The organism is Thetidibacter halocola, from assembly GCF_018224955.1.
Classification (GTDB): Bacteria; Pseudomonadota; Alphaproteobacteria; order Rhodobacterales; family Rhodobacteraceae; genus Thetidibacter; species Thetidibacter halocola.
Genome location: NZ_JAGTUU010000003.1, coordinates 56,615 through 111,972 on the forward strand (window position 1 = coordinate 56,615; position 55,358 = coordinate 111,972).

General features: G+C 68.9%; 55 protein-coding genes, 1 tRNA gene and 2 riboswitches (2 of these 58 running past the window's edge). Of the genes, 28 read left to right on the forward strand and 28 right to left on the reverse strand.

The genetic code is table 11. From position 1 onward, the window contains the following. From KB874_RS07345 to KB874_RS07360, 4 genes are all read right to left on the reverse strand, one after another. Positions 1-458, reverse strand: partial view of a DUF5930 domain-containing protein gene (locus tag KB874_RS07345; RefSeq protein WP_212535923.1) — the start only. Its footprint begins 856 nt before the window's first position; 458 of the gene's 1,314 nt are visible here — the first part of the coding sequence; the start codon lies at positions 456-458; the stop codon falls past the left edge of the window. Positions 459-616: 158 nt separating this feature from the next. Continuing rightward, the gene (locus tag KB874_RS07350; protein WP_212535924.1) at positions 617-1,441 is read right to left on the reverse strand and encodes a ferritin-like domain-containing protein; all 825 of its coding nucleotides are present in this window, start codon (positions 1,439-1,441) and stop codon (positions 617-619) included. A 57-nt stretch (positions 1,442-1,498) separates the two neighbouring features. Then, a complete protein-coding gene (locus KB874_RS07355; RefSeq protein WP_212535925.1) occupies positions 1,499-3,547 on the reverse strand; it encodes a putative bifunctional diguanylate cyclase/phosphodiesterase in 2,049 nt (682 codons plus the stop codon). A gap of 69 nt (positions 3,548-3,616) precedes the next feature. Continuing rightward, complete coding sequence (locus tag KB874_RS07360) at positions 3,617-4,078, reverse strand: peroxiredoxin (RefSeq protein ID WP_212535926.1); 462 nt, start codon at positions 4,076-4,078, stop codon at positions 3,617-3,619. An 84-nt stretch (positions 4,079-4,162) separates the two neighbouring features. Between KB874_RS07360 and KB874_RS23270 the strand changes: the two genes are divergently transcribed. The 6 genes from KB874_RS23270 (at position 4,163) to KB874_RS07390 (ending at position 12,618) form a co-directional block, all read left to right on the forward strand. Next, positions 4,163-7,447 (forward strand): YhdP family protein, encoded by a 3,285-nt coding sequence (locus KB874_RS23270; RefSeq protein ID WP_212535927.1) that lies wholly within the window; start codon positions 4,163-4,165, stop codon positions 7,445-7,447. Between the two features lie 32 nt (positions 7,448-7,479). Continuing rightward, positions 7,480-8,529 (forward strand): tRNA preQ1(34) S-adenosylmethionine ribosyltransferase-isomerase QueA, encoded by a 1,050-nt coding sequence (gene queA / locus KB874_RS07370; RefSeq protein WP_212535928.1) that lies wholly within the window; start codon positions 7,480-7,482, stop codon positions 8,527-8,529. Positions 8,530-8,710: 181 nt separating this feature from the next. Then, positions 8,711-9,970, forward strand: coding sequence for an MFS transporter (locus KB874_RS07375; RefSeq protein ID WP_212535929.1), 1,260 nt, complete (start codon positions 8,711-8,713; stop codon positions 9,968-9,970). 135 nt (positions 9,971-10,105) lie between these two features. Continuing rightward, positions 10,106-10,690, forward strand: coding sequence for a DUF924 family protein (locus KB874_RS07380; RefSeq protein WP_212535930.1), 585 nt, complete (start codon positions 10,106-10,108; stop codon positions 10,688-10,690). A 66-nt stretch (positions 10,691-10,756) separates the two neighbouring features. Beyond that, entirely contained in the window at positions 10,757-12,151 is a 1,395-nt protein-coding gene (gene lpdA / locus KB874_RS07385; protein ID WP_212535931.1) for a dihydrolipoyl dehydrogenase, read from the forward strand. A 14-nt stretch (positions 12,152-12,165) separates the two neighbouring features. Then, positions 12,166-12,618 carry a DUF1801 domain-containing protein gene (locus KB874_RS07390; protein ID WP_212535932.1) on the forward strand — a complete coding sequence of 151 codons (453 nt, stop codon included), beginning with the start codon at positions 12,166-12,168 and terminating at the stop codon, positions 12,616-12,618. 45 nt (positions 12,619-12,663) lie between these two features. On the opposite strand, the gene KB874_RS07395 is transcribed toward KB874_RS07390, so the two are convergent. Genes KB874_RS07395 through KB874_RS07405 form a run of 3 tightly spaced genes read right to left on the reverse strand, consistent with a single transcriptional unit; the run spans position 12,664 to position 14,274 of the window. Continuing rightward, positions 12,664-13,263 carry an HD domain-containing protein gene (locus KB874_RS07395; protein ID WP_212535933.1) on the reverse strand — a complete coding sequence of 200 codons (600 nt, stop codon included), beginning with the start codon at positions 13,261-13,263 and terminating at the stop codon, positions 12,664-12,666. A 54-nt stretch (positions 13,264-13,317) separates the two neighbouring features. Beyond that, on the reverse strand, positions 13,318-13,605 hold the full coding sequence (locus KB874_RS07400) for a hypothetical protein (RefSeq protein WP_212535934.1): 288 nt from the start codon (positions 13,603-13,605) through the stop codon (positions 13,318-13,320). A 15-nt stretch (positions 13,606-13,620) separates the two neighbouring features. Beyond that, positions 13,621-14,274 (reverse strand): alpha/beta hydrolase, encoded by a 654-nt coding sequence (locus tag KB874_RS07405; RefSeq protein ID WP_212535935.1) that lies wholly within the window; start codon positions 14,272-14,274, stop codon positions 13,621-13,623. A gap of 161 nt (positions 14,275-14,435) precedes the next feature. Here KB874_RS07405 and iscR point away from each other — a divergent pair, with 161 nt between their 5' ends. The 12 genes from iscR to KB874_RS07465 all read left to right on the forward strand — a co-directional run bounded on the left by iscR (position 14,436) and on the right by KB874_RS07465 (position 23,534). Beyond that, on the forward strand, positions 14,436-14,900 hold the full coding sequence (gene iscR / locus KB874_RS07410; protein WP_212535936.1) for a Fe-S cluster assembly transcriptional regulator IscR: 465 nt from the start codon (positions 14,436-14,438) through the stop codon (positions 14,898-14,900). A gap of 93 nt (positions 14,901-14,993) precedes the next feature. Next, a complete protein-coding gene (locus KB874_RS07415) occupies positions 14,994-16,037 on the forward strand; it encodes a cysteine desulfurase family protein (RefSeq protein ID WP_212535937.1) in 1,044 nt (347 codons plus the stop codon). Positions 16,038-16,053: 16 nt separating this feature from the next. Then, complete coding sequence (sufB, locus tag KB874_RS07420; protein WP_212535938.1) at positions 16,054-17,595, forward strand: Fe-S cluster assembly protein SufB; 1,542 nt, start codon at positions 16,054-16,056, stop codon at positions 17,593-17,595. 43 nt (positions 17,596-17,638) lie between these two features. Next, positions 17,639-17,986 carry a DMT family protein gene (locus KB874_RS07425; protein ID WP_212535939.1) on the forward strand — a complete coding sequence of 116 codons (348 nt, stop codon included), beginning with the start codon at positions 17,639-17,641 and terminating at the stop codon, positions 17,984-17,986. A 4-nt stretch (positions 17,987-17,990) separates the two neighbouring features. Continuing rightward, complete coding sequence (locus KB874_RS07430) at positions 17,991-18,182, forward strand: hypothetical protein (protein WP_212535940.1); 192 nt, start codon at positions 17,991-17,993, stop codon at positions 18,180-18,182. Then, positions 18,182-18,862 (forward strand): FkbM family methyltransferase, encoded by a 681-nt coding sequence (locus tag KB874_RS07435; protein ID WP_212535941.1) that lies wholly within the window; start codon positions 18,182-18,184, stop codon positions 18,860-18,862. Before KB874_RS07430 ends, KB874_RS07435 begins: the two co-directional genes overlap by 1 nt. Then, positions 18,859-19,173 (forward strand): heavy metal-binding domain-containing protein, encoded by a 315-nt coding sequence (locus KB874_RS07440; protein WP_212535942.1) that lies wholly within the window; start codon positions 18,859-18,861, stop codon positions 19,171-19,173. Before KB874_RS07435 ends, KB874_RS07440 begins: the two co-directional genes overlap by 4 nt. Positions 19,174-19,216: 43 nt before the next feature. Further along, entirely contained in the window at positions 19,217-19,972 is a 756-nt protein-coding gene (sufC, locus tag KB874_RS07445; protein ID WP_212535943.1) for a Fe-S cluster assembly ATPase SufC, read from the forward strand. Next, positions 19,972-21,249 (forward strand): SufB/SufD family protein, encoded by a 1,278-nt coding sequence (locus tag KB874_RS07450; protein ID WP_212535944.1) that lies wholly within the window; start codon positions 19,972-19,974, stop codon positions 21,247-21,249. Before sufC ends, KB874_RS07450 begins: the two co-directional genes overlap by 1 nt. Next, entirely contained in the window at positions 21,249-21,740 is a 492-nt protein-coding gene (locus KB874_RS07455) for a YIP1 family protein (protein ID WP_212535945.1), read from the forward strand. The genes KB874_RS07450 and KB874_RS07455 overlap by 1 nt, the downstream gene beginning before the upstream one ends. After that, entirely contained in the window at positions 21,737-22,321 is a 585-nt protein-coding gene (locus KB874_RS07460; RefSeq protein WP_212535946.1) for a YIP1 family protein, read from the forward strand. Before KB874_RS07455 ends, KB874_RS07460 begins: the two co-directional genes overlap by 4 nt. Then, positions 22,314-23,534, forward strand: coding sequence for a cysteine desulfurase (locus KB874_RS07465; RefSeq protein ID WP_212535947.1), 1,221 nt, complete (start codon positions 22,314-22,316; stop codon positions 23,532-23,534). Before KB874_RS07460 ends, KB874_RS07465 begins: the two co-directional genes overlap by 8 nt. A 107-nt stretch (positions 23,535-23,641) precedes the next feature. On the opposite strand, the gene KB874_RS07470 is transcribed toward KB874_RS07465, so the two are convergent. Both KB874_RS07470 and KB874_RS07475 read right to left on the reverse strand, forming a co-directional pair. Continuing rightward, a complete protein-coding gene (locus tag KB874_RS07470; RefSeq protein ID WP_212535948.1) occupies positions 23,642-25,126 on the reverse strand; it encodes a fused MFS/spermidine synthase in 1,485 nt (494 codons plus the stop codon). 191 nt (positions 25,127-25,317) lie between these two features. After that, positions 25,318-26,817 (reverse strand): peroxidase family protein, encoded by a 1,500-nt coding sequence (locus KB874_RS07475; RefSeq protein WP_212535949.1) that lies wholly within the window; start codon positions 26,815-26,817, stop codon positions 25,318-25,320. A 183-nt stretch (positions 26,818-27,000) separates the two neighbouring features. Here KB874_RS07475 and KB874_RS07480 point away from each other — a divergent pair. After that, positions 27,001-27,077: transfer RNA gene (locus KB874_RS07480), tRNA-Arg, on the forward strand. Positions 27,078-27,243: 166 nt separating this feature from the next. Then, positions 27,244-30,141 (forward strand): PD40 domain-containing protein, encoded by a 2,898-nt coding sequence (locus KB874_RS07485; RefSeq protein WP_212535950.1) that lies wholly within the window; start codon positions 27,244-27,246, stop codon positions 30,139-30,141. Between the two features lie 37 nt (positions 30,142-30,178). On the opposite strand, the gene KB874_RS07490 is transcribed toward KB874_RS07485, so the two are convergent. The 8 genes from KB874_RS07490 to cbiE form a co-directional block, all read right to left on the reverse strand. Further along, entirely contained in the window at positions 30,179-31,087 is a 909-nt protein-coding gene (locus tag KB874_RS07490) for an AEC family transporter (protein WP_212535951.1), read from the reverse strand. Positions 31,088-31,142: 55 nt separating this feature from the next. Beyond that, the gene (cobF, locus tag KB874_RS07495; RefSeq protein WP_212535952.1) at positions 31,143-31,877 is read right to left on the reverse strand and encodes a precorrin-6A synthase (deacetylating); all 735 of its coding nucleotides are present in this window, start codon (positions 31,875-31,877) and stop codon (positions 31,143-31,145) included. Between the two features lie 66 nt (positions 31,878-31,943). Beyond that, positions 31,944-32,609 (reverse strand): energy-coupling factor ABC transporter permease, encoded by a 666-nt coding sequence (locus KB874_RS07500; RefSeq protein ID WP_212535953.1) that lies wholly within the window; start codon positions 32,607-32,609, stop codon positions 31,944-31,946. 36 nt (positions 32,610-32,645) lie between these two features. After that, positions 32,646-32,830: riboswitch (cobalamin riboswitch) on the reverse strand. A gap of 399 nt (positions 32,831-33,229) precedes the next feature. Continuing rightward, positions 33,230-33,949 carry a uroporphyrinogen-III C-methyltransferase gene (cobA, locus tag KB874_RS07505; RefSeq protein WP_212535954.1) on the reverse strand — a complete coding sequence of 240 codons (720 nt, stop codon included), beginning with the start codon at positions 33,947-33,949 and terminating at the stop codon, positions 33,230-33,232. Further along, entirely contained in the window at positions 33,946-35,250 is a 1,305-nt protein-coding gene (locus KB874_RS07510; protein ID WP_212535955.1) for a cobyrinic acid a,c-diamide synthase CobB, read from the reverse strand. The genes cobA and KB874_RS07510 overlap by 4 nt, the downstream gene beginning before the upstream one ends. 147 nt (positions 35,251-35,397) lie before the next feature. Beyond that, on the reverse strand, positions 35,398-36,198 hold the full coding sequence (gene cobM, locus KB874_RS07515; RefSeq protein WP_212535956.1) for a precorrin-4 C(11)-methyltransferase: 801 nt from the start codon (positions 36,196-36,198) through the stop codon (positions 35,398-35,400). Next, the gene (locus KB874_RS07520; protein WP_212535957.1) at positions 36,195-36,566 is read right to left on the reverse strand and encodes a cobalamin biosynthesis protein; all 372 of its coding nucleotides are present in this window, start codon (positions 36,564-36,566) and stop codon (positions 36,195-36,197) included. Before KB874_RS07520 ends, cobM begins: the two co-directional genes overlap by 4 nt. Then, the gene (cbiE, locus tag KB874_RS07525; protein ID WP_212535958.1) at positions 36,563-37,762 is read right to left on the reverse strand and encodes a precorrin-6y C5,15-methyltransferase (decarboxylating) subunit CbiE; all 1,200 of its coding nucleotides are present in this window, start codon (positions 37,760-37,762) and stop codon (positions 36,563-36,565) included. The genes KB874_RS07520 and cbiE overlap by 4 nt, the downstream gene beginning before the upstream one ends. On the opposite strand from cbiE, the gene KB874_RS07530 reads away from it, so the two are divergent. Then, a complete protein-coding gene (locus KB874_RS07530) occupies positions 37,761-38,513 on the forward strand; it encodes a cobalt-precorrin-6A reductase (protein WP_212535959.1) in 753 nt (250 codons plus the stop codon). The two genes, cbiE and KB874_RS07530, sit on opposite strands and share 2 nt — an antisense overlap. Here KB874_RS07530 and cobJ read toward each other — a convergent pair. From cobJ to KB874_RS07565, 7 genes are all read right to left on the reverse strand, one after another. Continuing rightward, positions 38,486-39,238, reverse strand: a complete 753-nt coding sequence (cobJ, locus tag KB874_RS07535) for a precorrin-3B C(17)-methyltransferase (RefSeq protein WP_212535960.1) — start codon at positions 39,236-39,238, stop codon at positions 38,486-38,488. The genes KB874_RS07530 and cobJ overlap by 28 nt on opposite strands. Then, the gene (locus tag KB874_RS07540) at positions 39,235-39,963 is read right to left on the reverse strand and encodes a precorrin-2 C(20)-methyltransferase (RefSeq protein WP_212535961.1); all 729 of its coding nucleotides are present in this window, start codon (positions 39,961-39,963) and stop codon (positions 39,235-39,237) included. The genes cobJ and KB874_RS07540 overlap by 4 nt, the downstream gene beginning before the upstream one ends. After that, positions 39,960-40,589 (reverse strand): precorrin-8X methylmutase, encoded by a 630-nt coding sequence (locus KB874_RS07545; RefSeq protein ID WP_212535962.1) that lies wholly within the window; start codon positions 40,587-40,589, stop codon positions 39,960-39,962. Before KB874_RS07545 ends, KB874_RS07540 begins: the two co-directional genes overlap by 4 nt. After that, positions 40,589-41,662: a cobalamin biosynthesis protein CobG gene (locus KB874_RS07550; RefSeq protein WP_212535963.1), complete on the reverse strand. Its 1,074-nt coding sequence runs from the start codon at positions 41,660-41,662 to the stop codon at positions 40,589-40,591. The genes KB874_RS07545 and KB874_RS07550 overlap by 1 nt, the downstream gene beginning before the upstream one ends. Positions 41,663-41,739: 77 nt before the next feature. Then, the gene (gene cobN / locus KB874_RS07555; protein ID WP_212535964.1) at positions 41,740-45,078 is read right to left on the reverse strand and encodes a cobaltochelatase subunit CobN; all 3,339 of its coding nucleotides are present in this window, start codon (positions 45,076-45,078) and stop codon (positions 41,740-41,742) included. 41 nt (positions 45,079-45,119) lie between these two features. After that, positions 45,120-46,172: a cobalamin biosynthesis protein CobW gene (cobW, locus tag KB874_RS07560; protein ID WP_212535965.1), complete on the reverse strand. Its 1,053-nt coding sequence runs from the start codon at positions 46,170-46,172 to the stop codon at positions 45,120-45,122. Further along, positions 46,169-46,552 carry a DUF1636 family protein gene (locus KB874_RS07565; RefSeq protein WP_212535966.1) on the reverse strand — a complete coding sequence of 128 codons (384 nt, stop codon included), beginning with the start codon at positions 46,550-46,552 and terminating at the stop codon, positions 46,169-46,171. Before KB874_RS07565 ends, cobW begins: the two co-directional genes overlap by 4 nt. Before the next feature lie 125 nt (positions 46,553-46,677). After that, positions 46,678-46,889, reverse strand: a riboswitch (cobalamin riboswitch). Between the two features lie 37 nt (positions 46,890-46,926). On the opposite strand from KB874_RS07565, the gene cobO reads away from it, so the two are divergent. The 5 genes from cobO (at position 46,927) to KB874_RS07590 (ending at position 50,714) form a co-directional block, all read left to right on the forward strand. Beyond that, complete coding sequence (gene cobO, locus KB874_RS07570) at positions 46,927-47,550, forward strand: cob(I)yrinic acid a,c-diamide adenosyltransferase (RefSeq protein ID WP_212535967.1); 624 nt, start codon at positions 46,927-46,929, stop codon at positions 47,548-47,550. Between the two features lie 254 nt (positions 47,551-47,804). Further along, positions 47,805-48,143 carry a Lin0512 family protein gene (locus tag KB874_RS07575; protein WP_212535968.1) on the forward strand — a complete coding sequence of 113 codons (339 nt, stop codon included), beginning with the start codon at positions 47,805-47,807 and terminating at the stop codon, positions 48,141-48,143. Further along, positions 48,143-48,487 (forward strand): Lin0512 family protein, encoded by a 345-nt coding sequence (locus tag KB874_RS07580; RefSeq protein WP_212535969.1) that lies wholly within the window; start codon positions 48,143-48,145, stop codon positions 48,485-48,487. The genes KB874_RS07575 and KB874_RS07580 overlap by 1 nt, the downstream gene beginning before the upstream one ends. After that, a complete protein-coding gene (locus KB874_RS07585) occupies positions 48,484-49,269 on the forward strand; it encodes a metallophosphoesterase (protein WP_212535970.1) in 786 nt (261 codons plus the stop codon). Before KB874_RS07580 ends, KB874_RS07585 begins: the two co-directional genes overlap by 4 nt. Beyond that, positions 49,266-50,714: a cobyric acid synthase gene (locus KB874_RS07590; protein WP_212535971.1), complete on the forward strand. Its 1,449-nt coding sequence runs from the start codon at positions 49,266-49,268 to the stop codon at positions 50,712-50,714. Before KB874_RS07585 ends, KB874_RS07590 begins: the two co-directional genes overlap by 4 nt. 1 nt (position 50,715) lies before the next feature. Here the strand turns inward: KB874_RS07590 and bluB are convergent, their stop codons facing one another. From bluB to KB874_RS07610, 4 genes are read right to left on the reverse strand one after another with little or no spacing between them, the layout of a single operon-like run. Further along, positions 50,716-51,339, reverse strand: coding sequence for a 5,6-dimethylbenzimidazole synthase (gene bluB, locus KB874_RS07595; RefSeq protein WP_212535972.1), 624 nt, complete (start codon positions 51,337-51,339; stop codon positions 50,716-50,718). Beyond that, a complete protein-coding gene (cobD, locus tag KB874_RS07600; RefSeq protein WP_212535973.1) occupies positions 51,330-52,304 on the reverse strand; it encodes a threonine-phosphate decarboxylase CobD in 975 nt (324 codons plus the stop codon). Before cobD ends, bluB begins: the two co-directional genes overlap by 10 nt. Positions 52,305-52,311: 7 nt before the next feature. Beyond that, entirely contained in the window at positions 52,312-53,250 is a 939-nt protein-coding gene (gene cbiB, locus KB874_RS07605) for an adenosylcobinamide-phosphate synthase CbiB (RefSeq protein WP_212535974.1), read from the reverse strand. Beyond that, a complete protein-coding gene (locus KB874_RS07610; protein ID WP_212535975.1) occupies positions 53,247-54,053 on the reverse strand; it encodes a propanediol utilization protein in 807 nt (268 codons plus the stop codon). Before KB874_RS07610 ends, cbiB begins: the two co-directional genes overlap by 4 nt. Positions 54,054-54,109: 56 nt before the next feature. On the opposite strand from KB874_RS07610, the gene cobU reads away from it, so the two are divergent. Together cobU and cobT are read left to right on the forward strand one after the other, a co-directional pair. Then, positions 54,110-54,634, forward strand: coding sequence for a bifunctional adenosylcobinamide kinase/adenosylcobinamide-phosphate guanylyltransferase (gene cobU / locus KB874_RS07615; RefSeq protein WP_212535976.1), 525 nt, complete (start codon positions 54,110-54,112; stop codon positions 54,632-54,634). After that, positions 54,618-55,358, forward strand: the 5' portion of a protein-coding gene (gene cobT, locus KB874_RS07620; protein ID WP_212535977.1) for a nicotinate-nucleotide--dimethylbenzimidazole phosphoribosyltransferase. It continues 276 nt past the right edge of the window; only the first 741 of its 1,017 coding nucleotides appear in the window; its start codon is at positions 54,618-54,620; its stop codon lies off the right edge, out of view. The genes cobU and cobT overlap by 17 nt, the downstream gene beginning before the upstream one ends.

A 55,358-nucleotide genomic window follows, 5' to 3' on the forward strand; every position in this document is an offset into this window, starting at 1 on the left:
GAGATTTCCTCGCGCGCCCTCATGGTGTCGCGCAAAGTCGCCTGGATCACGTCGATGCCGGTTTCCAGCTCGCGGCGGCGGGCCTCGGAATCCAGCAGTTCGGACTGCATGATCGAGATCTGCTGCAACGCCGAGTTGAAACGCTGCTGCGCCGCCACGGCCTCGGCCGCGCGGGCGTCGCGTTCATGCGACAGGTCGTTGAGGCGCTGCTGGTAGGTGGTTTGTTCGCGCTTGGCCTGCTCGCGGTAGCTGCCGGCGCCGATGCTGTCCATCAGCAGGATGGCGGTGGCGATGATCGTCCAGCCAATCACCAGCGTGCCGCCAGCGAAGGCGATGGCCTGGGTTTCGGGTTTCAGGCGGATGAATCGGGTGTCTGTATCGCTGCGCAGAAACAGCCGGCGTTCCGGAAAGAAGCGCTCCATCAGCGCGTGCATGCGAATGGCCAGACGTGTTCTCACCTGGTGTCCCCTTAACCCGTCCCAACAACAGCGCTCGGTTCCCCGGCCGACGCCTTGGCGAAGGGGATAGCCACGCATTCACGGTATCGCAAGTTTTTTGGGCTTTCGAGTCGGCGCGGCTGGCGGAGTGGCGCCGAACCGGCGAAAAACCGCCGATCTTAACGGGTTCCGGGAACTGGCTGATCGGCCAGCGGCCAGTAGAAATCGGGGGGTAAACCGGCTTCGGCGCGCTTTTCATCGTTGAAGGGCGGCTTCAGCGCGCCGTGGAAATGGCGCCGGACAAGGGTGTGAAAGGCGTCCTTGGGATCGAGATCGTGCCGGCCGCAGAGGAAATGGAACCACTTGGAACCATAGGCGACATGGGCCACTTCCTCGGCATAGATGGTTTCCAGCGCGGCGACGGCCTGGTCGGCGCCGGCCTTGCGGAAGATCGCGATCATGCCTGGCGTCACGTCCAGCCCGCGCGCCTCGAGTACCATCGGAACCACGGCGAGCCGCCCCATGAAGTCGTCGACCGTGTCCTCGGCGGCGCGCCACATGCCGGCATGGGCGGGCAGGGCGCCGTAAAAGCTGCCCAGCGCCTCAAGGCAGTCGCAGATCAGGTTGAAATGTTTCGATTCCTCGTCCGCTGCCTTGACCCAGTCGTCGTAGAAGCCGGGCGGCATGGCGACGTGGGCAAAGCGCGGGATGATGTCCCAGTGCAGGTCCACCGCGTTCAGTTCGATATGCGCCACGGCGTGAAGCAGCGCGATGCGGCCCTGCGGGCTGCCCGGCTTGCGTTTCGGCACGTCGCGCGGGTCCAGCAGTTCGGGATGCGCGGGGCGGGAGGGGCGCAACGGCGCCTGCGCATCGCCCAGCGGGATCGGCTTGCCGGCGGCGCGGGCGGCGAACCAGGTAGCGGCATGGGCGCGCGATTTCGCGGTCTTTTCGCGCCCGTCGGCGGCGGTCAGCACGTCGACGGCCATCTCGGTCAGCGTTGGCATGGCGGGCTCCCTTCGGGTCGGCGGCCGGGATAGCGCGGCGGGTCCGAAGGGGCAAGGTCAGCCCGTGCCAGTGGCGCGATTGCGGGCATAGCGGGCGCGCGCGACCTCGGGCGGCAGCGGCGGTGCGATCAGGTAGCCCTGCACCGCGTCGAACCCGCCTTGCCGCAGTACGGCCATCTGCGCCTCGGTCTCGACCCCCTCCGCCAGCAGCGCGATGCCCAGCCGGCGCGCGACGAAGGCGGCGCTGTCCACGATCGCGCGCGAGCGCGGATCGCTCTCGCAGCCGCGGACAAAGGTCTGATCCAGCTTGACCTTGTCCAGCGGGATCTCGAACAGCGTCAGCAGCGAAGCGCTGCCGGTGCCGAAATCGTCCAGCGAGACCCGCACCCCCATGGCACGCAACTCGGCGATGCAGGCGCGAGCGCGATCCATGTCGGCGATGATGCCGGTCTCTGTCACCTCGATCTCCAGCCGGCAGGGCGCAAGCCCCGAGCGCCCCAGCGCCGCGCGCACCATGGGCAGCAGCAGGTCGCGCTCCAGTAGGGCAGGCGGCACATTGACCGCCACGGTATGGGCTCCCGGCCAGGCGGCCAGCTCGGTGCAGGCGGTGGTCAGCGCCCAGCGCGCCAGGTCGGCGGTCAGCCCGTTGCGGTCGGCCAACGGCACGAAGACCGCTGGCGAGACCGCGCCGAATTCGGGATGGGTCCAGCGCGCAAGCGCCTCGAACCCGGTGACGCGGTCCGGCCCCGGCCCGACCGCAAAGCTGACCTGCGGTTGCAGGTGCAACGCCAGCCCGCCGTCGCGGATTGCGCCGCGCAGATCCAGCGCCAAGCGGTCCGTGCGCTGCCGTTCCGCCAGCTTGTGCCGGTCGAACAGGGCGCAATCGGTCGTTGTTGCCTCGACCGCGCCATCAAGCGCGAAATCCGCGTGATCGGCCAGGTCATGCGGCCGGTCGCCGTGTTCGGGAAAGGCGGCAAGGCCGATCACCGGTTCCAGCGTCAGGCCCTGGCCGTCATGCGCAAGGCGGATCTGGCCGATTTCGCGGCGCAAGGCCTGCGCGCGCTCCTTCCACAGGGCGGGGCCGTCCTGTCGCCCGCCGCGGTCGAGCAGGACCAGGAAATGCCCCGCACCGGCATGGCCGACGATCGACTCGGCGCCTGCCGCCTGCTGGATCGGGCGCGCCAGCCGCGGCAGCCACTGCCGCAGCACGTCGCGTCCGAACAGCATCCGCGCCTCGCGAAAGCCGCCCAGCGACAACGCCAGCAGCAGGAAGGGCCGCCCCTCGACCATGCGGCCCGCCATCTCGGCGATCATGCCGTCGCGGTTGGGCAGCATCAGGTCGGGGTCGATCAGACGGTTTTCCAGGCGCCGCCGCTCGAATATCTCGGAGTTTCGGCGTTCGAGGAACAGCATCGCGGCGCCGGCCAGCAGGATCAGCCCGGTCACCGGCAGCACGACCCAGATCAGCCCGGCGCCGGTCAGCAGCCCATCGGGCAGGGGGGCCGCGCCCGTGCCGCGATGCAGCGCCGCCATGCCGCCGAAATGGATCAGCAGGATCGTCAGGGTAAAGGCCCCGCCACGCCGGATCGCGCAGTGGCGCGGTCGCAGCCCGATCGACGGCACGACAAAGAGCAGCGCGCAGGGCGCTGCCAGCAGGACCGACAACGCCACGCCGGACTGCGCGTGATGCAGCGGGGCGGCGGCCACCAGTCCTGCCATGCCCAGGTGATGCATCGCCGACACGCTGACCAGGAACAGCAGCGTCTGCGCCGCCTGTTCACGCCGCACGCCCGGCATCCGCGCGGCTGCGGCCATCGCCGTCATGCCTGCCACCGAGACCAGCAGCGACAGGCCGGTCATGTCCGGCCTGTAGCCCAGCGGTTCGGCCGGCGCATAGCCCAGCATGGCGATGAAATGCACGGACCAGATCGAACTGCCGACGATCACGCCGAAGCAGAGGATCCAGAACGGGCTGACTCCGGGCGCGGCGGTGCGGGCACGCCCCAGGATCGGCTGCGCCACCGCCCCCGCCACGGCACAGAGCAGACCCGCCACGGCGACGAACCGCAGGTCATGCAAGCCGAACAGGGTGGCAAGGGTGGTCATCGCTCATCCGTCGCGAAACATCCGCGACGGCAGGCTTAGGCCATGCCGGTTAAGAAACCCTCTGCACGCTCACGGCGCGCGCGCCGCCTCCAGCACCTCGGCGGCGTGGCCCGGCACCTTGACCTTGCGCCATTCCCGCGCGATCCGGCCCTCGGCGTCGATCAGGAAGGTCGACCGCTCGATCCCCATGTAGGTCTTGCCATACATGGATTTCTCGGCCCAGACGCCGAATTTCTCGCAGACGTCGGACTCTTCGTCCGTCAGCAGCGGCACGGTCAGGCTCTTCTTCTTCATGAACTTCTCGTGACTGGCGAGACTGTCCTTGGATATGCCATAGACCCTGGTGCCGGCCTCGGCGAAAGCGGATTGCAGCGCGCTGAACTCCTCGTTCTCCTTGGTGCAACCCGAAGTGTCGTCGCGCGGGTAGAAGAACAGCACCACCTTGGAGCCCTTAAGCGCCGAAAGCGTGACGTCGCCCTCGGTCGAGGGCAGGGTGAAATCCGGGGCGGGCTGGCCGGTCATGTCGGTCATGCGTGTCTCCTGTCAGAGGATGGTGTATGCTGTCGCGCAAGGCAGGGCGCAAACCAAGAATAAGGCGGCAGGGCGCGGCTTCCAGTGACGGACCGGAGTGAAATCGAAGGTGGCAGGGTCTCTGCGCGGCGACGGCGCGGCGGGCGGGTCGCTCTGTGGCTGCTGACATCGCTGGTGACGGCGCTGGCGCTGGCGGTCTGGCTGGTGCCGGGGCGCCCGGTGGCCGCGCCCGACTGGCTGCGCGACCGGATCGAGGCACGCATCGCCGAGACCCTGCCGCCGGGCCTGTCGCTGCGCTTTGGCCGGGTCAGCGTGCTGATCCAGCGTTCGGGCCTGCCGCGGGTCATCCTTTGGGATGTGGAATTCGACAACGCCGCGGGCCTGCCCATAGCGCAGCTTTCCGACATCGAGGCGGCCTTTCTGCCGCTGCCCCTGCTGCGCGGCAAGCCGGTGCTGCGCGAGCTTCAGGTGTCGGGCGCGGTGCTGACGCTGACGCGGGACGCCGACGGGCGGATCGGGTTGGCGCTGGGCGATGCCTGGGGCGCGCAGGCGGCGCCGGGCGTGCCGCAGATGGTGGCGCAGATCGACCGGCTGCTGTCCGACCCGAGACTGCAAGACCTCAACCTCATCGACGCCGACGCGCTGACCATCCGCTACGAGGACCTGCGCGCCCGCCGGGGCTGGACGGTGGATGGTGGGCGGCTGCGCATCGCGCGCACCGATGGCGTGCTGGACCTGACCGGCGACCTGGCGCTGCTGGCGGGTGGCGATGCGGCGGCCAGCCTGGAACTCAACGCCTCCAGCGCCATCGGCGACTCCTCGCTCGACTTCGGGATCACGCTGGCCGGGCTTGCCGCGCGCGACATCGCCACGCAGACTCCCGCGCTGGCCTGGCTGGAGGCGCTGGACGCGCCGATCTCGGGCAGCCTGCGGTCGCGCTTCGAGGCGGACGGGCGGCTGGGGCCGCTGAACGCGGTGCTGACCATCGGCGCGGGCGCGCTGGCGCCCAACCCGGCGACGCGGCCCGTGCCCTTCGACAGCGCGCGCACCTATTTCACCTTCGATCCCGAAAGCGGCGACCTGAGGTTCGACGAGATCGCGGTGGTCTCGCCGCTGGGGCAGGTCACGGCCGAGGGCCTGGCCCGGCTGCAAGGCGTCGAGACAGGCTGGCCCACCGGTCTCTGGGGGCAGTTCCGACTGACCCGGATCGAGGCAAGGGAAGGCGCGGTGATGGACCGTGCGCTGGCCTTCGACGGGGCCGAGATGGCGTTCAAGCTGGCCTTCAAACCCTTCCGCCTGACGCTGGGCCGGCTGCGCCCGACCGATTCCGACCTGCCCTTGAACCTGTCGGGAGAGCTGGTTGCCGCGCCCGAGGGCTGGCAGCTGTCGCTCGACGCGACGGCAGACCGGACGAGCCCGTCACAGGTCCTGTCCTTCTGGCCGGCGGGGTTCAAGGCCAAGGCGCGGTCCTGGGTCGAGGAGCATGTGCTGCAGGGTGGAATCAGCGACGTGACCTTTGCCCTGCGCGCCCTGCCGGACGCGCCGCTGCGCACCTATCTGGACCTTGCCTTCGACGCGGGCGAGGTGCTGTTCAACAAGCGCCTGCCGCCGGTGCAGGCGGCCTCGGGGCGGCTGGTGATCGACGGGCCGCGACTGGGTCTGCGGCTGGAGGCAGGGCAACTGGATCCGGGGCAGGGCGGCCCGATCGACCTTGCCGGGACAGAGGTGGTCATCGCCGACCTGCGCGAGCGGCCATCGACCGGAGAGATATCCCTGCGCGCCCAAGGCTCCGGCACCGCCGCGCTGGCCTTTGTCGATAACGAGGCCTGGCAGGTGCTGCGCAAGGCCGGGCGCGACGCGGCGATGGCCACGGGGCGGGTCGCGCTGACGGGCACGCTGCGCCTGCCGTTGCGGCCCGGTGTCAAGCTGCCGGATGTCGACCTCGACCTGACCGCGCAACTGGACGATGTCGCCTCGGACAAGCTGCTGCCGGGCCGTTCCTTGCGGGGCGACGGCCTGACGCTGCGGCTCGACAATGAGACGCTGTCCATCGCCGGCCCGGTCACCGTGGATGGCGTGCGGGCCACCGGCAGCTGGCGGCAACCGCTGCGCGGCGGCGAGGGCGGCACGGTCACGGCGGATGTCGCGATCACGCCGCAGGCCTTACGCGCCTTCGGCATCGGCCTGCCGGACGGCATGCTCAGCGGCTCCGGCATTGGCAAGCTGGAGGTGGTGCTGGCGCGCGGCACGCCACCCCGTTTCGCGCTGACCTCGGACCTCGCGGGGCTGGGCTTGTCGATCCCGCAACTTGGCTGGCGCCTGGCCGAGCGCGCGGGCGGGCAATTCCGCATCGCGGGACGCGCCACGCAACCCGCCACGATCGACTCGCTCTCGCTGCAGGGCGGCGGGCTGGACGCGGCGGGCGACCTGACCCTGCGTCCCGGCGGCGGGCTGGATACGCTGCGGCTGGAGCGGCTGCGGCTGGGCGACTGGCTTGATATCAGCGCCCGGCTGCGCGGCCGGGGTGCAGGTCTGCCGCCGGCGGTAGAGGTGCTGGGCGGCCGCGCCGACATGCGATCCGCCACGCTGGGCGGCGGGGGCGGTGGCGGATCTGGCCGAGGCGGCGCACCGCTGAGCATTGCGCTCGACCGGTTGCAGGTCAGCCAGACCATCGCGCTCGACCGTTTTGCCGGGCAGTTCGACACGACCGGCGGCCTGCGCGGCGCCTTCACCGCCCGCGTCGGTGGCACGGCCCCGATCACGGGCGAGGTCCTGCCCCAGCCCGGCGGCCGCAGCGCCTTCCGCATCCGGGGCGAGGACGCGGGCGACATCCTGCGCGCCGCCGGTATTCTGAAACGGGTTCAGGACGGAACCTTCGCGCTCGACCTCGGGCCGGTGGCGGGACAGCCCGGCACATTCGACGGGCTGCTCACGGTTCGCGGCACGCGGTTGCAGGGCGGCTCTGCCATCACCGGGCTGCTGGACGCGATCAGCATCGTCGGCATCCTCGACCAGATGAACGGCCCCGGCATCTACTTCGACGAGGTCGAGGCGCGCTTCCGCCTCGATCCGCGGCGGGTGACGGTATCACGCTCGTCGGCTGTGGGGCCGTCGATGGGCATTTCGCTCGACGGCTACTATGATCTCGCCTCGGGACAGATGGACATGCAGGGTGTGCTGTCGCCGGTCTACCTGCTGAACGGGATCGGCCAGATCTTTTCCCGCCGCGGCGAGGGGCTGATCGGCTTCAACTTCACCATGACGGGGCCCGCCGCCAGCCCGCGCATCGCGGTGAACCCGCTTTCGGTCTTCACCCCCGGCATGTTCCGTGACATCTTCCGCCGGCCTCCGCCCAGGCTGTCGCAATAGGCGGTTTCCATACTATCCCAAGAGGTTGCACGATGAAGCTGTCGGATTTCGATTTCGACCTTCCAGACGAGTTGATCGCCACGCGGCCCGCCAGCCCACGTTCCTCGGCGCGGCTGCTGCTGGCGCAAGGCGACCGGATCGAAGACCGGATCGTCAACCAGCTTCCGCAGATCCTGCGCCCCGGAGACCGTCTGGTGCTGAACGACACCCGCGTGATCCCGGCGCGCCTGTCGGGGCTGCGCCACCGCAGTGGCGCCACCGGCCAAACCGCGGCGCGGATCGAGGCGACGTTGCTGGAACCGCGCGCCGACGGCATCTGGGCGGCGCTGCTGAAACCGCTTAAGAAGGTTGCCATCGGCGAGACGATCGTCTTTTCAGACGTGCTCTCGGCCACGGTCGAGGTCAAGGAAGACGGGCAGGGCTACTTGCGCTTCAACCTCGAAGGCGAGGATTTCGACGAGGCGCTGAACGCAGCCGGCGCCATGCCGCTGCCGCCCTACATCGCCGCGAAACGCCCCGCCGACGAGCGTGACAAGGACGACTACCAGACGGTCTGGGCCAGGCGGCAGGGCGCCGTCGCGGCCCCCACCGCCTCGCTCCATTTCGACGAGGCGCTGATGGTGGCGCTGAAGGCGCGCGGTGTCGACTTTACCTTCGTGACACTGCATGTGGGCGCGGGCACCTTCCTGCCGGTCAAGGTCGAGGACGTTACCACCCACCGGATGCATGGCGAATGGGGCGAGGTGACAGACCAGGCCGCGTCCGAGATCGCCGCGACGAAGGCGGCAGGCGGGCGGGTGATTCCCGTGGGCACCACTGCGCTGCGCCTGATCGAGACGGCGGCGCGCTCCGGCGCCATCCGGCCATACCGCGGCGTGACCGACATCTTCATCTATCCGGGCTTCACCTTTCACGTCACCGACGCGCTGATGACCAATTTCCACCTGCCGCGCTCCACGCTGATGATGCTGGTCTCTGCGCTGATGGGGCGCGAGCGGATGATGCGCATCTACGATCACGCGATCCTCGACGGCTATCGCTTTTTCTCCTACGGCGACGCCTCGCTGCTGATGCCGGGCTGACCCCGGCCGTCCCGCGCCGAACCTGACCTTTGCAGGGCCCGCGGCCGGTTGGCGGTTGTCGCAGCCTGTCGCGTCTTCCAGCTCTCGCCGGCGACGCGACCTGCACCCGTTCCGTCGCCCTTGGCCTAGAAAGCCGCGTGCCGACCTGTTAGCCCCGGGGGGCACAACCGCCGGAGGCGACATGCTCGAAGTTCTGAAAAGCTCCTGGGCCCTGCTGCTGGGCCTGCTGCTGCTGATGCTCGGCAACGGCCTGCAGGGCTCTCTCCTCGGCGTGCGCGGGCCGGCGGCCGGATTCTCGCCGCTCGAGATGTCGGTCGTCATGTCGGGCTATTTCGCGGGCTTCCTCTTTGCCTCGCGCATGGTGCCGGGGATGATCCGCCGGGTCGGCCATGTGCGGGTCTTCGCCGCGCTGGGCAGCTTCGTCTCTGCGGTGCTGATCCTGTTTCCCGCCTTCCCCGATCCGATCCTCTGGACGCTGGGCCGGGTGGTGCTGGGGTTCTCCTTCTGCGGGGTCTACGTCACCGCCGAAAGCTGGCTGAACAACGCCGCCACGAACGAGACGCGCGGCAAGGCTCTCTCGGCCTACATGATCGTGCAGATGATCGGCATCATCGCGGCACAGGCGCTGCTGGTGGTGCCCGATGTCAGCGGCTACCTGCTGTTCATCATTCCCTCGGTCCTCGTCTCGATCAGTTTCGCGCCGATCCTGCTGTCGATCCAGCCGACCCCGGCCTTCGACAGCACCAAGCCGATGACGCTGCGCCAGCTCTACGGCGTGTCGCCGCTGGGTATCGTGGGCATGTTCCTGCTGGGCGGTGTGTTCGCCGCGCAATTCGGCATGGGTGCGGTCTATGGCACCGCCGCCGGGCTGACGCTGGGCCAGATCTCGATCTTCATTGCCTCCTTCTATGTCGGCGCGTTGCTGCTGCTCTACCCGCTGGGCTGGTTGTCGGACCGGATGGACCGCCGGGTATTGATCATGCTGATCGCCATCACCGGCGGCGCCGCGGCGCTGGTGGCGATGCTGTTCGGTCACATCTTCGTCGTGCTGGTGGGCGCCGCGCTGGTGATCGGCGGCTGTTCCAACCCGCTCTACTCGCTGATCATCGCCTATACCAACGACTTCCTTCAGCCCGAGGACATGGCCGCCTCCTCGGCCGGCCTGCTGTTCGTCAACGGGGTCGGCGCGATCACCGGTCCGCTGATCGTGGGTTACGCGCTCCAGGTCATCGGACCGCCGGGCTTTTTCATGCTGATCGCCGCGCTGCTGTTGCTGCTGGCCCTCTACGCTGCCTGGCGGATGACGCGGCGCCGCGCTCCGTCCGTCCAGGACACGGCGCATTATCAGCCGGTCATGCCCTCGGCCGGCCTCGTGGCGGTCGAGGCCGCGCGGGAGATCGCCAGCGAGAACCCCAAGAGCACAGGGGATCAGGCGGCCTGACCCTGCGGCAATCCTGCGCGCCCCGCTGTTACGCCGTGACAGAAATTGTGACTGGTTGCCCGCGCCGGACTGTCCTAGCATCGCCCGACCGCATGGCATGAGGGGCGCGCCGCCGCGCGCGGAAGAGTGACAGACATGGTGACACCCCAAGATGTCCTGGCCTTCTGGCTGGACGAGATCGGCCCCGAGGGCTGGTTCCGGCAGGACGAGGCGCTGGACAAGGCGATCCGCGACCGCTTCGGCGACACGTGGGAAGGCGCGATGGAGGGGCGGCACGGCCTCTGGCTGACTTATCCCTCGGGCGTGCTGGCCTATGTCATCCTCATGGACCAGTTCCCGCGCAACATGTTCCGCGGCGATCCGCGCGCTTTCGCCTCGGACGCGGCAGCGCGCGCGGCGGCGAAACAGGCGATCCATCGCGGCTGGGATATCAAGATCGACACGCCGGCGCGCATCTTCTTCTACCTGACGCTGGAACACTCCGAGGTGCTGACCGACCAGGACCGCGCCGTGCGCCTGATCAAGGAACGCATGGGCGAGGATGGCACGGGCTACCTGCTGCACGCCCGCGTCCACCGAGAGATCATCCGCCGCTTCGGGCGATTCCCGTTCCGCAACGCGGCGCTGTCGAGGACGCCCACCGCGGCCGAACGCGCCTTTGACGAGGAAGGCGGCTATGCCGCTATCCTGCGCGGCTTCGAGGCGGACGAGACAGTCTGACCGCAGCCGATTGATGCGCTGCGGATAATCGCCTAGCGTTCTCCCCACGCGAACAGGGAGGACAGCATGGAAGCGCAGCGCTTCGACATGATCGTGATCGGTGCCGGTCCGGGCGGCTATGTCGCCGCGATCCGCGGCGCGCAGCTGGGCCTGAAGGTCGCGGTGGTGGAACGCGAGCACCTGGGCGGTATCTGCCTCAACTGGGGGTGTATCCCGACCAAGGCGATGCTGCGCTCGGCCGAGATCCTGCATTACATGCACCGTGCCGCCGAATACGGGCTCAAGGCCGACGGTATCGGCTACGACCTTGACGCAGTGGTGAAACGCTCGCGCGGGGTGGCGAAACAGCTCAATTCCGGCGTCGGCCACCTGTTGAAGAAGAACAAGGTGACGGTGCTCATGGGTCAGGCGACCCTGCCCGCGCCGGGCCGCGTCTCTGTCACGACCGACAAGGGCGAACAGACGCTCGAGGCGCCCGCCATCGTTCTGGCCACCGGTGCCCGCGCCCGCGAGTTGCCGGGGCTCGAGGCAGACGGGGACCTGGTCTGGACCTACAAGCACGCCCTGACCCCGCCACGGATGCCGAAGAAACTGCTGGTCATCGGCTCGGGCGCCATTGGCATCGAATTCGCAAGCTTCTACAACACGCTCGGTGCAGATGTGACGGTGGTCGAGGTTATGGACCGCATCCTTCCCGTCGAGGATGCCGAGATCAGCGCCTTTGCGAAAAAGGCCTTCGAGAAGCAGGGCATGACGATCCGCGAACAGGCGATGGTCAAGCAGCTCGAGCGCGGCAAGGGATCGGTCACCGCCCATATCGAACAGGGCGGCAAGACTGCGAAGGACACCTTCGACACGGTCATCTCCGCCGTGGGTATCGTCGGCAATGTCGAGGGGCTGGGGCTCGAGGCGCTGGGCGTGCGCATCGACCGCAGCCACGTGGTGACCGACCCGCTGGGCCGCACCGGGGTCGAGGGGCTATACGCCATCGGCGACGTGGCGGGCGCGCCCTGGCTGGCGCACAAGGCCAGCCACGAGGGTGTCATGGTCGCCGAACTGGTTGCCGGCGGCCATCCGCACGCGGTCGACCCGAAATCTATCGCCGGCTGCACCTATTGCCATCCGCAGGTGGCCAGCGTCGGCCTGACCGAGGCGCAGGCGATAGAGCAGGGATACGAAATCCGCGTCGGCCGTTTCCCCTTCATCGGCAATGGCAAGGCCATTGCGCTGGGCGAACAGGAGGGGCTGGTCAAGACGGTCTTCGACGCGAAGACCGGCGCGCTTCTGGGCGCGCACATGGTTGGCGCCGAGGTGACGGAACTGATCCAGGGCTACGTCGTCGCGCGCCAGCTGGAAACCACCGAAGAAGACCTCATGCAGACCGTCTTCCCGCATCCGACCCTGTCCGAGATGATGCATGAGAGCGTGCTCGACGCCTGGGGCCGCGCGATCCATTTCTGACCTCGAGGCGCGGCATGGCCGATAACGTGACCCGTCCGACCGATGCCTCCGTCGCGGAGTTCCTCGCGTCCGTCGAACCGTCCGGGCGGCGCAACGATGCCCTGCATCTCGATACCGTGTTCCGCCGAGTCTCCGGCTGGCAGCCGCGTCTCTGGGGGCCGTCGATCATCGGGTATGGCCGCTATGACTATCGCTATGCCAGCGGCCGCGCGGGGCAATACCTTGCCACCGGATTCGCCCCGCGCAAGGCGAACATGGTGGTCTACATCATGCCCGGCTATGCGGATTTCAGCGCCATCCTGCCCCGGCTTGGCCCGCATCGGCTGGGCAAGTCCTGCCTCTATCTCGGATCCCTGTCGGTGATCGACGAGGGTGTCCTCGCCGAGTTGATCTCCGCCGGGCTCGACGACCTGCGGCGGCGCTGGCCGGTCCATCCGAGCCCGGCGCCTCCATCATCGAGCCACTGAACTCCAGGGGAGTCGCAAAGCGACGGGGGCAAAGCCCCGGTACGCTTACCGCCCGGCCATGCGTTCGAAGAAGGCGCGCGCCCGTGGTGCCAGCCAGTCCCAGAGCCCGGGCGCGCCATGTGCGATTCGCGGGCCGATGCCGGTCTCGAACCGATCCCAGTCGACGCCGTAATCCACCCAGCTTCCCCCGCCCGAGGCGAGGTTGAGGTTCGGCGGCACGAAGCGGTCCAGCGACTTGGCGAACCGCGCCTCGACCGTTTCGTTCGCCTCGAACTCGTCCCAGAGCGCCCGGAACCGCGTGGCCTGGTCGGCGGGCAGCAGGCCGAACAGCCGCTCTGCCGCGGCCTGTTCGCGTGCCGACAGGGCGGCGGCGTCGTGGTCTCCGAAGACCGGCGCATCGCCCGCATCGATCTCGACGAGGTCGTGGATCAGCAGCATGGCGATGACGCGGCCGGTGTCGCAGCCCTTCGGCGCGTGTTCGGCCAGGGTCAGGGCGTAAAGCGCCACGTGCCAGCTGTGCTCGGCGGAATTCTCGAAGCGCTCGCCCCGCAGGACCCGGCTGGCGCGGACGACGCCCTTCAGCCTGTCCGCCTCGGCCAAGAAATCCATCTGCGCGTCGAGCCGCGCCTGGTCAGGTCGGGTCATGCCCTGTCCTTCCGCCCAAGGTTTCGCAGGTCAGGCGGTCGACCCGCCCGCGCCTCAGAGATGCTCGTTGTCCGATCCCGGCGCCAGCGCCTCGGGGGCGTCGCGGCCTTCCTTGCGCGCCTTCAACGCCTCCTTGACATGGTTCGTCAGGAAATCGCGCCCCCGGCGCTCGGCCAGGCGGATGCGGATGCAGGTCAGGTAGGCCTCTTCCGAGGTTTGCGAGGATGCGCCCAGGACCTTGGCCACCTGTTCATAAAGCCGGTCGTCGCCAAGCGCGTCCATCGCCTTGATCGTGTCGGCGGCCAGCTTGTCTGCCAGCTCCTGGAGAACCTTCTCGGACATGGGACCTCCGGCGGATCAGCGGGTGTTCTCGGTCAGCCGCCGCTTCACGTAGGTCGACACGTTGTCGATCATCGTCTGCATGTGGGGCTCTTCGAAGAAATGGCCCGCGCCCTCGATTTCCTCGTGGGTCACGGTGATCCCCTTCTGCTCCTGCAGCTTGGAGACCAGCGAGCGGGTATCGGCGGGCGGCGCCACGCGGTCGGCCGTGCCATTGATGATCAGGCCGGACGAGGGACAGGGCGCGAGGAACGAGAAATCGTACATGTTCGCCGGCGGCGATACGCTGATGAAGCCGGTGATCTCGGGCCGCCGCATCAAGAGCTGCATCCCGATCCACGCGCCAAAGCTGAAACCCGCGACCCAGCAATGCTTGGAATTCTGGTTCATCGATTGCAGGTAGTCGAGCGCGCTGGCGGCGTCCGACAGTTCGCCCACGCCCTGGTCGTATTCACCCTGGGACCGGCCCACGCCGCGGAAATTGAACCGCAGCACGGTGAAGCCCATGTTGTAGAAGGCGTAATGCAGGTTGTAGACGACCTTGTTGTTCATCGTCCCGCCAAATTGCGGATGCGGGTGCAGGACGATCGCGATCGGCGCATCGCGGTCCTTCTGCGGGTGATAGCGGCCTTCGAGGCGGCCTTCGGGTCCGGGAAAGATGACCTCGGGCATGGGGCGACTTCGGCTCCTTATGGGTGGGGCGTAATTCTTGACGAATTCGCTCGGTCACCTTAGAACAGTTCTAATGGCTTTGCTCCCGCTCGCGGGCTCGTGAAGCAGATAGGCAATCGGCCCGTCAAGGTCAATTGCGCGCAGGGATTCGGGAGGATGCGGTGAAGCTGAGCACGAAGGGACGCTACGCGATGGTGGCGCTGGCCGACATCGCCCTGCAACCGCAGGGCAGCCTGGTGACGCTGGGCGACATCGCCCGGCGGCAGGATATCTCGCTGCCCTATCTCGAACAGCTCTTCGTCAAGCTGCGCCGGGCCGAGCTGGTGGAATCGGTGCGGGGCCCCGGCGGCGGATACCGCCTGGCGAAGCCGGCCTCGGAGATCCGGGTGGTCGACGTGCTTGCGGCGGTGGACGAGACGGTGGACGCGATGCACAAGGGCGCGGGCGCCTCGGGCGGCGCCTCGGGGTCGAAGGCGCAGTCGCTGACCAACCGGCTGTGGCAGAGCCTGTCGGCCAATGTCTATGTCTTCCTGCACCAGGCGCGCCTGTCGGACGTGATCGACAACACGCTGGCCCCCTGTCCTGCGGTGCCGGCGATCTTTTCGGTGGTGGACGATGACCGCTGATCCGCGCCTGTGCCGACGGGGTCATGGGGGCTCTGCCCCCGCGCCTGCGGCGCTCCCCCGGAGTTTTCCGGGCAAGATGAAGCAGGGGGCGTTGTGAGCCGGGTCTATCTCGACTGGAACGCGACGGCGCCTTTGCGGCCCGAGGCGCGCGACGCGATGATCGCGGCGATGGATGTCGTCGGCAACCCGTCCTCGGTTCATGCCGAGGGACGTGCGGCCAAGGCGGTGATCGAGACGGCGCGGCGGCAGGTGGCGGCGGCCCTTGGCGCGGACGGGGCAGACGTGGTCTTTGTGTCGAGCGCGACCGAGGCGGCGGCGCTGTCCTGCGCGAGGCGGGGCCTGATGGGCGCGGATGTGGAACATGACGCGGTGGCGGCCTGGGTCGACCCGGTGCTGCCGGTGGATCGCGACGGGCGTGTAACGGTGACGGATCCCGCGCGGAGCGTGCTTCAAGCGGCCAATTCCGAGACCGGCGTGGTGCAGGAACTGGCGCAGGGGCTGGCGGTGGTCGATGCGACGCAGGCCTTCGGCAAGCTGCCGGTGGCCTTCAACTGGATGGGCTGCGGCATGGCGCTGGTCTCGGCGCACAAGCTGGGTGGGCCCAAGGGTGTGGGCGCGCTGGTGATGCGGCGCGGCACCGACCTGACCGCGCAGATCAAGGGCGGCGGGCAGGAGATGGGGCGTCGATCGGGCACCGAGAACGTGATCGGCATCGCCGGATTCGGCGCGGCGGCCGAGGCGGCGGTGCGCGATCTGGCGGCTGGTGCCTGGGTGCGCGTGACAGAAATTAGAAATATTCTAGAAAAAGCCATTGAGGCTGACGCTCCAGAGACTATTTTTGTCGGGAAATCCGCGACGCGACTCCCGAACACGTCCTGTTTCGCCCTGCCGGGCTGGAAGGGCGAGACTCAGGTGATGCAGATGGACCTGGCCGGTTTCGCGATCAGCGCGGGATCAGCCTGTTCCAGCGGCAAGGTCCGCGCCAGCCGCGTGCTGCGGGCGATGGGATATGACGACACGGTGGCCGGTTCCGCGATCCGCGTGAGCCTTGGGCCCGAGACGACCGAGACCGATGTGCTGCGCTTTTCCGAGGCGTGGCTGAAACACTACCGGCGGCACCGCGAACGCGCCGCATGACGAGAGAGGGAAACGCATGGCTGCGATCGACGACGTGCAGGTGAAGGAAGGGGTCGACCAGGAGACGGTGGATGCCGTCAAGTCCGTCGGCACCTACAAGCATGGCTGGGAAACCGAGATCGAGATGGAATACGCCCCCAAGGGGCTGACGCCGGACATCGTGCGCCTGATCTCGGACAAGAACGAAGAGCCCGCCTGGATGACCGAGTGGCGGCTGGCCGCGCTGGAACGCTGGACGAAGATGAAGGAGCCGAAATGGGCGATGGTCCATTACCCGGAAATCGACTTCCAGAACCAGTATTACTACGCCCGGCCCAAGAGCATGTCGGAAAAGCCGAAATCTCTTGATGATGTCGATCCCAAGCTGCTGGAAACCTATGCGAAACTCGGCATCCCGCTGAAGGAACAGATGATCCTCGCCGGTGTCGAGGGGGCCGACGCGGCGCCCGCCGAGGGCCGCGTGGGCGGCGGTGAGACGCGGCGCGTGGCAGTGGATGCGGTGTTCGATTCCGTTTCCGTCGGCACGACGTTCAAGGAAGAGCTGAGGAAGGCGGGCGTGATCTTCTGCTCGATCTCCGAGGCGGTGCGCGAGCATCCCGAGCTGGTGAAGAAATACCTCGGCTCGGTCGTGCCGGTCAGCGACAACTTCTACGCCACGCTGAACAGCGCGGTCTTCTCTGATGGTTCGTTCGTCTATGTCCCGCCGGGTGTGCGCTGCCCGATGGAGCTGTCGACCTATTTCCGCATCAACGCCGAGAATACCGGCCAGTTCGAGCGGACGCTGATCATCGCCGACAAGGGATCGTACGTCTCCTACCTGGAGGGCTGCACCGCGCCCAAGCGCGACACCGCGCAGCTGCACGCCGCTGTGGTCGAGATCATCATCGAGGAAGACGCCGAGGTGAAATATTCCACGGTGCAGAACTGGTATCCCGGCGACGAGGAAGGCCGCGGCGGCATCTACAACTTTGTCACCAAGCGCGCCGATTGCCGCGGCGCGCGGTCCAAGGTGATGTGGACGCAGGTCGAGACGGGCAGTGCGGTGACGTGGAAATACCCGTCCTGCATCCTGCGCGGCGACGACAGCCAAGGCGAGTTCTATTCCATCGCCATCGCCAACAACCACCAGCAGGCCGATACCGGTACCAAGATGGTGCACCTGGGCAAGAACACGAAGTCGCGGATCGTCTCTAAGGGGATCAGCGCGGGCGTGGCGCAGAACACCTATCGCGGTCTCGTCTCGATGCACCCCAAGGCCAAGAACAGCCGCAACTACACCCAGTGCGACAGCCTGCTGATCGGCGACAAGTGCGGGGCGCACACCGTCCCTTACATCGAGGTCAAGAACAACAGCAGCCGCTGCGAGCACGAGGCCACGACCTCGAAGGTGGACGACGACCAGCTGTTCTATTGCCGCCAGCGCGGCATGGACGAGGAAGAGGCCGTGGCGCTGGTGGTGAACGGTTTCTGCCGCGAGGTGTTGCAGGCCCTGCCGATGGAATTCGCCATGGAGGCGCAGCAGCTGGTTGCGATCTCTCTCGAAGGGTCGGTGGGCTGAGGCGGGGCTGACCCCGTCTCACACTGGATTGTGCGTGTGACAGATGTCGCTTTCATATCCCGCGGTTGCGCCGCTGATCCTGCTCAGCCTGTCGAATGTCTTCATGACCTTCGCCTGGTATGGGCACCTGAAGGTCAAGGCGGCGCCGCTGATGCTGGTGATCCTCGTCAGTTGGGGGATCGCCTTTTTCGAGTATTGCCTGGCGGTTCCGGCCAACCGGATCGGACATCAGGTCTATTCCGCGGCGCAGCTCAAGACGATCCAGGAGGTGATCTCGCTCACCGTATTCGTGGCGTTCTCGGTGCTGTATCTGAAGGAAAGCGTCGGCTGGAATACCCTCATCGGCTTCGGTCTGATCGCGCTCGGCGCGGCTTTCGTGTTCCGGGGGTGAGGGCATGATCGCGCAGGCCATAAACGCGACCGCCGGGATCGGCATCGGGGTCTTTCTCGGCTGCCTGATCGGCTTCGGCATCCGCGCGCGCTCGGGCAAGCGCGAGGGGCTGGTGATGGGCTCGGTCTGGAAGACTGCCGTGCTGGCCGGGATGCTGGCCTGGTCCGTCGCGGCGCTTGGTTCGATGGCGTTCTGATGGAACAGGTTGCGGCCCATATCGACGGACGGGATTTCGTCTTTCACCTCAACCACCCCGGATGCCCGATCCAGGGGCGCCACAAGGTGGGCAAGTTCTATGAGCGCGACGATCTCGACCGCGTCGCGCAGCATGTCGCCCCCGGCGCCCATGTGATCGACGTCGGCGCGAACGTGGGCAATCACGCGCTCTACTTCGCGGCGCTGATGGGCGCGGCGCGGGTGATCTGCGTGGAACCGAACCCCAAGGCCATCGCCGCGCTGCGGGCCAATGTGCAGGCGAACGGGCTGGGCGAGGTGATCTCGCTGGATGCGCTGGGCGTGGGCCTGTCGGACTTGGCCGAGGACGGCTATCGCATCGAACCGGCTGGCCGCAACCTGGGCGCGGCGCGGCTGGTGCCCGGGGGCGGGATCGCGCTGCATCGGGGCGACGACCTGTTCGGCGAAGACCCCGTCGACCTCATCAAGATCGACGTCGAGGGGATGGAAATGCGCGTGCTGCGCGGGTTCTCGGAAACCATCGCGCGTACGCGGCCGTCGCTGTTCGTCGAGGTGGACGAGGAGAACGCCGAGGACTTTGCCAACTGGGCTGCAGAAAACGCCTATCGCACCGTCTTCAGCGCCCGCCACCAGAAGGCCAACGTGAACCACTTCCTGCAAGCCGAGGAGGCGCAGCGATGATCCTGACCACCACCGGAACCGTCGAGGGGCGCCGTGTCACCGACTATCGCGGCATCGTCGTGGGCGAGGCGATCATGGGCGCCAACGTGGTGCGCGACTTTTTCGCCGGGATCACCGACATCGTCGGCGGCCGCTCGGGCGCCTATGAATCGAAATTGCAGGACGCGCGGCAGACCGCGCTGCTGGAACTGGAACAACGCGCGGCCGCACTTGGCGCCAACGCCGTGATCGGCGTCGACCTGGATTACGAGGTGGTGGGCGACTCGATGCTCATGGTCTCGGCCTCTGGCACCGCCGTGGTGCTGGACTGACCATAACGGGCCTCTCGGGCCACTAGGGATGAAAGAGGGAAAAATGCTGGAAATCAAAAACCTGCACGTCAAGCTTGAAGAAGAGGACAAGGCGATCCTGAAAGGCGTCGACCTGACTGTCGAGGCTGGCAAGGTGCATGCGATCATGGGGCCGAACGGCTCGGGCAAGTCGACCCTGTCCTATGTCCTCTCGGGCCGCGACGGCTATGAGGTGACGGACGGATCGGCGACGCTCGAAGGCGAGGACATTCTCGAGATGGAGCCCGAGGAACGCGCCGCCGCCGGCCTCTTCCTGGCCTTCCAGTACCCGGTGGAAATCCCCGGCGTCGGCAATATGACCTTCCTGCGCACCGCCGTGAACGCCCAGCGCAAGGCGCGCGGCGAAGAGGAAATGTCCTCGGCCGAGTTCCTCAAGGTGATCCGCGAAAAGGCCAAGGCGCTGAAGATCGACGCCGAGATGCTCAAGCGGCCGGTCAATGTCGGCTTCTCGGGCGGCGAGAAGAAGCGCAACGAGATCCTCCAGATGGCCATGCTGGAACCCAAGATGTGCATCCTGGACGAGACCGACTCGGGTCTCGACGTGGACGCGATGCGGCTGGTGGCCGATGGCGTGAACGCTCTGCGCGACGCGGGCCGCGCCTTCCTCGTCATCACGCATTACCAGCGCCTTCTGGACCACATCAAGCCGGACGTCGTGCACATCATGGCGAACGGCCGCATCATCAAGACCGGCGGCCCGGAACTGGCCCTCGAAGTCGAGGAGCGCGGCTACGAGCACCTGCTGGCGGAGGCGGTGTGATGGCGCTTCCCCAGGCAAAACAGGATACGACCGAGGCGCGGCTTTCGCGGCTGTCCCTGCCGGAAGGCGGCTGGCCCGAGGCCGCCCGCCGCGACGCGCTGACCCGCCTGCGGGCGATGGGCCTGCCCAATGCGCGCGACGAGTATTGGAAATACACCCGTCCCGATACGCTGACCGCGCCTGAGGCGCCGCAGGCCGCTGTGCTGCATGCCGACGAGACGCCGATTTTCGGGGCGCGCGACACGCTGACGGTGGTGTTCGTCGATGGTGAGTTCGACGCCAAGGCCTCCGACGACCTGGCCATGAGCGGCGTCACCATCGACCGTCTTGCCGGTGCGCCCGACATCCACTGGGCCAAGGACATCTACGGCAAGCTGGAAACCGCGGGCCAGATTCCGGTCGCCCGGCCGCTGGCCACGCTCAACACCGCCTTCGCCACGGACGGCCTGCTGATCCATGTCACCGGCAAGGCGGAAAAACCGATCCACTTCGTCTACCGGCACGGTTCGGAAACCTCGGACGCGATCCTGCACCACGTGGTCAGGGTCGATGCGGGCGCCGAGGTGACGATCCTCGAATCCGGCCCCGCCGCCGCGCGCTTCAACAAGTGCATGGAGGTCGACATCGCCGATGGCGGCGCGCTGCATCATGTCCGCACGCAGGGCCGCGACCACCAGCGCCGCGCGGCGACGCATCTCTTTGCGCGTCTCGGCACCGAAAGCACGTTCAAGACCTTCACCCTCACGGTGAACGGCGTGCTGACCCGGAACGAGGTGATCGTCGATCTGACCGGCGACGACGCGGTGGCGCATGTCGCCGGAGCCTGCCTCGGCGATGGCGATTTCCACCATGACGACACGGTGTTCATCACCCATGACGCGGTGAATTGCGAAAGCCGGCAGGTCTTCAAGAAGGTGCTGCGCAACGGCGCCGTGGGCGTCTTCCAGGGCAAGATCCTGGTCAAACCGGGCGCGCAGAAGACCGACGGCTACCAGATCAGCCAGTCGCTGCTGCTGGACGACGACAGCCAGTTCCTCGCCAAGCCGGAGCTGGAAATCTACGCCGATGACGTGGCCTGTTCGCATGGCTCGACCTCGGGCGGCATCGATGATGACAGCCTGTTCTACCTGCGCGCCCGCGGCATTCCCCGCGGCGAGGCCGAGGACCTGATGACCATCGCCTTCATCGCCGAGGCGGTGCAGGAGGTCGAGGACGTGTCCCTGCAGGAAGAAATCGTCGAGCGTGTCTCGGCCTGGCTTGCGCGTCACCGCCGCTGATGCCGGTCACGACGGATATCGCGGCCAGCTATCGCAGGCCCGGGGCGGTGGTGAAGCACCTTTTGTCGCGCGGCCCCGATGAGCCGCGCGCGCTGGCCTATCTCATGGCCGGCTGCGTCTTGATGTTCGTCGCCAACCTGCCTGCCCAGGCGCGCAAGGCGCACCTGGAAGAGGGCGATCTGAACATGGCGATGGGCGGCGCGCTGCTGGCCATCGTGTTCATCCTGCCGCTGGTGCTGTATGTGCTGGCCTGGCTCACGCAGGCCGTGGCGCGGATGCTGGGCCGCCCCGTCTCGGGCCATGGTGCGCGGCTGGCGCTGTTCTGGGCGCTGCTTGCTGCCTCGCCGTTGATCCTGCTCAACGGGCTGGTGGCGGGTCTGATCGGGCCGGGCCCGGCGCTGACACTGGTCGGCGCGATCTGGTTCGGCGTGTTCCTGTGGTTCTGGCTGTCGGGCCTGCGGGCCGCCGCGGCCATCGGGGGTGAGGCGTGACGCTCCAGGGCTTTCTCAGCCTCGCCGTGCAAAGCGTGACCGCGCCCCGCCAGGTGGCCCGGCTGCTCCTGTCCATCGACCTCTCGCGCGAGGCGCTGCGCACTGCCTTTGCGCTGGTGATCGTACTCAACGCGATTGTCTATGCGCTGTCGCAGATCCTGTCGGGCGGCGCCGTGCCGGTGCTGTTGGCCAGCCCCGTGGTCTTCATGGTGCTCCAGGGCGCGACGCTGGCGGGCACCATTGCCGCCATCGCCGCGATCGGCCGCGGCCTTGGCGGTGCCGGCCGGATCGAGGATATCGCCCTGATGATGATCTGGCTCCAGGCGCTGCGCCTGCTCGCGCAACTGGCGATTCTGCTGGTCCTGCCGCTGTCGCCGGCGCTGGGCTCGGCGCTGGTCGGGCTTGCCACGGTGCTGGGCATCTGGATCGCGGCGCATTTCATCGACGAGGCGCATGGATTCGACAACATGTGGCGCGCGATCCTGACGCTTGTGCTGGGCGTCCTGGCGGTGATCGTGGCGCTGTCCTTCCTCCTGACCCTCGCCGGGGTCGATCCGAACCAGGTGACTGGCTATGTATGACGTGAACGCAATCCGCCGTGACTTCCCGATCCTCTCGCGCGAGGTCAACGGCAAGCCGCTGGTCTATCTCGACAACGGCGCCTCGGCGCAGAAGCCGCAGGTAGTGATCGACGCGATCACCAAGGGCTATGCCGAGGAATACGCCAACGTCCATCGCGGCCTGCATTACCTCAGCAACCTCGCGACCGAGAAGTATGAAGGCGTGCGCGGCATCATCGCCCGTTTCCTTGGTGTGAAGGACGAGGAAGAGATCGTCTATACCACCGGCACTACGATGGGGATCAACCTGGTGGCCTATGGCTGGGCGATGCCCAATCTCGAACCCGGCGACGAGATCGTCCTCAGCGTGATGGAACACCACGCCAACATCGTCCCCTGGCATTTCCTGCGCGAACGCCAGGGCGCGGTCATCAAGTGGGTGGACGTCGATTCGACCGGCTGGCTCGACCCGCAAAAGGTGATCGACGCCATCGGCCCGCGCACGAAACTGGTGGCCGTGACCCATTGCTCGAACGTGCTGGGCAGCATCGTCGACGTCAGGGCGATCTGCGACGGCGCGCGGGCCAAGGGCGTGCCGGTGCTGGTCGACGGCAGCCAGGCCGCGGTGCACATGCCGGTCAACGTTGCCGAGATCGGCTGCGATTTCTACGCAGTCACCGGTCACAAGCTTTACGGCCCCTCCGCCTCCGGCGCGATCTGGATCTCGCGCAAGCGGATGGACGAGATGCGCCCCTTCATGGGCGGCGGCGACATGATCCGCGAGGTGACGCGCGACAGCGTCACCTACAACGACCCGCCAATGAAGTTCGAGGCCGGAACCCCCGGCATCGTCCAGCAGATCGGCCTCGGCGTGGCGCTGGAGTACATGATGGGCCTCGGCATGACGAACATCGCCGCGCATGAGGCCTCCTTGCGCGACTATGCCCGCGCCCGTCTCGACGGGCTGAACTGGGTGCAGGTGCAGGGCACGACACGGGACAAGGCCGCGATCTTTTCCTTCACGCTCGACGGGGCAGGGCACGCGCACGACATCTCGACCATCCTCGACAAGCGCGGCGTCGCCGTCCGCGCCGGCCAGCACTGCGCCGGCCCGCTGATGGACCATCTGGGCCTCAACGCCACCTGCCGCGCCTCCTTCGGCCTCTACAACACCACGGAAGAAGTCGATGTGCTGGTCGACGCGCTGGAACTGGCGCACGAGTTGCTCGGCTGACTTCCCGGCGCGGCGCGCCCCTGGTCCTGTGCGCGGCGTCCCCGCTTCATCTTGCCTGATAAACTCCGGGGGAGTCGCGTAGCGACGGGGGCAGAGCCCCCTCTTGCTCAGTCCCGCGCGCCCACCAGCCGGTCGATCGGCGCATAATCGTCGGTAAGCACCATGCCCCGCGCCGCGATCCGGTCGACGAACTCGGGCGCCAGCGCGGCAAAGCGTTTCCGGTCCGGCGCGGGCACCGCGAAACTGTCGCCCGGCGTCGGCCGGTCGCCCGCCGCGATCACCATGACGATGCGCTCACCGGGTTCCGGACGGCGGGCCTCGGCCCAGATCTCGACCTCGGGAAACACGTCGCGAAGCGTCGCCACCAGGCTGCCCACGGCGGCAAGGCTGTCGGAATAGTCGATCACGTTCATCAGGTAGCTGCCGCCCGGCTCCAGCCGCGCCGCCACCAGATCGAAGAACTCCCGCGTCACCAGGTGCTGCGGCACGGCGGTGTCGGTGAAGGCATCGCCCACGATCACGTCATAACGCGTGTCGCGCCGCGCCAGCGCCACGCGGGCGTCCTCGTGCAGCACCTCGGCGCTGTCGGGATCGAACCAGAAATCCGAGGCCGCCAGCGCCGTCACGGCCGGGTCGATCTCGGCCACCGTCACGCGCGTCAGCCCCCGGTCGGCGAAGGCCCGTGGCAGCGTATAGCTGCCCCCGCCGATGAAGAATGACGAGAAGTCCCGCCCGGGCGCCCGCAGCCGCGCCAGCGCGTCCAGCATCGCCCCATGATCCGTGAACATGACCTGCGGCAGGTCCCGGGCCGAGATCCCGTGCACCAGGTGGTCCAGCACCATCGCCCTGACCGGGCTTTGCGGATCGGCCGAGAAATCCTGCACCGCCAGGCAGAAATACCGGCTCTCGACGGTGCAGGGGCCGGGCGCCAGCAGCGACTGGCCCGCCGCGAGCAGCGCCGCGATCCCGCCCAGCACGCAAGCCGCCGACACGCGCCGCGCCAGCCACAGGCACAGTGCCGCGCCCGCCACGTAGACCGCCGTCACCACCGCCAGCGTCACGATGCTTCCCAGCCACGAGATGAAGACGAATCCCGCCAGCAGCGTTCCCGCGATCGCCCCGACGGCGCCGGACGCGAACATCGCCCCCAGCGCCTGCCCCTGGCGCCCGCTGCCATCCAGTGCCGCCTTGGTCAGCACCGGCGCCGGCACCCCGGCAAAGAAAGACGGCAGGAAGAAGGCCGCCACCGTCAGCCCGGTGATCCCCCAGACCGGCGAAGTACCCCCCGCCAGGACCGGACCCGCCGCCAGCCGCAGCGCCTGACCCGCCAGCGCCGTCGTCACCGCCGCGCCCAGCAGCGCCCAGCCCGTCGCCGCCAACGCCCGCCGCAAGGGCCGTTCGGCCAGCACGCCGCCCCACCAGTGCCCGGCCGAGAACCCCGCCAGAACCACCGCGATCACCGCCGTCCAGGTATACAGCGACATGCCCACGTAGGGCGCCAGCATCCGCCCCGCCACGATCTCGACGACCAGCGAGGCTGCCGACACGGCGGCCTGCACCAGAACCAGAAGCCAGAGCGGTGTGGCGCGCATGATGAACCCTCGCGGAAAATCCCGAGGCCCATCTTGCCCGCCGATGCCCCCGCCGCAAGGCCAGTCGGCTTCTTTGAGCCACAAATAGCCCGGACGAAGCCCCGAAGGACGATGCGGGCAGAGCCCCGACCGCCGCAGGATCCGGCGCAGGCGCATTGCCCGCGCCGGATCGCTCCGCCCGTGGGCGCGGCTCAGCCGTTCTTCAGCAGCGCCGCATGGGCAATACCGTCGCGATGCGCCTCGGCATAGGCCATCATCCCGGCCAGCACACCGCCCGGATGGGCGAACTTCGCCGAAGGCGCAAAGCCCGAGGCATGCCAAACCGTTGTCGGGTCCAGCCGCAGCAGCCGGCCAAAGACCGAGGCAACGATCGCGCCGCCGACGCCGGTCAGCCGACCGCCGCCATGCTGCGCCGCCTCCTGGAGGCTGTAATACCACAGCGGCGTCTTGGTCACGCCGGCGCTCGACAGGATCGGGTCCATCTCCACCGCGGGCAGGGTGCGCTTGAGCTTCTTCTTGAACCACTCGGTCCGGAACCACTCGCCATTGGCCAGCTTGTAGGTATAGCGGTCGCGCAGGATGTTGCGCAGCGGCAGGTTGCGGCTCTGCTCGACGGTCAGCGTGTGGTTGATGTCGCCCAGGTGCACGGGCGTGTTGATGAAGGGCAGGCGGGTCAGCGGCTCTCCCAGGGCAGGGCCGACGGGTCGCGCTCGCGGCGCGGCACCCTGGATGTCGAAAAACATCCGCATCTCGGGCGTCTCGACGCGCGGACCAAAGCCGAGGATCGTGAACATGTCCATCTCTGGGTTGCCCTGCTTCATCGCGTAGCCGGGCTGCGTCGTGGCATGGCCGAACCGGTAGGCGGCGCCCGAGAACTCCACCGGCATGATCGCTGCATCCGCGCCGAACAGATCCTGCACCATCGCCTCGTCCAGGCAGGAGCGGTCGACGAAGGCGGGCAGCAACTCGGTCCAGACGACGTGCTGGTAATGCAGCCGGATGAAGCGGCGCACCTCCTCGAAGATCATGTGCCGGTCGGCGACATGGTCGGTCCAGTCGTTCGCGGCCATCCCCATCCGCGCGCAATCCTTCATCTCGGCGCGGGCTGCCGCGTCGTTCAGCGCCTCGGTCATCAGGATGTTGTGCAACGCCACGAAATTCGCCTGGATCGCGCTGATGATGCCGTTCTCGTCGTTGCGCGGATCGCCGATCAGCGCGGTCCCGTTGGCGGTGCGCGCCAGGTCATGCGGGTTGGCGGCGTTGCCATAGACCAGCATGTTCGCCGCCTCGTCCCGGCCATAGAGATGCGGGCTGGCTTCGGGGCCCGCGCCATAGACACAGTCGAGGTCCAGCGCTGGGGTGCGTACGTTGGGGATCGTCGCCGGCACGATGCGCGAGCCAAGCGCGCTGGTCGCGTCCAGTGTCACGTCGTGGTCGACGAACTGGCCGAAGAAGGTCATGCCGGCCGGGGCCGCCCCGGGCTCGGCCCCGGTCCGGGCCATGGCCAGCGCCAGCCGCTCGAAGATGTCGATCAGCTGCGCATGGGTCGTATGTTCCAGCTGAACCTCGTTGGCGGGCGCAAGCCGGCCGAAGGTGGCGGGCAGGGGGATGCGGCGGGCGGCCTCGGACGGGTCGATATGCGACTTGACCAGTTGGTCGTAGCGCGTGAGGCCGTGATGCAGTCGGGTCATGGTAATCTCCTGTGAAATGCGAACTGAAATCAGGTGCGGACAGCAGGTTCCGCAGCGTCACCCTGCGCCGGGTCCGTGAATGGAGCGTGAATTTTAAGGAGAGTTTCTGGTATGGTTTTCCCGCATTGCGAGAGAGGTTTTCCGATTGCAGCGCCGCCCGCTTTGTCCTAAACGAAATCTCACGGTCGCATAGCTCAGCTGGATAGAGCGCTGCCCTCCGAAGGCAGAGGCCTCAGGTTCGAATCCTGATGCGACCGCCACCGTTCCCTTCCGCATCCACCCTCGCCAAACGTCCTGCCGGGACGCGTCGCGGACCGTTTCGAGGTGTGCGCTCCGCCTTCGTTGCGGCATTTACAGAGGTCGTGGACAGGCAGATACTTCGATTCGGCAGCCGCATGTCGCGACAGGCCTTTCGGGATGACGAGCATGGCGCTCATTCGGTTTTCCACGCTGGTGGATGGCCAGGTTCTGGGCTTCGAAGACACGGCAGACGTCCTGCGCATCGACAATCCGGCGCTGACCGCGGCGTCGCTGCGGCTGTCCCAGACAGCGGCGGGAACGGTTCTGGCGCTGGGCGGCAAGACGGTCACGCTGACCGGGATGGACCTGTCGCGGTTCTCGCTGTCCAACCTTGTCTTTGCGGATGCAAGCGCCGCGATCCTCGGCGACATGACAACCGGCGTCATCGGCGATGCCTTTGGCCTTGACTACGATGTCTCGGCAAGCGCGAGGGGGGTCTACATAGACGGGCTGGGTGGCGCCGACACGGTGCGGGGCAGCGACAAGGCCGATTACATCGTCGGAAACGGCCCGCTGACGGTCCGCGCCGAGCATGTTTCGCAGGTTGGCGGTGTCGGGTCGCCCAACGCATCCTTTCTGCCGACCATCTCGGCGGACGGGATATTCGTCGGCTTTGCCGGCGGATGGGTGGATTTCGGCAGCGCCTCCAACAGCGCCGTGGACGTGTTCGTGAAGACCATGACCACCGGCGCCGTGACCAACGAACAGGTCGCGATCGATGGCACGTTCGGGCGCTCTGGCGCCGGCGTGCCGGTGATCTCGGCGGACGGGCGGTGGCTGGTCTTCCTGAGCAGTTCCGACCTGCGCCTCGACGGTGCGCCGAGCAGCACGATCTTCGTCGCCGACACGGCGTCGAACGCGGTCCTCGTGGCGTCCGCTTCGTCGGGCGGGGTCTATGCGGACGGGCCCAGCGACAACCCCGACATTTCCGCCGACGGGCGGTTCGTCGTGTTCGAAAGCCGGTCTTCGAACCTCGCGCCCGGTGCCGAATTCACCCGCGAGGACATCTTTCTCAAGGACATGGCCACCGGCCAGACGACGCGGATCTCGACCACTGGCGGTGCGGATTCGAACGGGGTCAGCGTCGATCCAGCGGTCTCGGCCGATGGCCGTTTCGTCGTCTTCGCCAGCGACGCGACGGACCTGACCGCGTCGGAAACCGGCTTTGGGCATTTCGACATCTATCTCTGGGACAGGACGACCGGGGGGCTCACGAACATCACCGCCGGCAGGGGCGGCGTATCCAGTTCCTACGAGGCGGACGTTGCCGCCGCGAATGGCGGCCGCGTCGTCTTTACCTCGGACAAGGCGCTGGTGGCCGACGACACGAACAATGCGCGCGATGTCTATGCCTACGACATCGTCACCGGCAGCTTCACCCGGGTGTCGGTGCGCGCCGATGGTGGCCAGGCGCAGGGCTCGTCGCAGGATGCCGCGGTGTCGGATGACGGGCGCTTCGTGGTCTTCCGCAGCTTTGCCAGCGATCTCGTGCCGGTCGACAGCAACGGCTATCCCGATCTCTTCGTCAAGGATCTCGAGACCGGCGCGATCCGGATCGTCTCGCGCGCGCCGGGGGCAGAGGCGAACCAGGCGGTCTCGGGCGCGCCGTCGATCTCGTCGGGCGGCGACTGGATCGTGTTCGCGACCTCGGCCAGCAACCTGTCGACGACCGACGCCAATGGCGGGTTCAGCGATGTCTACCGCATCGCCAACCCGCTGCTCTTCGACACGCTCATGGGCGGCAAGGGCGACGATACCTATGCCCTGCATCGGAACGACATCGTGGTCGAGCGGGTCGGCGAGGGTCGTGACACCGTGATCGCCTCCTTCACCTACACGCTGCCGCGGAACGTCGAGAATCTCGTCCTCGCCGGAGGCGCCAATATCAACGGCACCGGCAACGCGCTGGGCAACGTCCTGACCGGGAATGGCGGGTCCAACCGGCTGGATGGCATGGCCGGCATGGACACCGCGTCCTACGCCTCGGCAGGGCGGGCGGTGACTGTCAGCCTCGCCATCGCCGGCGAGCAGGCGACGGGCGTGGGCCGCGACACGCTGGTCTCGATCGAGAACCTGATCGGGTCGCGGTTCAACGACCGCCTCACGGGCGACGATGGCGCGAACGCGTTGCGCGGCGGGGCGGGCGGAGACACGCTCGAAGGCGGAGCGGGCAACGACACCTACTATGTCGACAGCGACACGGACATCATCATCGAGGCGAACGGAAATGGCGTGGACAAGGTCGTCGCGTCGGTGAACTGGACACTGTCGCCGACCCTCGAGAAACTCACGCTGACCGGGACCGCGACCATCGGGCAGGGCAACTCCGCCGCCAACATCCTCACCGGAAATGCCCTGGACAACACCCTGCGCGGATTCGCCGGCAATGACCGGCTGTTCGGCGGCGCAGGCAACGACCGGCTCGAAGGCGGATTGGGCAACGATCGCCTCGACGGAGGTTTGGGCAACGACACGTTGTCCGGGGGCGAAGGCGACGACACCTATGTCGTCGAAAGCTCTGCCGACATCATCGTCGAGACACCGACAGGGCATGACACCGTGATCTCGTCGGTCGACTGGACACTTGGATCCCTGCTCGAGTCGCTGATCCTGACCGGCGCGGCGGGACGGGGTCAGGGCAATAGCGGCGACAACGCGATCACCGGCAACGCCTTGGCCAACACGCTGAACGGGTTCGCCGGCAATGACACCATCTCTGGCGGCGCCGGCAACGACACCCTCAATGGCGGAGTGGGAGACGACAGTCTGTCCGGCGGCGGCGGGTTCGACACGTTCGTTTTCGTGGGCGCGGCGGGGATGGACACGATTGCCGATTTCGACGTTCTCTCTGCAGCCGAAAGGATCGACCTTTCCGGTGTCGCAGAGATCGTCTCCTTTGCGGACCTGGTCAGCGATCACCTTGTCCAGGTCGGGGCGGATGCGGTGATTTCGGCGCCGGGCCTGTCGATCACGTTGCTGGGGATCCAGACCGCCGATCTCGGCGCGGACGATTTCATCTTCTGACGCCGGGTCCGGCCTTTGCGAAAGTCGTGCCGCGCGGTCAGCGCAACCCGAGCGCCGCCAGCATGGCGGGGATCGTCGCCACCGCCGCCAGCGTCTGCGCCGTGACCAGCCCCGCCATCAGCGTGCCGTCGCCGCCCAGTTGCCGCGTCAGCACATAGGCGGTGGGGGCGGTAGGAATGGCGGCAAAGATCACCAGCACCAGCGCCTCTGTCCCGGCAAGGCCGAACCCGGCGCCCACCAGGGCCGCCAGCGCCGGCATCGCCAGCAGCCGCATCGCGCCGATCCCCGCCAGCGCCGGCAGGTCCTGCCGCGCCGCGTCGGGCCGCAGCGCCGCGCCGACGCAAAGCAGGCCCAGCGGCAGGCTCGCCTGCGCCAGCAGCCCCAGCAGCCGATCCGCGCCAAAAGGCAGGCCGATCCCCGTCAGCGCCAGCCCCAGCCCGACGATGCACGCGAGGATCAGCGGATTGCGCAGGATGGCGCGGACCAATGCGCGGCCCCGCCCGGCGCTGCCCGCCTCGGTCAGGGCGATGATGGACATCACGTTGACCAGCGGCACCGCCACCGCCAGCAGCACCGCCGCCAGGCCCAGTCCCTCGGGGCCGGCGAGGCTGCCGGTGATGGCGAGGCCGAGATAGGTGTTGAACCGGATGACCCCCTGCACGGTCGGTCCGAATCGCGCCGCCGGGGAAGGCACGACAAAGCGCCAGAGCGCCAGAGCCGCCGCGGCCAGCAGAATCGTCGCCACCGCAGCGCCGCCAAGTTTCAGGATCGCCGGGTCGCGCACCGGGGCCGAGACCAGCGAGGCCACCAGCAATGCCGGGAACAGGATGAAGTAGTTGATCCGCTCGGCCGCCGGCCAGAAGCCCGGATCGGGAAAGCCCGCCCTTGCCAGCGCGTAGCCCAGGCAGATCAGCGCAAACAGCGGCCAGATGGTGAAAAGCAGCACATCGCACCTTGTTCTTGAGGGCCTTGGCCCCCCGTCGCATCCCGCGCGTCGCCCGTCAACCGCGCCGCAGCAGGTAGGTGTCCATGATCCAGCCATGCCGGGCGCGGGCCTCGGCCCGCGTGGCCTCGATCCGCGGTCCGGCCTCGGCCAGCGGGCCATGGTCAAGGATCTGGTCGGGACTGCCCAGGTAGGCGCCCCACCAGATCGTGACGCCATCTGGTGCCAGCGCGCGGAAAGAGCATTCCCCGTCCAGCATCACCACCAGCGTCTCGGCCCCCTCGGGCCAGCCATGATCGCGCAGACGCCGCCCGGTGGTGACCGTCACCGGCCCGTTCACGGTGTTCAGTGGGATCGCATGTGCCGCCGTCAGCGCCTGGATCGACGTGATCCCCGGCACGACCCGGATGCGCGGCGCGGGCAACAGCCGCCCGGCGATCCGCAGCGTGCTGTCGTAGAGCGAGGGATCGCCCCAGACGAGCAGCGCGACCGGCCCTTCGGGCGCGCCGTCCATCGCCGCCTGCCAGCGCCGGGCGATCTCGTCATGCCAGGCGTCCACGCGGGTGGCATAGGGCAGGGACTCGTCCCGCACCGGGTAGTCGAAGGGGATCACCGTCGCCTTCGTTCCGCTGGCGTCGAGGATGGCGCGGCGCAGGTCGGCCAGCGCCTCCTTATCCTCGCCCTTCAGCGGCAGCAGCACGACCGCCGCGTCGTGCAGCGCCGCCATGCCTTCCAGCGTGACGTGGGCGGGGCTGCCCGTGCCGATGCCGATCAGCCAGAGATCGCGGGTCATCGTCCCTCCCGGACATGACAAGGCCCGGGCGCCGCGCGGGCGCCCGGGCCTCGGGAAAGGGTTCGATCAGGCGGCGTAGAGGCGGTCGGAAACCAGACCGGCCCGCGCGCGGCGTGCCTTGGCGGCTGCCAGCACGGCGAGGTCGGCCACCGGCTCGACCAGCAGGACCACCGCATAGGCACCGGCGAAGGTCATCACCTGCGCCATCGTTTCTGCGCCGACGCCCTGGCCGTAGAACACCCAGAAGGCAACCCAGGAGACGACACCGCCCTGGTAGAGCGCCGACAGCTTGGCCACGTCGGCATAGCCGAGGTCGACATAGGCGCGGCCCTGCGTGATCCGCGCACCCAGCGCCGACATCGCAAACAGCGGCACCAGCAGCGTGGTCACGTTGACCGCGAACATCGGCAGGTCGGTCGGCGCGAACAGCATCCCCTGCAGCAGCAGGCCCAGCGCGAGGCCGATCGCGGCAGGCGCCGCCCCGAGGATCAGGAACAGCGTGGTGCCCAGGATGAAATGCACCTCGGAGACGCCGGCCACGAAGTGCGGCAACAGCTCGAAGCAGACGAAGGTGCCCACCGTTGCGATCGCAGCGCGCGCGGCCAGCGAGGCGGGGTTCGAGCGCTTCAGCTCGGTCAGCGCCAGTTTCGCCGTCCAGGCCGCGGCACCAGTGGCGGTTGCGACCGCGAAGCCCATCTTGGCGGCATCGACGACGCCCGGTTCGATATGCATGTCTGTCCCTTTCTGTCCTTGCCGCCCCTCCGGCGGCGCGATTGCGTTGATACGGCAGGTCTCCTGACTCGCGGGTCGCGGCGCCTTGGTCCTTCCCAGCCCGAGCGGGCCAGTGGATCGTCCGCGGCGCTCTCCGCTTACAGTTGCGGGGGCAGTCCGGGCCTTTCACCCGGTTCCCTTTTCAGTCACCCTGGGGCGACACCGTATGTGTAAACTATCTCATGCGGTGCTGCGCGCGCACAAGAACAAAAGCGACGCATCAGGGGCCGGATTTGCCATTTTATGTCGCGGGGTTGGGCGATGGTTTCCCGGGCGTTGCCCGACCGCCCGTTGGTGTAATTTCTACTTATAAATCATTGAATTAATTGTAAGAAACTCTGACCCAATGTTTCGCGTGCGAAACATTGGGTCAGGAAGGCTGTCCTGTTCCGAAACCGGTTGGCAAGGCCCCCCTGCGCGGAATCGAGGGGCGCAAGCCCCGCCGCGTAACGCCGGGCCGCCCCCTCGGCCCGGCGATTGTCTGCCGCCAGTGCGCGGCTCGACCCTCGTCCGACATGGCCGGGATAAAGCGCTGCCATGTGACCGCCTGATCGCCGCGCCGCGGCCCGCCGATGCGCGGCTCAGGCTTCGGCCAGCGGCCCGTAGAGGATCAGCGCGGGCTTGTCGCCCACCGCCTCGGCCAGCCGCTCGGCCAGGCCCGCCACCGTGCTCCGCACGATCTCCTGTTCCGGCGTGCTGACGCCCTCGGCGAGGATCGCGGGCGTGTCCTGCGGCAACCCATGCGCCACCAGCAGCGCCAGCAGCTTGGGAAAGGTCCGCTTGCCCATGAAGACCACGGTCGAGGCCGTGGGATCGGCAAGCGCCGCCAGGTTCATGTCCTCGGGCAACTGCCCGCTGATGTCATGGCCGGTGACGAACTGCACCCGCCGCGCGGTCAGCCTGCGGGTCAACGGAATCCCCGCCGCCGCCGCCGCCGCCACGGCCGAGGGCACGCCCGGCACGATCTCGTAGGGGATGCCCGCCGCGCGCAGCGCCACCAGCTCTTCCTCCAGCCGCCCGAACAGCCCCGAATCGCCCGATTTCAGCCGCACGATCCGCCCGCCGCCCTGCGCGTATTCCACCAGCAACCGGCTCACGTGGTCCTGCCGGGGCGAGGGCCGGCCCGCCCGCTTGCCCACGCCCACCAGGTCCGCACCCGGCCGCGCATGGGCCAGGATCGGACCCGAGGACAGGTCGTCGAACAGCACCGCGTCGGCGCGCTTCAGCCGGTCCACCGCCTTCAGCGTCAGAAGCTCGGGGTCGCCCGGGCCGGAACCCACGAAACTGACGAAACCGCTCATGTCGTCTCCGCGCTGATGAGGTGAAAGAAGGTGCCGGTGACAGGCCCGCGGCGCGAGCCCGTCTCGGGGACCGGGTTGCCGTCGGCATCCGCCACGATGGCCAGCGGCTCGTCCGGCTGATCGAGGATGGTCGAGTAATGGAACTCGTGCCCGCGCAGCGCCTGCTTCGCCGCGAACCCCAGCGCGGGCGTCTCCAGCACCGCGCGGCGATATCCGAGGTGGAACTTGCGCTTCTCATAGGACGTGACCAGCCCCAGCAGCCCGGTCATCCGGTGCGAGACGCCCTCCTTGTCGATCAGTGCCGCGCCAAGCGCCATGTAGCCGCCGCATTCGCCATGCACCGGCTTTGTCTCGGCGTGTCGGCGCAGGCCGGCGCGAAAGGTCTCTGCCGCCGCCAGCCTGCCCGCGTGCAGTTCCGGATAGCCGCCTGGCAGCCACACAAGATCGGCCTGCGCGTCGGGCGCCTCATCCGCCAGTGGCGAGAAGGGCAGGATTTCTGCTCCCGCCGCTCGCCAGCCCTCCAGCAGGTGCGGATAGGTGAAGGAAAACGCGGCATCCTGCGCCAGCGCGATGCGTTGCGCGGGCGGTCGGGGCAGCGTGCCGGGCGCCGGCAGGGCATGACCCGTCGCGGCTTTCCTGATCGCGTCAAGGTCCACGTTCTCGCGCAGGAAAGCCGCGTAACCGGCGATGGCGGCGTCGAGGTCGGGATGCTCGACCGCCTGGATCAAGCCCAGGTGGCGTTCCGGCAGGGCAAGGTCGCCGCGCCTTGGCAGCGCGCCCAGCACGGTCAGTCCCGCCTGGTCCATCCCCAGCCGGGTCAGACGTTCATGCCGTGGCGAGGCGACCCGGTTCAGGATCACGCCGGCAAAGGGCAGGCCGGGGTTGTAGGTCTTGAACCCTAGCGCGGTCGCTGCCGCCGACTGCGCCTGTCCGCCCACATCGACCACCAGAACCACCGGCCAGCCCATGCGCAAGGCGGTCTCTGCGCTGGACCCAAAGCCCGACTGCCCGCGCGTGGCCACCCCGTCATACAGCCCCATCGAGCCCTCGGCGACACACAGATCCGCGCCCGCCGCCTGGGCGGCGATGGCATCCAGCAGCCCGGGCCCCATCGCCCAGGTGTCGAGGTTGAACGAGGCCCGCCCGCAGGCTGCGCGGTGAAAGGCCGGGTCGATGTAATCCGGCCCGGACTTGAACGGCTGCACCGCCAGCCCGTCCTCGGCCAGCGCGCGCAGCAGGCCCAGCATGACCGTGGTCTTGCCGGTGCCCGAAGCGGGGGCGGAGACGAGGAGACCGTTCATGCAACCGGTCCTTTCAGGATGCGCTCGCTCCGGTCAAGCGCCCCGCCCGGCGGCACGCCGGGCAGCCCCCGACCGCCCCCCCGGGCGGGGGCTTCACCCCCACCCGCGGTCGCGGGCTGCCCGGCTGCGATACGCGCATGAAGGTACTCACCCATTCCCGGTATCCTCCTGCCAGCCCGCCCAGGGGCTTTCGGCGCTTTGCGGGCGATAGCGGCGGTCGTAATCCGTTGAATAGAGGCAGCTTTCATCGAAACCTTCGCCTGCCAGTGCGCGGCCCACGAGGATCAGCGCGGTGCGGGTGACGTCCTCGGGCACTCGCGACGCGATGTCGGCCAGCGTGCCCCGGATGATCTTTTCATCCGGCCAGCTGGCGCGGAAGACGATGGCGACGGGGCAGTCGGCGCCATAGGCGGGCGTCAGGTCGGCCACGACGCGAGGTAGGTTCTGGATCGACAGGTGGATCGCCAGTGTCGCGCCCGTGGCGGCGAAGGCGGTCAGGGTCTCACCCTCGGGCATGCTGCTGGCCCGGCCCGGGGTGCGGGTCAGCACCACCGATTGCGCCAGTCCCGGCAGGGTCAGTTCCGCCCCAAGCGCGGCGGCGGCCGCGGCGAAACTGGGCACGCCGGGCGTGACGCTGACCGGGATCTTCAGCGCCCGCAGGCGGCGCATCTGCTCGCCCATCGCGGACCAGACCGACAGGTCGCCCGAATGCAGCCGCGCCACGTCCTTGCCCGCCTCGTGCGCCCGCTGGATCGCGGCGATGATCTGGTCGAGGTCCATCGACGCGGTGTTGACGATCTTGGCCCCCTCGGGACAGTGCGCCAGAACCGCCTGCGGCACCAGCGATCCGGCATAGAGGCAGACAGGGCAGGCAGCGATCAGGTCGCGCCCGCGCAGGGTCAGCAGGTCGGCGGCCCCCGGTCCGGCGCCGATGAAATGAACGGTCATGACATGTCCCCCCTGGAGTTTGTTTCGGCCAGCGCGCAGGTGGCCATGCGGTCCGACGAGACCACGCGCGGCGCGATCAGGCGCGCGCCCGGCCCGGCGGCGGCCAGCGCGACGGCCTCGGCCACCGATCCTGTCCGGTATCGATTTTCGGAATGATGCGAATGGGTTGCGGTTTCTTTTTCAGGCAGCTTGTCGGGAGAGACCTGTGTCACCGGAAGGTTGGTTTCTTCCGCGAAGGCGCGAAACACCTCTGTCACGGCCTTTTCGGTCACGGTGGCGATGGCCTGTGCGCGGCCGGCCTTGGCCAGCGCGTCGCGCAGGCTGGCCAGCGTCGCCTCGCGGCGGAAACCGAAGCCCGCGACGATCATGGGACAAGGCTCCATTGGAGGATGGGATAGCTGGCGCGCCAGCCCCGGCGCGGGCCAATGGGCGCGGGTTCCGACAGCTCGACGCGCAGCAGGTCGCCACCAAGGCGCGCATGAGCCTCGATCAGCAGCGCCTCGGATTCGAGCGTGACGGCATTGGCGACGATCCGCGCGGCGGGGGCCAGCGCCTGCACCCGGTCCAGCAGGGAGCGGCTGAGACCACCGCCGATGAAGACCGCGTCGGGGGGTGGCAACCCGTCCAGTGCCGCGGGGGCAGCGCCCTCGACCACGTGCAGCCGGTCCTGTCCCAGCCGGGCCGCATTTTCGCGGATGCGGGCGGCGCGCGTCGCGTCCCGTTCGATGCAGGTCGCGGCCGTCGCGGGATGCGCCAGCAGCCATTCGATCACGATCGAGCCAGATCCGCCGCCGATATCCCAGAGGTGCTCGCCCGGTTTCGGTGCCAGGGCGGACAGGGTCAGGGCGCGCACCGGGCGTTTCGTGATCTGGCCGTCATTTTCGAACCAGGCATCCGGGCGGCCGGTGGCCAGCGGCAGGGCGGGGCCCATCGGCTCCAGCGCGACCACCAGCGGGTGGGCAAAGGCGCGGTCCGGGGCCGCGTCAGAGGTGAAACGGGTGAGGGATTCGCGCGGGCCGCCGAGGGATTCCAGCACGGTGATGTGGGTCGCGCCGAACCCTTCGCTGCACAGGTAATCGGCCAGCGCGAGCACGGCATCGCCGTCGCGCAGGGTTGCGACGACCCGCAAACCGGGGGCCAAGTGGGGCCGCAGCCGGGCCAGCGGCGCGGCATGTTGGGCAAGGCAGGTCACGGCCTCCAGCGGCCAGCCAAGCCGCGCGCAGGCCAGCGCGAAACAGGATGGGCCGGGCAGGGCGCGCCATTCTCCGGGCTCCAGCTGGCGGGTCACGACCGATCCCGCGCCAAACCAGAACGGATCGCCCGAGGCGAGCATGACCGTGGGCCTGCCGCGATGCGACAGCAGCAGCGGGATGCCGTCGGCAAAGGGCGCAGGCCAAGCCACCGCGCGCGACCCCAGGTCCAGAAGGCTGAGGTGCCTGGGCGGGCCGATCACGATTTCGGCGGCGTCCAGCGCGGCGCGGCTTGCGGGCGGCAGGCCATCCGGGCCATCTTCGCCGAGACCCACGATGGTCAGCCACGGCTCGGATGAAAGGAGCTCAGACATGGTGAACCTGCTGGTGCTGGGCGGCACGACAGAGGCCACGGCGCTGTGCCGCAGGCTGGCCGAGGCGGGCCTGCGCGGCACGATCTCCTTTGCCGGGCGCGTCGACCGGCCCGTTCGCCAGCCCCTTCCGCAGCGCGTGGGCGGGTTCGGCGGGGTCGAGGGGCTGGCGGCCTATCTGCGCGCCGAAGGCATAACGCACCTGGTGGATGCGACGCACCCCTTTGCTGCCCAGATGAGCGCGAATGCGGTCGAGGCGGCAAGGCTGACGGGGGTGCCGCTGGTCGCGCTGACCCGCGCGGCCTGGGAACCGGTCGCAGGCGACGACTGGCAGCGGGTGCCCGACATTGCGGGGGCGGTCGCGGCACTGGACCGGCCCGCTTGCCGCGTCATGCTGGCGGTGGGGCGGATGCACCTGGACGCGTTTGCGCCCAACCCGCAGCATGACTACCTGTTGCGCCTCGTCGATCCGCCGAAGGGCGACCTGCCCTTCCCGAAGGCACGGGTGGTGGTCGACCGGGGGCCGTTCACACTGGTAGGCGACCTCGCCCTGATGCGCGAATTCGGCGCGCAGATCGTGGTGTCGAAGAACGCGGGCGGCAGCGGCGCCCATGCCAAGATCGAGGCGGCGCGCCTGATGCGCCTGCCGGTCATCATGATCGACCGGCCCGCCTTGCCCAGCCGGGCAGAGGCGCATTCGGTGGAACAGGTGACGGACTGGCTGGCTCATGCGAGGGCAGACCTCGGCGTGTAGACGATGGGGCCGCGTGGGCGGTCGATGATCCGGGTGGTGCTGGAACCAACGATGACCATCGTCCGCATGTCGGCCATCTCGGGCATCGCCTCGGGCAGGGGGACGATGCGGATCTCTTCCTCGGGCGTGCTGACGGCGCGGGCGAAGATCACCGGTCGCGCGTCGCGGCAGGCGTCGTTCAGGATCTCCAGCGTGCGGGCAAAGCCCTCGGGGCGGGATTTCGAACGCGGGTTGTAGAAGGCCATGGCGAAATCCGCCTCTGCCGCGAGACGCAGGCGCTTCGCGATCAGGGCGAAGGGTTTCAGGTTGTCGCTGAGGTTGATGGCGCAGAAATCATGGCCAAGCGGCGCGCCCGCGCGGGCGCTGGCCGCCAGCATCGCGGTGATGCCGGGCAGCACGGTCACGTCCAGATCGCGCCATGCCTGTGGCCCGGCCTCCATCGCTTCGAACACCGCCGAGGCCATGGCAAAGACGCCGGGATCGCCCGAGGACACCACCACCACGCGCCTTCCCTCTGCGGCCATTTCCAGAGCGTGGCGTGACCGGTCGAGTTCCACGCGGTTGTCCGAGGCATGCAGGGTCAAGCCGGGCCGGGGTTCGACCCGGGCGACATAGGGAATATAGCCGACGATATCGGTCGCCTGCTGCACGGCGGCGGTCACTTCAGGGGTGACCAGCGCCTCGGCGCCAGGCCCCAGCCCGGCGATGCGGACCCAGCCGGTCATGGCCTGCGCCCCTGTCCGTGCACGACCACGATGGAGAAATAGGGTGTCACCTTGTCCTCGGCCTGGCTCAGCGGTTGCACCGTCTGGCCGCGCATCGCGGCATATTCCACCAGCCATGCGGCGTCATATCTGCCTGCCGTCTTCAGCGCGCGGCGGATCTTGTCGATGTTGCGGCCGATCTTCATCACCACGATGGCGTCGGCGCGGGCCATGTGATCGGCCAGCACGTCCTCGGGCAGGGTTCCCATCAGCACCGACAGCACGTCGTCGCCCCATGTGATGGGCGCTCCGGTGGCGGTCCAGGCGGCCGACATGCCGGTGATCGCGGGCGTGACCTGCACCGGGATCTCGTCCTTGAGCCGCGTGTACAGGTGCATGAACGAGCCGTAGAAGAACGGGTCGCCCTCGCACAGCACCACCACGTCCTCGCCTGCGGCGGACAGCGCGCGCAGGTGGTCGCAGCAATCTTCGTAGAAGGCCGAAAGGATCGCGTTGTAGCGCGGATCGGATAGCGGGATCTCGGTCGTGACGGGGTATTCCATGGGGAATTCCACCACGTCCGACCGCAACAGCCCGTCCACGATGCGCCGCGCCTGTCCCGGCTTGCCGGCCTTGCGGAAATAGGCGACGTGGCGCGCGGAGCGCAGCAGGCGCTCGGCGCGGACGGTCATCAAGTCCGGGTCGCCGGGGCCGAGGCCAAGGCCATGGATCGTGCCTTGGTTCATTCCTTGCGACTCGCGATGGCGTTGATGGCGGCAACGGTGATGGCCGATCCGCCCAGCCGCCCCTCGACGATCAGGCTGGGCACCGGCTGGTCCTGCCACAGCGCCTCTTTCGACTCGGCGGCGCCGACGAAGCCCACCGGGCAGCCGATGATCGCGGCGGGGCGCGGGCAGGCCGGGTCTTCGAGCATGTTGAGCAGGTGGAACAGCGCGGTGGGCGCGTTGCCGATGGCCACCAGCGCACCCGCGAGGTGCGGTCGCCACAGTTCCAGCGCGGCGGCGGACCGGGTGTTGCCCATGTCGCGCGCCATGTCCGGCACGCGGCTGTCGCGCAGGGTGCAGATGACCTCGTTCTGCGCGGGCAGGCGCGGGCGGGTGACGCCCTCGGAGACCATGTAGGCATCGCAGAGGATCGGCGCGCCGCCTTCCAGCGCCGCGCGGGCGGCCCGAGCAAAGCCCGGCGACATGTGGACATGCTTTTCCAGCCCCACCATCCCGGCGGCATGGATCATCCGCACGGCGATGGGTTCCTCGTCGGCGTCGAAGCGGCTTAGGTCGGCCTCGGCCCTGATCGTCGCAAAGCTCTCGGCATAGATCGCCGTGCCGTCCTTTTCATATTCGTAGGGCATCAGGGGTCTTTCAGATCGATGAGCGCCTCGGGCGAAAGGCCCGTCCGGCTGGGCGTGTCCCACGGGGCGCCGTTCTTCACAAGGTCGAAGCGCCCGTCGCGCCCGGTCAGGGTGACGCGGGCAAGGCGCGGGTGGGCACAGCCCTTGGCGCAGCCCGAGACATGCAGCGGGCCGGGCAGGATCGCGGCAAGGCGGGTGGCGAGCGCGCGCGTTTCCACCGTGGCCTGCGGGCAGAAAGGCGCGCCGGGGCAGGCATGCGTGGACAGGCGGGGGTCGCCAGCGTCCTGCACGAAGACATCCGCCGCGCGCGGCTCCACCCCGCCCCGCAGCCGGAACAGCCGCCCGATCATCGGGCGCAGGGCCGTCGCGCCGGTCTGGCGCATCAGCGCCTCCAGCGCATCCGCGTCGATCGCGCCGAAGGCCGCGCCGAGGATCGCGCCGCCAGGGAGTGTCGCGGGCGCTGTGGCGCGCGGCGCGGCCTGCTGCCATGCGTCGGGCAGGGACGCCTTGCGCAGGTGCCGCGCCATGCGACCCGCCTCGCGCCCGCCGGTGTCGATGAACCACTCCGCCATCTCGTGCAGGGCCTGTATTGCCGTGCCTTCCGTCACCGCACGGCCTGCGTCGGCCCCGTCGGCGCGCAGGATCAGCCCACCTTCCGTGTCCAGTTCGAACCGGAAATCGGCGGACCCCTCGCGCAGGCAGGCCGCCGCCCCGGTATCCAGCGCAAAGCCCATCTTTTCCGGCAGGTCGGGCAGCGCGGGCAGGGTGGGCAGCAGCGCGCCATACAGGCGGTCCGTCAGGTCGCCCGGCCGCCAGTCCGATGCGACCAGGATGTTGCGATGCCCCTCGACGCCCGGGTCGGCATCGATCAGCTCCAGGGCGCCGAGCGCCTCCAGCAGCACCGGGTGATCCTCGGCCGTCACGCCCCGGATTTGCAGGTTGGCGCGCGAGGTCAGGTCCAGCGTGCCGCTGCCATAGCGCCGCGCAAGGCCGCAAAGTGCCAGGACCTGCGCGGCGGACAATTCCCCCCGGAAAGGCCGCACCCGCACAACCAGCCCGTCGCCCGATTCCATCGGGCGATGCGCGCCCGGGCACCAGCCTTTGATTTCGGGTGCTGTGCACCCGGGGCCTTTCACGAGCGGCTCCATGCTCATTCCCCCGCCTCCAGCCCCGCCAGGATCGAATTGCGCCGGGTCTGCCACAGCCCGGCCTCCATCAGCGCGCGGAACCGGTCCAGCATCGCAGCATGGGCCTGCGGGTTGGCGTCGCGCAGAAAGGCCTCGGTTTCGGGATCGCCCAGCGTCGCCTCGTGATAGAGGTCGAACAGATGCGGCGCCACCGCGCCGGCGAGATGCGCGAAAGATCCCATGTGATCCAGCGTCGCCGCGATCTCGGCCGCGCCGCGGAACCCGTGCGCGCGCATGCCTTCGACCCAGCGCGGGTTGGCGGCGCGGGCCATGACGACGCGGGCGATTTCCTCGGCCAGCGCCCGCGCCCTCGGCTGCGCAGGGTTCGTGTTGTCGAGGTGATAGAGCCGCGCTTGCCCCCCGGTGACGGCCTGCGCCGCGGCGAACCCGGCCTCGTGCGCGGCGTAGTCGGCGGCCAGCAGCAGGTCGGTTTCCGGCAGGTCCTGCGCATGCACGAAGAGGTCCGTTTCGCGCACCCGCGCCCGGATGCCCTGCGGGTCATGCGTCGCGGCATCGCCATCCAGCGCGAAACTCGACGCGGCAAGCCAGGCCTCGCCCGCCGCTTGCCGTCCCTCGGCGGTGTAATCCTCTGCCGCGCCGCCCATGTTCAGACCGAAACTGCCCGGCGCCGGGCCATAGACGCGCGCCAGGTCGTCCCGTCCGGAATAGGGGTTCCAGTCGGGCGCCTCGTCGCGCGCCGCCAGCGCCCGCACCGCCTGCTGGTGCAGCGCCGAGAGCGTTGGAAAGACATCGCGGAACAGGCCCGAGACCCGCAGCGTTACGTCGATCCTCGGCCGGTCTAGTTCGGCGATGGGCAGGATTTCCACGCCTGACACCCGCTCGCTGCCCTTGTCCCAGACCGGCCTGCCCCCCATCAGGTGCAGCGCCATGGCGAAATCTTCGCCCGCCGTGCGCATCGTGGCCGAACCCCAGAGATCGACGATCAGCCCGCGCGGCCAGTCGCCCTCGTCCTGAAGGTGGCGGCGCACCAGTTCCTCTGCGAGGCGAACGCCCTGCGCATGGGCGGCGCGTGTCGGCACGCTGCGAGGGTCGGTAGTGTAGAGGTTGCGTCCTGTGGGCAGCACGTCCTTGCGCCCACGATAGGGCGACCCGCTTGGCCCCGGCTCGATCCGCCGCCCGTCCAGCGCGTCGAGGATCGACTGCCGCTCTGCCTCGGCGCTCGCGCGGGCCAGCGGATCATCGCCGCCGGCGCGGCCCCAGACGTGCAGCCCCTCGCCGAACTGGCTTTCCTTGACGTCGCAGACAAAGCGGTCGATCCGGGTGATCGCCTCGGCGGTGCTGGTCGCGCGGTCGAGGCCTAGGTCGTCCTCCACTCCCAGCGCCTGCGCCTCGGCGCGGATGTCGCCCTGAAGGCGGTCGCGGCGGGCCGGGTCCAGCCCGTCGGCGTTGGAAAACTCGTCCAACAGCGCCTCCAGCCGCGCCAGCCGGTCCGGCGTGCTGGTCTGCCGCAGCGGTGGGGGCACATGGCCCAGCGTCACCGCGCCGATCCGCCGCTTGGCCTGCGCCGCCTCGCCGGGATCGTTCACGATGAACGGGTAGAGTACCGGCAGGGCGCCCACCAGCGCCTCGGGCCAGCAGCCGGGCGACAGCGCCACCGACTTGCCCGGCAGCCATTCCAGCGTGCCATGCGCGCCCACATGGATCAGCGCGTCGGCCTGTCTCCGCAGCCAGAGGTAGAAGGCGACATAGGCATGGCGCGGCACGCGGGCGAGATCGTGATAGGCATCCTCGCGCCCCTCGCGAAAGCCGCGCTCGGGCTGTAGCGCCAGTGTCGCGTTGCCCAACCGGATCGCGGCAAAGCGGAAGGCACCCTCGACCACGTCCGGGTCGTCCTCCGGCGCTCCCCAAGCGGCTGACAGGTCGTCGCGCAGTGCCTGCGGCAGGGTGTCCAGCGCGGCACGATACGCCTTCAGAGGCCAGTGCAGCGACCGCGCCAGCAGCGCGCCTTCCAGCGGCTCGGGCATCTCGGCCACGTCATACCCGGCCCCGCGCAGGTCACGCAGGATCGCCCGCGCCGAGGCGGGCGCATCCAGCCCCACCGCGTGGCCCGCCTGCCAGTCCTTGCCCGGATAGGTCGACAGGACCAGCGCGACGCGCCTCTTGGCCGCCGCCATCGCCCCCAGCCGCCGCCAGGCGTCGACCCGCGCCACCACCGCCGCGACGCGCTCATCCTCGGCCACATGGGCGTAGCGCGCGAATTGCAGCGCCTCGTCCCGCGCGCCTGGCTGCTTGAAGGATACCACGCCGCCCGACAGCCGCCCGTCCACCTCGGGCAGGACCACATGCATCGCAAGATCCGCCGGAGACAGCCCGCGCGCCGCGCCCTCCCAGGCCTCGCGCGTCGCGGTCGCCAAAGCCACCTGGAACACCGGCACACCGCCTGCATCCAGCGCCGATCCCGCCGATCCCATGCGTCCCGAAAAGGCCGTCGCGTTCACCACGGCGTCGGGGCCGAACGCCGTCACCTGCCGTTGCAGCCAACCCGCCGCCTCGGGCGCCTTGAGCGAGGGCGCAAAGAGCGCCTGAACGTCATAGCCCGCAGCCGCGAAAGCCCGATACAGCGCCTCGATCGGCCCAAGGTCGGCTGCCACCAGGTAAGACCGGTAGAACACCAGCAAGACCCTGGGTTTCATCTTGCCCGAAAAACTCTGGGGGGAGGCCCGCAGGGCCGGGGGGCAAGGCCCCCCATCCTCCGCCCGCATCAGCGCCACCGCCGCACAGGTCACGCCCTCGTCCGGCGCCCAGGCCCCGACCATCGGCAGGCCCTTGGCGCCGCGCACCGGCCCGGCATACAGCCCTGCCGCCAGTGCCAGCTGCGCCAACGCCGCCTGCGCCGCCACCGCGCCGCCTGCGTCGCACAACGCGGACAGCCGCCGCAGCGTCGAGACCGGCAGGGTCGAACAGGCATCCAGCCGCGCATCCTCGCGCCCGTCGGCGGGAAGAACCGCCAGTGCGATGCCCTGCGACTGTGCCAGAGCCTGCACCTGTTGCAACCCGTAGGCCCAGTAGGGCACGCCGCCGATCAGCCGGATCAGGATGCCCTTCGCGCCTGCAAGCGTGCGTTCCACATAGATATCCACCGACAGCGGGTGTTTCAGCGCAGCCAGGTTCGCCAAACGCAAGGAGGGCATGTCTGTGCCGCCCCGCCGCCAGCCCTCGGCAAAGGCGCCGAGGTCGCTGTCGGAAAAGGACAGGACGACCAAGTCCGCCGGGTCCTGTCCCAGGTCTGTCGGGGTCTCGGTCTCTTCGAGCCCGTGGCTTTCGCGGAAGATCACATGCATGGGCGCGTCCTGGCGTCCGGCGGGGGATCACCCCGCCGCGGTCACTCCGCCGGTTCCAGCGCGCCGAGGATGGCGCGGATCGCGTCGGGCCGAATGTGGTCATGCTCGGCGATCACCACGAGGCGCCCCTGCCGGTCCTCGCCGGCCTTCCACGGGCGGTCATACTGGTGGCGCACCCGTGCGCCCACCGCCTGAACCAGCAGCCGCATCGGCTTGCCCCGGACCACGGCCCAGCCCTTGACCCGCAGGATGTTCATCTCGGTCGCCAGCCGCTCGATGGCCGCAACCAGCTGTGCGGGGCTTTCGAGTTCGGGAATGTCGATCACGACCGAGTCGAAATCGTCATGCTCGTGGTCGTCATGCGCATCGTGATGGCTGGGGCGCGCGTCCATGTCGTCCTCGGCCGCGGCCTCGAGCCCGAGGATCACGCGCGCATCGACCACGCCCTCGGCCACTTCGATCACAGGCAGCGGGCGGGGCGCCTCGGCGGCGATGATCGCGCGGGCCTTGGCCACGCCCTCGGGACCGGCGAGGTCGGGCTTGGTCAGCAGGATGATGTCGGCGCAGCTGATCTGGTCCTCGAACACCTCGGACAGGGGTGTTTCGTGGTCGATGCTCTCGTCCGCAAGGCGCTGGGCGTCGACCCGGGCCACGTCGGGCGCGAAACGTCCCGCCGCCACCGCCTCGGCATCGGCCAGCGCGATCACGCCGTCCACCGTGATCTTCGACCGGATCGCCGGCCAGTCGAAGGCCTTAAGCAGCGGTTTCGGCAGGGCGAGGCCGGAGGTCTCGATCAGGATGTGGTCGGGGCGCGGGTTCAGCGCCATCAGCGCCTCGATCGTCGGGATGAAATCGTCGGCCACGGTGCAGCAGATGCAGCCATTGGCGAGTTCGACGATGTTTTCCGCCGGGCATTCCGGGATCGCGCAGCCCTTGAGGATGTCGCCATCCACGCCGACGTCGCCGAATTCGTTGACCACAACGGCCAACCGCTTGCCGCCGGGATTCTTCATCAGGTGCGTGATCAGCGTCGTCTTGCCCGAGCCGAGAAAGCCGGTGATGACGGTGACGGGGAGTTTCGCGAGATCGGTCATGGGGTCGTCTCCGGGTCTGAGAAGGTCAGCGGCGGGATGCGCGCGACGCAGTTGCGTTTGAAATGCTCGGGGCGCGCCCGCCACGGGATGAGGCCGTCCTGGGTCGCGTGATACAGTGCCGCGCCTTCGATCAGCATGTCCGCCTGCGACGCTTCGTCGACATTCCCGAACACGTAGGTCCAGCGGTTGCCGCCGCGCAGCGCCACGGAACAGCCGTGATCGCAGTTCTGCAGGCAGTCCACCGCGCGCAGGGTCACGCCCTCGGGCAGGGCGCAGGCAGCCAGCGCATCATACAGCGCCCGGCCGGGGCGGCGGTCGTCGGCCGGGATGTCCTGCCCCTTGCGGCACTTGATGCAGACCAGAAGTTCGGTCGCGTCCATCGGTCCTGTCCTGTCTGGCGGGGCACATGGGCCGGAGAACGCGCGGGGGCTGCGCGGGCATCCGACACCGGAACACCCCGTCCGGTTCGTCTCTGGATCGTCCCCCGGCCCGCGTCGCAGCGGTCGAGGGCGGGTTTGCGCGCGGCAGGTCTCCCGGCTTGCGGATGCGGGCCTTTGGCCCTCGGGCCGCCCCCTTCCCGGCACGTGCCAGTGGTTCGGGCGGACCTCTCCGGTCACGGTCGCGGGGGCGGCTGCGTTCGGGCGCCCGGCCAGATGGACAACCCTCGGCATTCCCTTTTCACCCGTTTACACGGGCACCGGCGCCATGCCAGATGCGCCCGATTTCGATGGACTGTCAAGCGCAGGAGACACCGATGAGCCAGGATGCGACCGAAGACCTCAACAAGGCCCACGCTGAGAAGATGCGCAAGATCAAGGCCGCGCGCGACCGGATGATGGAAACAAAGACCGAGGAAAAGGGCCTGATCATGGTCCATACCGGCGCCGGCAAGGGCAAGTCCTCGTCGGGGTTCGGCATGATCATGCGCTGCATCGCCTGGGGCATGCCCTGCGCCGTGGTGCAGTTCATCAAGGGCAACTGGGACACGGGCGAAAAGACCTTCCTGCGCGAGAGCTTCGCCGAGGAATGCCGCTTCTTCGTCTCGGGCGAGGGCTTCACCTGGGAAACGCAGGACCGCGAGCGCGACATCGCGGCGGCGAAGAACGGCTGGGAGATCGCCAAGGCGCAGATCCTCGACCCCGAGATCCGCTTCGTTCTGTTGGACGAGATCAACATCGCGCTTCGCTATGATTATCTCGACATCGACGAGGTGGTGGATTTCCTGCTGCATCAAAAGCCGCGCATGACCCATGTCTGCCTCACCGGGCGCAACGCCAAGCCCGAGTTGATCGAGGCCGCCGACCTGGTGACCGAGATGACGCTGGTCAAGCATCCGTTCCGCGACGGGGTGAAGGCGCAGCAGGGCGTGGAGTTCTGAGGGCGGCTGCTATCGGCACCTGACTCCGCGCGGAACAAGGGGCGTCAGCCCCGCCGCGCGGGCGCCCGGCCTCTCCCTAGGAGGGCGCGTTGGCAGCGTTTCAAGACGCGGCAAGGCCGCAGTTCCTGGCATCCATAAAGTGTTCTGTTCGACCGTGGCAACGCCCACCCGAGGTCGGACGCCCGCGCGGCTTTGCCTCTGGCACCAAGGCAGGCACTTTCGTAAACCGGGCGCAGGGCATCGAAGGGACTCCGATGAAACGGCTTCTGACGGAAATCGGCATGGGCACGTCGCTGCGGCGGCAGGACTACACCGAGGCGGCGGTGCGGGGCGTGCGCGATGCGCTTTGGCACAATTCGATCAACCTCGCGGAACTCTTCAGCAAGACGAAGGAGCAGATGCACATCACCGTCGACGTGGGCGTGCAGCATCCCGGCCGCGTCGATGCCGAGGCGGTCGCGGCGGTGTTCCCCTATGGCCAGGTGACGGTGAATGTCACGCGCGGCGGGCTGGACGTGCCGCGCCCGGATGGCGACGGCAACCCGACCGTGATGGCCAATGTCGCGATCTCGGTCGCGCTGGAGGGCGTGTAATGACCGAGAAGCGTTTCATCATCGAGATGGGCATGGGCAACGACCTGCACGGGCAGGACTATACCAAGGCCTGCGCGCGGGCGATCGAGGACGCGCTACGGCATTCCTCGATCCCGCTGTTTCCGGCGCTGGGGCTGTCGCACGACGCGATGCGGGTGCAGGTGACGGTCGCGGTGCAGGAGCCGGACAAGGTCGATTGCGCCGCGCTGGCGGCACGCCTGCCGCGCGGGCGGGCCGAGGTGCGGGCCGTCTTTGGCGGGCTGAACGTCACCAACCCCGACAGCGGCGATGTCACCGTGATTGCCCAGGCGGCGGTCGAGGCCTTCCTGCCGGAGCAGGGATGAGCGCGAAGATCACCCGATACAGGATCGAGGCGCCCGGTGCACCCGCCATGCGCGTCGCGTTGTTCGCCGATCTGCATGCTTGCGCCCCCTATATGCGGGTGCCGAAAATCGAGGCGCTGGTGGCGCAGACCAACGCGCTGGGGGCTGACCTCGTCCTGTTGCTGGGCGACTACGCGGGCCATGTCTGGGGCGGGCGCAGTCTGGCGCCCGAGCCTGTGGCGAGGGCGCTGGGCGGCCTGCGTGCACCGCTGGGGGTCTTCGGCGTCTTCGGCAACCACGACTGGCGCGACGATCCGCGCGCCAAGGCGGCGGGCGAACCGACACGCTGGCACACCGCCTTTGCCGAGGCGGGACTCACCATGCTGTGCAACACGGCGCGCGTGGTCGAGACTTCGCGTGGCGCCTGCACGCTCGCCGGCCTGGAATCGCAGCAGGCCTACAAGACGTTCTGGCGGCGGTGGGCGGGCGGCGCCAACGATCTGGACGCGACGCTGCGGACCTGCCCGCCCGGACGCTTCACCTTTCTGATGGCGCACGAGCCGGACATTTTCCCGGACCTGCCCGACAGCGTCGGGCTGACGGTCTGCGGGCATACCCATGGCGGGCAGATCCTGCCCTTCGGCCGGCCGCTGATCGTGCCGTCGCGCTATGGCGCGCGCTATGCCTACGGGCATTTCCGCGAGGGCGCGAAACAGATGATTGTCTCGGGGGGGCTGGGCTATTCCGGGCTGCCGCTGCGGTTCGGCCGTCCGCCCGAGATCGTGGTGCTGGAGATCACATGACGCGCGCGTTGATGTTGCAGGGCACGGGCTCGAACGTGGGAAAGTCGATGCTGGTGGCGGGGCTGTGCCGGGCGGCGCGGCTGCGCGGTCTGTCGGTCGCGCCGTTCAAGCCGCAGAACATGTCGAACAATGCCGCCGTGACCTCGGACGGCGGCGAGATCGGGCGGGCGCAGGCGCTGCAGGCGCGGGCCTGCGGATTGGTGCCGCACACCGACATGAACCCCGTGTTGCTGAAACCCGAAACCGACGTGGGCAGCCAGGTCATCGTGCAGGGCAGGCGCCTGACCACCGCGAAGGCGCGCGATTACTTCCGCCTGAAACCCACCCTGATGGGCGCGGTGCTGGAGAGTTTCGGGCGGCTCAAGGCGGCGCATGACATGGTGATCGTCGAGGGCGCGGGTTCTCCGGCCGAGGTCAACCTGCGCCGCGGCGACATCGCCAACATGGGCTTCGCCGAGGCGGCGGGCGTTCCGGTCGTGTTGGTCGGCGATATCGACCGTGGCGGCGTGATCGCGCAGATCGTGGGCACGCAGGCGGTGATGGACGCGGGTGATGCTGCCCGTGTGAAAGGGTTTCTGATCAACAAGTTCCGCGGCGATCCTTCGTTGTTCGATGGCGGTTATGCGCTGATCGAGGCGCGCACCGGCTGGCGCGGCTATGGCGTTGCTCCGTGGTTTCCCGAAGCCTGGCGCCTGCCCGCCGAGGATGCTCTGGACATTCGATCCGGCCCGCAGACGGGCGGCTGCCACGTGGTCTGCCTGCGCCTGAGCCGGATCGCCAATTTCGACGACATGGACCCGCTGGCGCAGGAACCGGGCGTGCGGCTGACCATGCTGGCGCCGGGGCAGGCAGTGCCGGGCAATGCCGACGTGGTGGTGATCCCCGGGTCGAAATCGACGCGGGGCGATCTGGCGTTTTTGCGTGCGCAGGGCTGGGACGTGGACATCGCCGCGCATCACCGGCGCGGTGGGCACGTGCTGGGCATCTGCGGCGGGTTCCAGATGTTGGGGCGGATGGTGCGCGACCCCGAGGGGATCGAGGGGCCGGCGGGCGAGACACCGGGTCTGGGCATGCTGGACGTGGACACGGTGATGACCGGCGACAAGCGGTTGACGCAGGTCTCGGCGCAACATGCCGCAAGTGGGGCGGATTTCCGTGGCTACGAGATCCATATCGGCGTGACCGAGGGGCCGGACCGGGCGCGGCCCTTTGCCTTTGTGGCGGGTCAGCCCGAGGGCGCCGTGTCTGCGGATGGCCGCGTCGCGGGCAGCTACCTGCACGGAATGTTCGCGGATGACGGGTTCCGGGCGGCATGGCTGTCGGCGCTGGGGGCCGCGCCCTCGGGTCTGGGTTACGACGCGGGCGTCGAGGCGGCGCTGGATGCGCTGGCCGATCATCTCGAGGCGCATCTGGACGTGGGCGGCCTGCTGGCGCTGGCGGGGTGATCTAGCGGGTCTGCCAGTCCGTCTCGCGGTTTTCCTGCCAGCCGCTGCGGTGCAGGAGCGGTGTGTCGTCGTCGAATTCCGCGCGGCCAAGGCAGAGATAGGCGCTGAAGCGCCATGTCTCGGGCGCGTCGAACAGGCGGCTGATCTCTGCGGGATCGAGGATCGAGACCATGCCCAACCCCACGTCATGCGCCCGCGCCGTCAGCCAGAGCGCGTGGATCGCCATGGCGGTGCTTTGCTCCAGCGTCTCGGGCATGGTGCGGCGGCCCAGGCCGCGGCCCTGTTCCGGGGCGGTCTCGGTGAAGACGGCCAGTTGCAGCGGCGCGGCATCCAGCCCGGCGAGTTTCAGCGCGAGGTAGGCCTGTCTGGCCTCGCCCTCGTATCCCTCGGCGGCCTGCGCGTTGCAGGCGGCAAAGCTTGCGCGGACGCCCGCGCGCAGGGTGTCGTCCGTCACCCGGATCACCCGCCATGGGCGCGCGTTGCCGACCGAGGGGGCCATCTCCATCGCCGCTTGCAGCGTCTCGACCATGGCTTCGGGTAGCGGATCGGGGCGGAAATGGCGTACGTCGCGCCGCCAGCGCAGCAGGTCGTGCAGTGCCGCACGGTGGGTCTCGGTCATCTGCATGACAGCGCCTCCGCCAGCCGGGGCCAGCCCTCGGGCGGGGGCAGGCCAAGGCGGATCCAGTCCGCCGAGTATGGGAAGATGCGGCTCCAGATGCGGTGCGACGCGAGGTTGTCCTGCGCCGCTGTGGCGTCGGGCGTGGCGTAGCTGCGGAACAGCGGCGTGCCGCCGACCAGGCGCCAGCCGGCCCCGGCCGCCAGCGCGTCGAGGCGGTCGGCGTCGGCGGTCAGCCTGGCGGTGGTCTCGTGTCGCCAGGCAGTGTCGGACAGCGCGGCGGTACCGAGGGCAATGGCCGGGCCGCTGGCGGACCATGGGCCGGAGAGCGCGCGCAGCCGCGCGGTCCGGTCGGGTGATCCCAGCGCAAAGCCCAGCCGCACGCCCGCGAGGCCGTAGAACTTGCCGAAGCTGCGCAGGATCAGGACCTTTTCCAGAGGCAGGCGCGTGGCGAGGCTGAGCGCGGGTTCCGGATCGGCAAAGCTCTCGTCGACCACCAGCAGGCCGACCCTGTCGGCCAGCGCCGCCAGCGTCCCGGGCGCGTGGCGCTGGCCGTCGGGATTGTTGGGGTTCACCACCACGGCGAGGTCGGCGCCCGCCAGCGCGGCAAGCGCCGGCACGGTCTCGACCCGCCAGCCCTGCGCGACAAGGCTTGCGGCGTGCTCGTTGTAGGTGGGGCCGAGGATGCGGGCGAGGCCGGGCGGGGCCAGGCGCGGTACCAGCTGGATCGCGGCCTGTGCGCCGGCCAGCGCAACGCATTCGGCCGGGGTGCCATAGGCGGTGCGGGCGGCCTGTTCCAGCGCGAGGGTCTCGGCGCGCGTCGGCAGGGCGGCCCAGGCATGGGGCGGGATCGGCGGAACCGGGTAGGGCACCGGGTTGATGCCGGTCGAAAGGTCCAGCCAGTCCGCTCGCGCGCCGCCCCATCGGGCGATCGCCGCGTCCAGATTGCCGCCGTGGTCGCGTGTCTCGATCATGGCGGCCTTAGAGCAGGGCCAGCGCCGCCAGTGCAAGCGCCATCAGCGCCATGGCACGGCTGTAAAGCGACAGGCCGCGTTGCAGGTCGCGCGGCTGCGGGTCGGGGGCGGTGGCGTTGAGATAGGGCTCATCCGCGATGGTCTGGCCATAGATGCGCGGTCCGGACAGGCGCACCCCCAGCGCCCCGGCCATCGCACCCTCGGGCCAGCCCGCGTTGGGCGAGCGGTGGCGGTGCGCGTCGCTTGCCATCACACGCAGCGCCTTTGTCATGCGGGCCGGGGCGGACAGCGCGAACAGCAGGCCGGTCAGGCGGGCAGGCGGCCAGTTCACCACGTCGTCGAGCCGGGCCGAGACCTTGCCGAAGGCCTCGAACCGCTCGTTCCGGTGTCCGATCATCGAATCGAGCGTATTGATCGCCTTGTAGGCAGCGATGCCGGGCAGGCCCAGCAGAACGCCCCAGAAGACCGGCGCCACGATCCCGTCCGAGGTGTTCTCGGCCAGGCTTTCCAGGGCGGCGCGCGCCACGCCCGCGCGGTCCAGCCGCTGCGGATCCCGGCCGACGATCATCGACACGGCGCGGCGGGCCTCCATCAGGTCGCCGGCCAGCAGCGGGCGGGCGACGGCAGCGACATGGTCATGCATCGAGCGGACGGCAATCAGCGGCCAGGCGAGGATGCCGCCCAGCAGGATCCCGGCCCAGCCCGCGGGCAGCAGCATTTGCAGAAGCCACGCGGGCAGCGCCGCGGCCAGCACGACGAGGGCGGTCGTCAGCGCTCCGTTGCGCAGGCGGGTGGCGCGCGGACCATCGTTCAGGCGGGCCTCCAGCGCGGTGATCAGCGCGCCCAGCCACGTCACGGGGTGGCCGATCCGGGCATGAATCCGGTCGGGCCAGCCGATGGCGGCGTCGATCAGCACGCCCGCCAGCATCATCGCGGCAAAGCTCATGTGCCCCCCGTGGCAAAGGCGATCACGCCTGTCAGCCCGGCCCTGACCAGCGCGCCCTTGGCGCGTCCATGCTTCTCGTCGGGGGCAAAGATCAGGCCGCGCGCCGATCCGGTGTGGGCGCGCAGATGGCCCAGCGCGCCGAGTTCGCGCGCGAGTTCCGCCATCGGGTCGCCGGGTCCGCGCAGGGCGGTGCAGCGGGTTGCACTCTCGCTGGCGAGGGCAGCGGCGCGGGATAGGTCGCGTGCCTCGGTCGTCCGCGCCCAGTCGCCGGCAAGGTCCGCGATGTCGGGAAAGGCGTCGTCGGCCGGATCGGTGCGCAGCGGCGGCCCCCAGAAGCCGCCGACCACCACGCAGCGCGGCGGCGGGGCGAGATCCCGCACGATGCGTCCCGTGCGCGAGGCCCAGAGCACCGCGTCGGGGCGGGGCAGCATCAGCGGGTCCGAGGCGCCCTCGGCGCCGATGCAGGCGGCGACCAGCGCCTCGGTTGTCCCGGCAAAACCCATCAGCCGCGCGATGGCCACAAGCGCCGCGGTGCTGGCCCCGGCACCGCCGCCCGGCGGCATGTCCATCGCGAGGCCCGGCAGGCGGTCGCTGGGCAGGTCGAGGGCGCGGCAAAACCGCGCGAGCGTCTCGGGCGGCAGGGGTGGTGGCGTGCCGCCCGCCCGCACCCGCAGCGCCGGACAGGCCACCGTGACCAGTGCCACGGGGCCCTGCGGGCCAAGCCGCCCTTGCAGCCATTCGCCGAAATGGCCGGCGACCGCGACGGTCGGCTTGGGCTGGGACAGAGGGGCGCGGGCGGTCACGGGCGCGGTCTTTCGCTGCTTTTCATTTTGGTCGGAACCTGCTTTTTCACGGAGCCATGGAAAAGTCGATACTCATCACCGGGGCCGCCCGTTCGGGCAAGTCGGCGCTGGCGGAACGGCTGGCGCTGCGGCCCCTGGGGCGCGCGGTCTATGTCGCCACCGCCGAGGCATGGGACGACGAGATGCGCGACCGCATCGCGGCGCACCAGGCGCGTCGGGGGGCCGAGTGGGACAACCGCCACGCGCCGCGCGACCTGGTGGACATGCTGATCGAGACCGATGGCGATGCGCCCCGGCTGGTGGACTGCCTGACGCTGTGGCTGACCAACCTGATGCTGGGTGACGCGGACTGGCGCAGCGAAGGCGAACGGCTGGCCGCGGCTCTGATGCACCAGAAAGCGCCGGTCATCTTCGTTACCAACGAGGTGGGCGCCGGTATCGTCCCCGAAAACAGGCTGGCCCGCGAGTTTCGCGACGCGGCGGGCTGGCTCAATCAGACCGTGGCGCAAGCCTGCGACACGGTGATCCTGTGCGTCGCAGGCTATCCGGTAAGGGTGAAACCCAATGACTTCGATTTCTGACTGTTCCTCGCTGGCTGCCGTGGCGGCGATGGCGCGCACGCTGACCCATGCCGATGCCGAGGCCGCCGAGGCGGCGCGCGCCCGCCAGATGAGCCTGACCAAGCCGCCCGGATCGCTGGGCCGGCTGGAGGAACTGGCGGTCTGGATGGCGGGCTGGCAGGGTGGTGCGCGGCCTTCGGTCCGGCAGGCGCAGGCGCTGGTCTTTGCCGGCAACCACGGCGTCTGCGACAAGGGTGTGAACCCCTTCCCGCAGGCCGTGACCGCTCAGATGGTGGCGAATTTCGAGGCGGGCGGCGCCGCGATCAACCAGCTCTGCCGCGTGGCCGGGGCCGATCTGTCGGTCGTGGCACTGGATCTCGACCGGCCCACCGCCGATTTCAGCGAAGGCCCGGCGATGACCGAGGCAGAGGTGCTGGCGGCGATGGCGCAAGGTGCCGAGGCGGTCGACCCGGGCGCCTCTGTCCTGGTGCTGGGCGAGATGGGGATCGGCAATTCGACCACCGCCGCAGCGCTGGCCTGTGCCGGCCTGGGCGGCGACGCGGCGGGCTGGGTCGGGCCCGGCACCGGGTCGGGCGCAGCGGGTCGCGCGCTCAAGGCGCAGGTCGTGGCGCAGGGCGTGGCGCGGCATGCTGGGGTTTCGGGTCTGCACCTGCTGGCGGCCTTCGGCGGGCGCGAACAGGCGGCGATCTGCGGCGCGGTGCTGGGGGCGCGGGCGCGGCGCATC

Bases quoted from the DNA above. Each gene is read 5' to 3' on its own strand.
- KB874_RS07425 (WP_212535939.1), top strand. From the start codon at position 17,639: ATGTCGCTTTCATATCCCGCGGTTGCGCCGCTGATCCTGCTCAGCCTG.
- KB874_RS07350 (WP_212535924.1), bottom strand. From the start codon at position 1,441: ATGCCAACGCTGACCGAGATGGCCGTCGACGTGCTGACCGCCGCCGAC.
- lpdA (WP_212535931.1), top strand. From the start codon at position 10,757: ATGGAAGCGCAGCGCTTCGACATGATCGTGATCGGTGCCGGTCCGGGC.
- sufC (WP_212535943.1), top strand. From the start codon at position 19,217: ATGCTGGAAATCAAAAACCTGCACGTCAAGCTTGAAGAAGAGGACAAG.
- KB874_RS07545 (WP_212535962.1), bottom strand. From the start codon at position 40,589: ATGCCCTACGAATATGAAAAGGACGGCACGGCGATCTATGCCGAGAGC.
- KB874_RS07510 (WP_212535955.1), bottom strand. From the start codon at position 35,250: ATGAACGGTCTCCTCGTCTCCGCCCCCGCTTCGGGCACCGGCAAGACC.
- KB874_RS07405 (WP_212535935.1), bottom strand. From the start codon at position 14,274: ATGCCCGAGGTCATCTTTCCCGGACCCGAAGGCCGCCTCGAAGGCCGC.
- KB874_RS07520 (WP_212535957.1), bottom strand. From the start codon at position 36,566: ATGATCGTCGCGGGCTTCGGTTTCCGCCGCGAGGCGACGCTGGCCAGC.
- cbiE (WP_212535958.1), bottom strand. From the start codon at position 37,762: ATGTCTGAGCTCCTTTCATCCGAGCCGTGGCTGACCATCGTGGGTCTC.
- KB874_RS07540 (WP_212535961.1), bottom strand. From the start codon at position 39,963: ATGAACCAAGGCACGATCCATGGCCTTGGCCTCGGCCCCGGCGACCCG.
- cobO (WP_212535967.1), top strand. From the start codon at position 46,927: ATGAGCCAGGATGCGACCGAAGACCTCAACAAGGCCCACGCTGAGAAG.
- KB874_RS07395 (WP_212535933.1), bottom strand. From the start codon at position 13,263: ATGACCCGACCTGACCAGGCGCGGCTCGACGCGCAGATGGATTTCTTG.
- KB874_RS07440 (WP_212535942.1), top strand. From the start codon at position 18,859: ATGATCCTGACCACCACCGGAACCGTCGAGGGGCGCCGTGTCACCGAC.
- KB874_RS07375 (WP_212535929.1), top strand. From the start codon at position 8,711: ATGCTCGAAGTTCTGAAAAGCTCCTGGGCCCTGCTGCTGGGCCTGCTG.
- KB874_RS07455 (WP_212535945.1), top strand. From the start codon at position 21,249: ATGCCGGTCACGACGGATATCGCGGCCAGCTATCGCAGGCCCGGGGCG.
- KB874_RS07435 (WP_212535941.1), top strand. From the start codon at position 18,182: ATGGAACAGGTTGCGGCCCATATCGACGGACGGGATTTCGTCTTTCAC.
- KB874_RS07585 (WP_212535970.1), top strand. From the start codon at position 48,484: ATGAGCGCGAAGATCACCCGATACAGGATCGAGGCGCCCGGTGCACCC.
- cobN (WP_212535964.1), bottom strand. From the start codon at position 45,078: ATGCATGTGATCTTCCGCGAAAGCCACGGGCTCGAAGAGACCGAGACC.
- cobD (WP_212535973.1), bottom strand. From the start codon at position 52,304: ATGATCGAGACACGCGACCACGGCGGCAATCTGGACGCGGCGATCGCC.
- cobU (WP_212535976.1), top strand. From the start codon at position 54,110: ATGGAAAAGTCGATACTCATCACCGGGGCCGCCCGTTCGGGCAAGTCG.
- KB874_RS07380 (WP_212535930.1), top strand. From the start codon at position 10,106: ATGGTGACACCCCAAGATGTCCTGGCCTTCTGGCTGGACGAGATCGGC.
- KB874_RS07390 (WP_212535932.1), top strand. From the start codon at position 12,166: ATGGCCGATAACGTGACCCGTCCGACCGATGCCTCCGTCGCGGAGTTC.
- KB874_RS07500 (WP_212535953.1), bottom strand. From the start codon at position 32,609: ATGCATATCGAACCGGGCGTCGTCGATGCCGCCAAGATGGGCTTCGCG.
- KB874_RS07575 (WP_212535968.1), top strand. From the start codon at position 47,805: ATGAAACGGCTTCTGACGGAAATCGGCATGGGCACGTCGCTGCGGCGG.
- KB874_RS07530 (WP_212535959.1), top strand. From the start codon at position 37,761: ATGGTGAACCTGCTGGTGCTGGGCGGCACGACAGAGGCCACGGCGCTG.
- KB874_RS07360 (WP_212535926.1), bottom strand. From the start codon at position 4,078: ATGACCGACATGACCGGCCAGCCCGCCCCGGATTTCACCCTGCCCTCG.
- KB874_RS07485 (WP_212535950.1), top strand. From the start codon at position 27,244: ATGGCGCTCATTCGGTTTTCCACGCTGGTGGATGGCCAGGTTCTGGGC.
- KB874_RS07400 (WP_212535934.1), bottom strand. From the start codon at position 13,605: ATGTCCGAGAAGGTTCTCCAGGAGCTGGCAGACAAGCTGGCCGCCGAC.
- cobM (WP_212535956.1), bottom strand. From the start codon at position 36,198: ATGACCGTTCATTTCATCGGCGCCGGACCGGGGGCCGCCGACCTGCTG.
- KB874_RS07465 (WP_212535947.1), top strand. From the start codon at position 22,314: ATGTATGACGTGAACGCAATCCGCCGTGACTTCCCGATCCTCTCGCGC.
- queA (WP_212535928.1), top strand. From the start codon at position 7,480: ATGAAGCTGTCGGATTTCGATTTCGACCTTCCAGACGAGTTGATCGCC.
- KB874_RS07590 (WP_212535971.1), top strand. From the start codon at position 49,266: ATGACGCGCGCGTTGATGTTGCAGGGCACGGGCTCGAACGTGGGAAAG.
- KB874_RS07470 (WP_212535948.1), bottom strand. From the start codon at position 25,126: ATGCGCGCCACACCGCTCTGGCTTCTGGTTCTGGTGCAGGCCGCCGTG.
- KB874_RS07475 (WP_212535949.1), bottom strand. From the start codon at position 26,817: ATGACCCGACTGCATCACGGCCTCACGCGCTACGACCAACTGGTCAAG.
- KB874_RS07580 (WP_212535969.1), top strand. From the start codon at position 48,143: ATGACCGAGAAGCGTTTCATCATCGAGATGGGCATGGGCAACGACCTG.
- KB874_RS07450 (WP_212535944.1), top strand. From the start codon at position 19,972: ATGGCGCTTCCCCAGGCAAAACAGGATACGACCGAGGCGCGGCTTTCG.
- cobF (WP_212535952.1), bottom strand. From the start codon at position 31,877: ATGACCCGCGATCTCTGGCTGATCGGCATCGGCACGGGCAGCCCCGCC.
- KB874_RS07430 (WP_212535940.1), top strand. From the start codon at position 17,991: ATGATCGCGCAGGCCATAAACGCGACCGCCGGGATCGGCATCGGGGTC.
- bluB (WP_212535972.1), bottom strand. From the start codon at position 51,339: ATGCAGATGACCGAGACCCACCGTGCGGCACTGCACGACCTGCTGCGC.
- cobW (WP_212535965.1), bottom strand. From the start codon at position 46,172: ATGACCGATCTCGCGAAACTCCCCGTCACCGTCATCACCGGCTTTCTC.
- KB874_RS07355 (WP_212535925.1), bottom strand. From the start codon at position 3,547: ATGACCACCCTTGCCACCCTGTTCGGCTTGCATGACCTGCGGTTCGTC.
- KB874_RS07565 (WP_212535966.1), bottom strand. From the start codon at position 46,552: ATGGACGCGACCGAACTTCTGGTCTGCATCAAGTGCCGCAAGGGGCAG.
- KB874_RS07550 (WP_212535963.1), bottom strand. From the start codon at position 41,662: ATGGAATCGGGCGACGGGCTGGTTGTGCGGGTGCGGCCTTTCCGGGGG.
- sufB (WP_212535938.1), top strand. From the start codon at position 16,054: ATGGCTGCGATCGACGACGTGCAGGTGAAGGAAGGGGTCGACCAGGAG.
- cobA (WP_212535954.1), bottom strand. From the start codon at position 33,949: ATGAGCGGTTTCGTCAGTTTCGTGGGTTCCGGCCCGGGCGACCCCGAG.
- cobJ (WP_212535960.1), bottom strand. From the start codon at position 39,238: ATGACCGGCTGGGTCCGCATCGCCGGGCTGGGGCCTGGCGCCGAGGCG.
- cbiB (WP_212535974.1), bottom strand. From the start codon at position 53,250: ATGAGCTTTGCCGCGATGATGCTGGCGGGCGTGCTGATCGACGCCGCC.